The sequence below is a fragment of the Dokdonia sinensis genome (assembly GCF_003688895.1).
Taxonomy (GTDB): domain Bacteria; phylum Bacteroidota; class Bacteroidia; order Flavobacteriales; family Flavobacteriaceae; genus Dokdonia; species Dokdonia sinensis.
This window is the reverse complement of record NZ_REFV01000013.1, coordinates 57672-115342: the sequence shown is the minus strand read 5'-3', so window position 1 is coordinate 115342 and position 57671 is coordinate 57672. Positions and strand designations below refer to the sequence as shown.

General features: G+C 41.1%; 51 protein-coding genes (2 of these 51 cut by a window edge). 22 read left to right on the top strand and 29 right to left on the bottom strand.

The annotated features are described in order from the left end of the window. The 3 genes in view from menD to EAX61_RS12980 are tightly spaced (at most 52 nt apart) and all read right to left on the bottom strand, a layout consistent with a single transcriptional unit that may run on beyond the window. On the bottom strand, nucleotides 1–417 hold the 5' end (the start) of the coding sequence (menD, locus tag EAX61_RS12990; protein ID WP_121918132.1) for a 2-succinyl-5-enolpyruvyl-6-hydroxy-3-cyclohexene-1-carboxylic-acid synthase. Its footprint begins 1302 nt before the window's first position; only the first 417 of its 1719 coding nucleotides appear in the window; it begins with the start codon at nucleotides 415–417; the stop codon falls past the left edge of the window. A 52-nt stretch (nucleotides 418–469) separates the two neighbouring features. After that, nucleotides 470–1588: a chorismate-binding protein gene (locus EAX61_RS12985; RefSeq protein ID WP_121918131.1), complete on the bottom strand. Its 1119-nt coding sequence runs from the start codon at nucleotides 1586–1588 to the stop codon at nucleotides 470–472. Beyond that, nucleotides 1588–2010: a PaaI family thioesterase gene (locus EAX61_RS12980; protein WP_121918130.1), complete on the bottom strand. Its 423-nt coding sequence runs from the start codon at nucleotides 2008–2010 to the stop codon at nucleotides 1588–1590. The genes EAX61_RS12985 and EAX61_RS12980 overlap by 1 nt, the downstream gene beginning before the upstream one ends. A 79-nt stretch (nucleotides 2011–2089) precedes the next feature. On the opposite strand from EAX61_RS12980, the gene EAX61_RS12975 reads away from it, so the two are divergent. From EAX61_RS12975 to EAX61_RS12965, 3 genes are read left to right on the top strand one after another with little or no spacing between them, the layout of a single operon-like run. Then, nucleotides 2090–2623 carry a hypothetical protein gene (locus EAX61_RS12975; protein WP_121918129.1) on the top strand — a complete coding sequence of 178 codons (534 nt, stop codon included), beginning with the start codon at nucleotides 2090–2092 and terminating at the stop codon, nucleotides 2621–2623. A 58-nt stretch (nucleotides 2624–2681) separates the two neighbouring features. Beyond that, entirely contained in the window at nucleotides 2682–3254 is a 573-nt protein-coding gene (locus EAX61_RS12970; protein WP_121918147.1) for a GNAT family N-acetyltransferase, read from the top strand. Continuing rightward, on the top strand, nucleotides 3255–3896 hold the full coding sequence (locus EAX61_RS12965) for an alpha/beta hydrolase (RefSeq protein ID WP_121918128.1): 642 nt from the start codon (nucleotides 3255–3257) through the stop codon (nucleotides 3894–3896). It begins immediately after the preceding gene. 151 nt (nucleotides 3897–4047) lie between these two features. Here EAX61_RS12965 and dnaK read toward each other — a convergent pair whose 3' ends face one another. Further along, on the bottom strand, nucleotides 4048–5952 hold the full coding sequence (gene dnaK / locus EAX61_RS12960; protein ID WP_121918127.1) for a molecular chaperone DnaK: 1905 nt from the start codon (nucleotides 5950–5952) through the stop codon (nucleotides 4048–4050). Between the two features lie 442 nt (nucleotides 5953–6394). Between dnaK and EAX61_RS12955 the strand changes: the two genes are divergently transcribed. The 7 genes from EAX61_RS12955 to EAX61_RS12925 all read left to right on the top strand — a co-directional run bounded on the left by EAX61_RS12955 (nucleotide 6395) and on the right by EAX61_RS12925 (nucleotide 12411). Further along, nucleotides 6395–7624, top strand: coding sequence for an acyloxyacyl hydrolase (locus EAX61_RS12955; protein WP_161555233.1), 1230 nt, complete (start codon nucleotides 6395–6397; stop codon nucleotides 7622–7624). 68 nt (nucleotides 7625–7692) lie between these two features. After that, nucleotides 7693–8370, top strand: coding sequence for a Crp/Fnr family transcriptional regulator (locus tag EAX61_RS12950; RefSeq protein WP_121918125.1), 678 nt, complete (start codon nucleotides 7693–7695; stop codon nucleotides 8368–8370). An 87-nt stretch (nucleotides 8371–8457) separates the two neighbouring features. Further along, nucleotides 8458–8742 carry a hypothetical protein gene (locus EAX61_RS12945; RefSeq protein WP_121918124.1) on the top strand — a complete coding sequence of 95 codons (285 nt, stop codon included), beginning with the start codon at nucleotides 8458–8460 and terminating at the stop codon, nucleotides 8740–8742. A 166-nt stretch (nucleotides 8743–8908) separates the two neighbouring features. Further along, nucleotides 8909–9574 carry a CPBP family intramembrane glutamic endopeptidase gene (locus EAX61_RS12940; RefSeq protein WP_161555232.1) on the top strand — a complete coding sequence of 222 codons (666 nt, stop codon included), beginning with the start codon at nucleotides 8909–8911 and terminating at the stop codon, nucleotides 9572–9574. Between the two features lie 23 nt (nucleotides 9575–9597). Further along, entirely contained in the window at nucleotides 9598–10131 is a 534-nt protein-coding gene (locus tag EAX61_RS12935; protein WP_121918122.1) for a GNAT family N-acetyltransferase, read from the top strand. Continuing rightward, a complete protein-coding gene (locus tag EAX61_RS12930) occupies nucleotides 10115–11560 on the top strand; it encodes an L-serine ammonia-lyase (RefSeq protein ID WP_121918121.1) in 1446 nt (481 codons plus the stop codon). Before EAX61_RS12935 ends, EAX61_RS12930 begins: the two co-directional genes overlap by 17 nt. Nucleotides 11561–11679: 119 nt before the next feature. Continuing rightward, nucleotides 11680–12411 carry a DUF3575 domain-containing protein gene (locus EAX61_RS12925; protein ID WP_121918120.1) on the top strand — a complete coding sequence of 244 codons (732 nt, stop codon included), beginning with the start codon at nucleotides 11680–11682 and terminating at the stop codon, nucleotides 12409–12411. Here EAX61_RS12925 and EAX61_RS12920 read toward each other — a convergent pair whose 3' ends face one another. Beyond that, a complete protein-coding gene (locus EAX61_RS12920) occupies nucleotides 12412–12918 on the bottom strand; it encodes a nuclear transport factor 2 family protein (RefSeq protein WP_121918119.1) in 507 nt (168 codons plus the stop codon). 60 nt (nucleotides 12919–12978) lie between these two features. Between EAX61_RS12920 and panB the strand changes: the two genes are divergently transcribed. Together panB and EAX61_RS12910 are read left to right on the top strand one after the other, a co-directional pair. After that, nucleotides 12979–13797: a 3-methyl-2-oxobutanoate hydroxymethyltransferase gene (gene panB / locus EAX61_RS12915; RefSeq protein WP_121918118.1), complete on the top strand. Its 819-nt coding sequence runs from the start codon at nucleotides 12979–12981 to the stop codon at nucleotides 13795–13797. A 178-nt stretch (nucleotides 13798–13975) separates the two neighbouring features. Further along, a complete protein-coding gene (locus tag EAX61_RS12910; protein ID WP_121918117.1) occupies nucleotides 13976–14677 on the top strand; it encodes an RluA family pseudouridine synthase in 702 nt (233 codons plus the stop codon). Here EAX61_RS12910 and EAX61_RS12905 read toward each other — a convergent pair whose 3' ends face one another. Both EAX61_RS12905 and EAX61_RS12900 read right to left on the bottom strand, forming a co-directional pair. Then, nucleotides 14678–15523: a DMT family transporter gene (locus tag EAX61_RS12905; RefSeq protein WP_121918116.1), complete on the bottom strand. Its 846-nt coding sequence runs from the start codon at nucleotides 15521–15523 to the stop codon at nucleotides 14678–14680. It abuts the gene before it with no gap. 173 nt (nucleotides 15524–15696) lie between these two features. Further along, a complete protein-coding gene (locus tag EAX61_RS12900) occupies nucleotides 15697–17259 on the bottom strand; it encodes a hypothetical protein (RefSeq protein WP_121918115.1) in 1563 nt (520 codons plus the stop codon). Between the two features lie 118 nt (nucleotides 17260–17377). Here EAX61_RS12900 and EAX61_RS12895 point away from each other — a divergent pair, with 118 nt between their 5' ends. The 4 genes from EAX61_RS12895 (at nucleotide 17378) to leuB (ending at nucleotide 21785) form a co-directional block, all read left to right on the top strand. Continuing rightward, nucleotides 17378–18550, top strand: coding sequence for a 2-isopropylmalate synthase (locus EAX61_RS12895; RefSeq protein ID WP_121918114.1), 1173 nt, complete (start codon nucleotides 17378–17380; stop codon nucleotides 18548–18550). 53 nt (nucleotides 18551–18603) lie between these two features. Beyond that, complete coding sequence (gene leuC, locus EAX61_RS12890) at nucleotides 18604–19992, top strand: 3-isopropylmalate dehydratase large subunit (protein ID WP_121918113.1); 1389 nt, start codon at nucleotides 18604–18606, stop codon at nucleotides 19990–19992. After that, nucleotides 19992–20585, top strand: coding sequence for a 3-isopropylmalate dehydratase small subunit (gene leuD, locus EAX61_RS12885; RefSeq protein WP_121918112.1), 594 nt, complete (start codon nucleotides 19992–19994; stop codon nucleotides 20583–20585). The genes leuC and leuD overlap by 1 nt, the downstream gene beginning before the upstream one ends. A gap of 84 nt (nucleotides 20586–20669) precedes the next feature. Next, entirely contained in the window at nucleotides 20670–21785 is a 1116-nt protein-coding gene (leuB, locus tag EAX61_RS12880; RefSeq protein WP_121918111.1) for a 3-isopropylmalate dehydrogenase, read from the top strand. 79 nt (nucleotides 21786–21864) lie between these two features. On the opposite strand, the gene argH is transcribed toward leuB, so the two are convergent. From argH to EAX61_RS12835, 9 genes are all read right to left on the bottom strand, one after another. Further along, on the bottom strand, nucleotides 21865–23151 hold the full coding sequence (gene argH, locus EAX61_RS12875) for an argininosuccinate lyase (RefSeq protein WP_121918110.1): 1287 nt from the start codon (nucleotides 23149–23151) through the stop codon (nucleotides 21865–21867). Between the two features lie 124 nt (nucleotides 23152–23275). Then, the gene (locus tag EAX61_RS12870; RefSeq protein ID WP_121918109.1) at nucleotides 23276–24373 is read right to left on the bottom strand and encodes a M20/M25/M40 family metallo-hydrolase; all 1098 of its coding nucleotides are present in this window, start codon (nucleotides 24371–24373) and stop codon (nucleotides 23276–23278) included. Further along, on the bottom strand, nucleotides 24364–25149 hold the full coding sequence (argB, locus tag EAX61_RS12865) for an acetylglutamate kinase (RefSeq protein ID WP_121918108.1): 786 nt from the start codon (nucleotides 25147–25149) through the stop codon (nucleotides 24364–24366). The genes EAX61_RS12870 and argB overlap by 10 nt, the downstream gene beginning before the upstream one ends. Continuing rightward, a complete protein-coding gene (locus EAX61_RS12860; RefSeq protein ID WP_121918107.1) occupies nucleotides 25139–26128 on the bottom strand; it encodes an N-acetylornithine carbamoyltransferase in 990 nt (329 codons plus the stop codon). The genes argB and EAX61_RS12860 overlap by 11 nt, the downstream gene beginning before the upstream one ends. Next, nucleotides 26125–27267 carry an aspartate aminotransferase family protein gene (locus EAX61_RS12855; RefSeq protein WP_121918106.1) on the bottom strand — a complete coding sequence of 381 codons (1143 nt, stop codon included), beginning with the start codon at nucleotides 27265–27267 and terminating at the stop codon, nucleotides 26125–26127. Before EAX61_RS12855 ends, EAX61_RS12860 begins: the two co-directional genes overlap by 4 nt. Further along, nucleotides 27264–28067, bottom strand: coding sequence for a pyrroline-5-carboxylate reductase (gene proC / locus EAX61_RS12850; protein ID WP_121918105.1), 804 nt, complete (start codon nucleotides 28065–28067; stop codon nucleotides 27264–27266). Before proC ends, EAX61_RS12855 begins: the two co-directional genes overlap by 4 nt. A gap of 82 nt (nucleotides 28068–28149) precedes the next feature. Continuing rightward, nucleotides 28150–29124: an N-acetyl-gamma-glutamyl-phosphate reductase gene (argC, locus tag EAX61_RS12845; RefSeq protein WP_121918104.1), complete on the bottom strand. Its 975-nt coding sequence runs from the start codon at nucleotides 29122–29124 to the stop codon at nucleotides 28150–28152. 137 nt (nucleotides 29125–29261) lie between these two features. Continuing rightward, nucleotides 29262–30452 (bottom strand): argininosuccinate synthase, encoded by a 1191-nt coding sequence (argG, locus tag EAX61_RS12840; RefSeq protein ID WP_121918103.1) that lies wholly within the window; start codon nucleotides 30450–30452, stop codon nucleotides 29262–29264. Between the two features lie 265 nt (nucleotides 30453–30717). Then, the gene (locus tag EAX61_RS12835) at nucleotides 30718–31335 is read right to left on the bottom strand and encodes a GNAT family N-acetyltransferase (RefSeq protein ID WP_121918102.1); all 618 of its coding nucleotides are present in this window, start codon (nucleotides 31333–31335) and stop codon (nucleotides 30718–30720) included. A 441-nt stretch (nucleotides 31336–31776) separates the two neighbouring features. On the opposite strand from EAX61_RS12835, the gene EAX61_RS12830 reads away from it, so the two are divergent. From EAX61_RS12830 to EAX61_RS12820, 3 genes are all read left to right on the top strand, one after another. Continuing rightward, entirely contained in the window at nucleotides 31777–32679 is a 903-nt protein-coding gene (locus EAX61_RS12830; RefSeq protein WP_121918101.1) for a hypothetical protein, read from the top strand. 124 nt (nucleotides 32680–32803) lie between these two features. After that, nucleotides 32804–35104, top strand: coding sequence for an amylo-alpha-1,6-glucosidase (locus EAX61_RS12825; RefSeq protein WP_121918100.1), 2301 nt, complete (start codon nucleotides 32804–32806; stop codon nucleotides 35102–35104). A 41-nt stretch (nucleotides 35105–35145) separates the two neighbouring features. Then, nucleotides 35146–35976, top strand: a complete 831-nt coding sequence (locus tag EAX61_RS12820) for an NHL repeat-containing protein (RefSeq protein ID WP_121918099.1) — start codon at nucleotides 35146–35148, stop codon at nucleotides 35974–35976. A gap of 2 nt (nucleotides 35977–35978) precedes the next feature. Here EAX61_RS12820 and ilvA read toward each other — a convergent pair whose 3' ends face one another. The 5 genes from ilvA to ilvD all read right to left on the bottom strand — a co-directional run bounded on the left by ilvA (nucleotide 35979) and on the right by ilvD (nucleotide 43383). After that, entirely contained in the window at nucleotides 35979–37244 is a 1266-nt protein-coding gene (ilvA, locus tag EAX61_RS12815; protein WP_121918098.1) for a threonine ammonia-lyase, read from the bottom strand. A 157-nt stretch (nucleotides 37245–37401) separates the two neighbouring features. After that, entirely contained in the window at nucleotides 37402–38877 is a 1476-nt protein-coding gene (gene ilvC, locus EAX61_RS12810; RefSeq protein ID WP_121918097.1) for a ketol-acid reductoisomerase, read from the bottom strand. 230 nt (nucleotides 38878–39107) lie between these two features. Further along, nucleotides 39108–39665 carry an acetolactate synthase small subunit gene (gene ilvN / locus EAX61_RS12805; protein ID WP_121918096.1) on the bottom strand — a complete coding sequence of 186 codons (558 nt, stop codon included), beginning with the start codon at nucleotides 39663–39665 and terminating at the stop codon, nucleotides 39108–39110. Nucleotides 39666–39810: 145 nt separating this feature from the next. Continuing rightward, nucleotides 39811–41544 carry a biosynthetic-type acetolactate synthase large subunit gene (gene ilvB, locus EAX61_RS12800; protein ID WP_121918095.1) on the bottom strand — a complete coding sequence of 578 codons (1734 nt, stop codon included), beginning with the start codon at nucleotides 41542–41544 and terminating at the stop codon, nucleotides 39811–39813. Nucleotides 41545–41703: 159 nt separating this feature from the next. Continuing rightward, nucleotides 41704–43383: a dihydroxy-acid dehydratase gene (ilvD, locus tag EAX61_RS12795; protein ID WP_121918094.1), complete on the bottom strand. Its 1680-nt coding sequence runs from the start codon at nucleotides 43381–43383 to the stop codon at nucleotides 41704–41706. A gap of 378 nt (nucleotides 43384–43761) precedes the next feature. Between ilvD and EAX61_RS12790 the strand changes: the two genes are divergently transcribed. Further along, the gene (locus tag EAX61_RS12790) at nucleotides 43762–45135 is read left to right on the top strand and encodes an aldehyde dehydrogenase (RefSeq protein ID WP_121918093.1); all 1374 of its coding nucleotides are present in this window, start codon (nucleotides 43762–43764) and stop codon (nucleotides 45133–45135) included. Here the strand turns inward: EAX61_RS12790 and EAX61_RS12785 are convergent. The 6 genes from EAX61_RS12785 to EAX61_RS12760 all read right to left on the bottom strand — a co-directional run bounded on the left by EAX61_RS12785 (nucleotide 45132) and on the right by EAX61_RS12760 (nucleotide 54669). Continuing rightward, nucleotides 45132–46448 (bottom strand): MFS transporter, encoded by a 1317-nt coding sequence (locus tag EAX61_RS12785; protein WP_121918092.1) that lies wholly within the window; start codon nucleotides 46446–46448, stop codon nucleotides 45132–45134. The two genes, EAX61_RS12790 and EAX61_RS12785, sit on opposite strands and share 4 nt — an antisense overlap. Before the next feature lie 63 nt (nucleotides 46449–46511). Further along, nucleotides 46512–47333 (bottom strand): M48 family metallopeptidase, encoded by an 822-nt coding sequence (locus EAX61_RS12780; RefSeq protein ID WP_201739459.1) that lies wholly within the window; start codon nucleotides 47331–47333, stop codon nucleotides 46512–46514. A gap of 38 nt (nucleotides 47334–47371) precedes the next feature. Then, nucleotides 47372–49774 (bottom strand): glycoside hydrolase family 31 protein, encoded by a 2403-nt coding sequence (locus EAX61_RS12775; RefSeq protein WP_121918090.1) that lies wholly within the window; start codon nucleotides 49772–49774, stop codon nucleotides 47372–47374. A 226-nt stretch (nucleotides 49775–50000) separates the two neighbouring features. Beyond that, the gene (gene glgB, locus EAX61_RS12770) at nucleotides 50001–51959 is read right to left on the bottom strand and encodes a 1,4-alpha-glucan branching protein GlgB (protein WP_121918089.1); all 1959 of its coding nucleotides are present in this window, start codon (nucleotides 51957–51959) and stop codon (nucleotides 50001–50003) included. Beyond that, nucleotides 51959–53227 carry a glucose-1-phosphate adenylyltransferase gene (locus EAX61_RS12765; RefSeq protein ID WP_121918088.1) on the bottom strand — a complete coding sequence of 423 codons (1269 nt, stop codon included), beginning with the start codon at nucleotides 53225–53227 and terminating at the stop codon, nucleotides 51959–51961. The genes glgB and EAX61_RS12765 overlap by 1 nt, the downstream gene beginning before the upstream one ends. Continuing rightward, a complete protein-coding gene (locus EAX61_RS12760; protein ID WP_121918087.1) occupies nucleotides 53227–54669 on the bottom strand; it encodes a glycogen synthase in 1443 nt (480 codons plus the stop codon). The genes EAX61_RS12765 and EAX61_RS12760 overlap by 1 nt, the downstream gene beginning before the upstream one ends. 208 nt (nucleotides 54670–54877) lie before the next feature. Here EAX61_RS12760 and msrB (EAX61_RS12755) point away from each other — a divergent pair, with 208 nt between their 5' ends. Together msrB (EAX61_RS12755) and msrB (EAX61_RS12750) are read left to right on the top strand one after the other, a co-directional pair. Then, nucleotides 54878–55360 (top strand): peptide-methionine (R)-S-oxide reductase MsrB, encoded by a 483-nt coding sequence (gene msrB / locus EAX61_RS12755; RefSeq protein WP_121918086.1) that lies wholly within the window; start codon nucleotides 54878–54880, stop codon nucleotides 55358–55360. Between the two features lies 1 nt (nucleotide 55361). Then, complete coding sequence (msrB, locus tag EAX61_RS12750; RefSeq protein WP_121918085.1) at nucleotides 55362–55754, top strand: peptide-methionine (R)-S-oxide reductase MsrB; 393 nt, start codon at nucleotides 55362–55364, stop codon at nucleotides 55752–55754. A gap of 69 nt (nucleotides 55755–55823) precedes the next feature. Here the strand turns inward: msrB (EAX61_RS12750) and EAX61_RS12745 are convergent, their stop codons facing one another. Together EAX61_RS12745 and EAX61_RS12740 are read right to left on the bottom strand one after the other, a co-directional pair. After that, nucleotides 55824–56648, bottom strand: coding sequence for a GIN domain-containing protein (locus tag EAX61_RS12745; RefSeq protein ID WP_121918084.1), 825 nt, complete (start codon nucleotides 56646–56648; stop codon nucleotides 55824–55826). A 156-nt stretch (nucleotides 56649–56804) separates the two neighbouring features. Further along, a protein-coding gene (locus EAX61_RS12740; protein ID WP_147448375.1) for a hypothetical protein crosses the window boundary here: on the bottom strand, nucleotides 56805–57671 show its 3' portion. The gene runs 519 nt beyond the window's last position; only the last 867 of its 1386 coding nucleotides appear in the window; the start codon falls outside the window, past its right edge; it ends in the stop codon at nucleotides 56805–56807.

Sequence of the window (57671 nt, the reverse complement as noted above, 5' to 3'; positions counted from 1 at the left end):
AACAACTTCAGAATATAAGTTGGCCGAAAAGAGGATGTGATTTTCGAAGACATTTTTCTGTCTAATGGTTTGACCGTCCCCTATGTCAATGCGTTCCACAGGTCTGTCTGCACTTAAAACCACTAGTGGGATATCGCTGTAAAAAGCTTCGGCGATTGCGGGATAGTAATTTAGAAGTGCGCTTCCAGAGGTACAAACAATAGCCACAGGTTTACGCAATTGTTGCGCCATTCCGAGTGCAAAAAAAGCTGCACAACGCTCATCTACAATACTGTATGACTGTATAGAGTCATTTTTTGTAAACTCAATAGTTAATGGAGCATTTCGAGATCCTGGTGAAATTACCACTCGGTCTATACCTTTACTGAGACATAGGCTTACGATGGACTGGGCAACGGGTATTTTAGAGTGTTTCATTTACTATGTAAAAATACAAGCTAAATCTGAATTCGGAATTCGGAAATGAGAATTATCCTAAAACGCGTAGCATTGTACTGAGCTTGTCTACCGTTTCCTGCCACTCTGCTTCTGGATTACTTTGTTCTGTTATTCCTCCTCCTACATAGATTTGTGCACCTTTTGCATCTATCTCCATGCAGCGCAGATTTACAAAGAGATGGCTTTCCTTCTGTATACTCCCATAGGCGAGGTTTTCCATGTTACGACGATGAGTTGAACGCTTGCGCGTTACTTGGAGATTGAGTTCTCCTAAAAATCCTGTGTAATAGTTACGCTCATAAACTTCATTTTTAAGTATAAAATCTTTTGCCTCGCTTCGAGGTAGTCCACACACAGCTGGTGTAGGATGAAGTGCTTCTATAATTGTTTTGAGCGAAGTTTCAGTGCTTTTAAATGGAGCGGAAATATCTGTTTTTAAGTGCAAAAGACTTCCCGCGCGATGAGTTTGCGCTGGGGTGACCTTAATATCACTAAGAATAGGTTTAAGATTTTGGACAATAGCATCTGTGACAAATTGCTGTTCTTGTATTTCTTTAGTTCCCCAAGATACGCTCAACGTATCCTTGTATGGTTGTGTTCCCGCGAGCGCCATCGTATGAAACTTTCGATTGCTTATAGAAAGTAAGGTTTCTGGTGTTGCGCCCAGCCATAGTCCAACTTTTGGATGATACCAGCAGTATGCAAAAGCAGTGGGATACGCGTGTAATAATCTCTTAAAAATGGCAATTGGGTGCTCATAAGCGTGATTAATAGTTTGCTTTCGCGAAAGCACTATCTTCTTCACCCCACTCTTCTTTATATATGAAATCCCATTTTTTACAAGGGCAATATGGCGCTGTTGGTCGGCCGGATTTGAGTGGGTATGATGAGGCTCGCCATTTTCAAAACTCAACTCTGAAAGCGAAACGGTTATAGCAGTTGTATCCGGGATTAAAATAGCTTCCGCGAAAGCGGTATCAAAAGGAGCAAACACAAAACCACTCTCATCATAATCTGTCGTGGTGTTTAAAGTGTCATCTTCTTGCAGAAAAACTTTAAGGTCCTTCTCATTGGGTTTGCGATACGCCACAAAGGGAAGTGCCTCGTCAAAATGAGTTGCAATATGTTCAAAAACCTCTGGAGCGTCCATTATTTTCTAGGCAATGCAATCGTTGTGAGTTTACATTTTGAAATAAGATTGTCTTCCTCATCTACCACATCAATATTCCAGATCTGAGTGGTTCTTCCCTTATGTATAAATGTGGCCTTGGCATAGACCATTCCATCGACTTTACTCTTAATGTGGTTTGCACTAATTTCTATACCACGCACAAACATCTCTTTATTATCAAGAAACATAAAACTTGCGGCACTTCCCACACTCTCTGCCAGTGCCACCATCGCACCACCATGCAATACTCCGTCTGGTTGATGTACTCTAGGTGTAACAGGCATACTCGCTGTTAAAAAATCTTCGCCAAAATCGATATACTTAATCTCCAGCGTCTCCATCAAGGTGTTTTTACAACTGGCGGCAAGGCGGTCTAAAATTTCTTCTCTACTTAATTTCATAAACTCACGTTAAACAAGGTTTTTGAGAAAACTTTCTACTTTCAAATTTCGTTAATATAGAAGACAAAACCCCATCATTATGTTTAAAAAGACACTTTTATTAGTATTAATTACAGTTGCCATTACAAGTTGCGACGCGGTAGATGAGCTCACAAAATTTGACCTCGATTACACAACAAATTATACCATCCAAGCATCAACAGTTCTTGATGTGCCTATTGATATCATCACTCCGGAGGTCACAACAAACTCCGAAGAGGAGTTTGAAAATAATGACACGAACAAGGATCTCATCGAGAGTATTAAACTTAAAACGCTCACGCTTAATCTCAGGACTCCAGAAGACGGAAACTTCAATTTTATAAACGATATTACCATCTTCATACGTGCAGAGGGTCTTCCTGAAGTTGCCATTGCGACTGCAACAGACCTTCCTGAAAATGGTGCACGTCGTGTCGAGCTGGAAACGGACAACGTCGAACTCAAGGAATATATTAAGGCAGACAGTTACACACTGCGCACGATGACCACAACAGACGGTTTCATAGACGAAGACCACAATATAGACATACGTACAGTTTTTAGAGTGGATGCAAAAATCCTAGGTATTTAATACCAAATAGACTAAAGCTCAGAGGATGTTTGTATTTTTATACAAGCATCCTTTTTTTATGAAAGCAAAAATCTTACAGAACGATCGCGCGCGTCTTTTGGCGCTTGAGACCTTTCACTTTCCAGATTTACTCCCATTATCTAAGCAAGTGGATCTTCACAAATATGGCGCTTCAGACATTTCTTCGCCAGATAAATTGCGTAAGTATATGAATGACGCTTTCGCAAAAAGGGAAGAGGGCCTATCCCTTCCCTTCATCATCTTCGATAAAAAATATAGCAGTTTTGCTGGGTGCACACGTTTTGGAAATATAGACCGAAAGAATAAAACCGTTCATATAGGATGGACGTGGTTGGGAAAAGACTTTCGAGGTAGTGGACTTAACCAGCATATTAAATTCCTGATGTTACGTTATGCTTTTGAAAAATTGAGCTTTGAGAAAGTGGAGTTTCGCATCGATGAGCGCAATACCCAATCCCGAAAAGCAGTCGAAAAAATAGGTGCCACCCTTGAAGGAATCCTACGCAAGGACATTATTACAAAATCTGGTATCCGTCGTAGCTCTTGTTGCTACGGCATCCTAAGAGAAGAATGGCCAGAAATAAAAGCGACAAAATTTAAAGATCTTTAAATGCAAGAGAATCAAGTCTCCTACAATCATACAAATTCCTACACAACCCTAAATACATATTCAGAAAAGACTACAACAGTATGGCTGGCTTTTCACGGAATGGGATATTTGAGTAAATACTTCATTAAGTATTTTAAAGATCTTGACCCAGAAGAAAACTATATCATCGCACCCCAAGCTCCCAGTAAATACTACCAAGATAAAAAGTTTAAGTATGTAGGCGCTAGCTGGCTCACCAAAGAAAATACAGACCTCGAAAAGGAAAATATCTACAATTATATGGACGCCGTATGGCACACCGAAAGTTCAAAATGGAAGGGCCAAAACGTAAGACTCATATTTATGGGCTATTCTCAAGGCGTTTCCATCGTTACCCGCTGGATGGCATTTAGGAAAATACAATGTGATTACCTCCTACTCCACTCTGGCGCCATTCCTCAAGAATTGGAACCTAGCGATTTTCATTTCCTATCTCCAGAAGCTCCCGTTACCTACCTCTACGGCAACAAAGATGAATATATAACCGAAGCTCGTAAAACGGAGCAACAGATTAAAGGGAATTCTTTATTTGGAAATAGACTACAAGTGGAAGTTTTTGATGGGGTGCACGAGGTGAATGCTGATTTTCTAATTACTATATAGATGTACGCTTTCGCGAAAGCGCACAAAAAAATCCCCACAACCTAAGTTGCGGGGATTTAATTATAATATGTAAATTATCGTCTTAAGGACCCCGACCTACGTCGGGGTAAGCGATTCACGCGTTTTCGCTTTCGCGAAAGCGGTTCTCTGCTTATTTTACTTCTTCAAAGTCTACATCCTCAACATCTGCACTTGCATTACCCTCTGGCTGTGCTCCTGCATCTGGTCCTGGCTGTGCGCCACCTTGAGCTTCGGCTTGTGCTTTGTACATCTCTTCAGAGGCTACTTTCCAAGCTTCATTGATTTTATCAAGAGCCGGAGTGATTGCATCTACAGACTTCGTTTCGTACGCTGTTTTTAATTCTGCAAGCGCATCTTCGATAGGCTTCTTCTTCTCATCAGAAAGCTTATCACCAAATTCCTTTAACTGCTTCTCCGTTTGGAAAATCATTGCATCTGCTTCGTTTATCTTGTCTGCAGTAGCTTTTGCTTTTGCATCAGACTCAGCATTTGCTTCTGCCTCTGCTTTCATTTTTGCAATTTCCTCTTCAGAAAGTCCAGATGAAGCCTCGATACGGATATCTTGAGACTTTCCAGTAGCTTTATCTACAGCACTTACTTTGATAATTCCGTTTGCATCAATATCAAAAGTCACTTCAATTTGCGGTACGCCACGCTGTGCTGGTGGGATATCCGTAAGTTGGAAACGACCTATTGTCTTATTATCTGCTGCCATAGGACGCTCTCCTTGTAGCACGTGGATATCAACACTTGGTTGATTATCTGCCGCGGTAGAGAATACCTGTGACTTCTTAGTAGGGATAGTCGTATTTGCCTCGATAAGCTTTGTAAATACGTTACCCATAGTTTCAATTCCTAGAGAAAGTGGTGTTACATCAAGAAGTAAAACATCTTTTACATCTCCAGTAAGTACTCCACCTTGAATTGCAGCACCTACGGCCACAACCTCATCAGGGTTTACACCTTTAGACGGTGCTTTCCCGAAGAACTTCTCTACCGCTTCCTGTACAGCAGGAATACGAGTAGATCCACCTACAAGAATAATCTCGTCTATATCTCCTGTGCTCAACCCAGCAGCTTTAAGTGCTGTCTGGCAAGGCTCAATTGTTCTTTTAACTAAATCGTCAATTAACGCTTCGAACTTTGCACGGCTCAATGTACGAACCAAGTGCTTAGGTCCAGAAGCAGTAGCAGTCACATAAGGAAGATTAATTTCCGTTTGTGTAGAAGATGAAAGCTCAATTTTAGCTTTTTCTGCAGCTTCTTTAAGACGCTGTAATGCCATAGGGTCTTTACGAAGATCCATATCTTCATCTTTTAAGAACTCCTCTGCAAGCCAGTTAATGATTTTCTGGTCTACGTCATCTCCTCCTAAATGTGTATCTCCGTCTGTAGAAAGTACTTCAAAAACACCATCTCCTAACTCAAGGATAGATACATCGTGTGTTCCTCCTCCGAAGTCAAAAACCACAATCTTCTGATCGGTATCTTTTTTATCTAGTCCATAAGCTAATGCAGCAGCGGTAGGCTCATTAATGATACGCTCTACTTTAAGTCCAGCAATCTCCCCGGCTTCTTTCGTTGCCTGACGCTGACTGTCATTAAAGTATGCAGGAACCGTAATTACGGCTCTAGAAACGTCTTGTCCAAGATAATCCTCTGCAGTTTTCTTCATTTTTTGAAGCACCATTGCAGATAATTCTTGAGGTGTATATAAACGACCATCGATATCCACACGTGGCGTATCGTTGTCACCTTTTACTACTTTATAAGCACTACGATCTGCCTCTTTCGAACTCTCGCTGTACTTGTTTCCCATAAAACGCTTAATAGATGCAACCGTTTTTGTTGGGTTAGTAACTGCTTGTCTTTTTGCAGGATCTCCTACTTTAATCTCACCTCCTTCTACAAAAGCGATGACAGATGGAGTTGTTCTTTTTCCTTCTGCATTAGGGATTACCGTTGGTTCGTTACCTTCCATTACGGCAACGCACGAGTTGGTAGTACCCAAGTCAATTCCTATTATCTTACTCATTATATATGTATTTAAGTGTTATAAAATTTTTACGATTATCATAAGTCAAGGAATGTGCCAGCAGGAAAAGTATGACAAGGTGTCACAATTGAAATCGAATTCGACTCCGATAGCTATCTAGGAAAAGCTAAAGCGAAAACGAAAAAATTACAGATAATGGTTAATTAATTTTAACCATAGCAATAGCGTAGGTTAAAATCGTATCGAAACTACCAAGTATATCAAAATATGAAATGAGGTCATTGTTTTCGCTTTCTCGAAAGTTCAAACGATGCGTATTCTTAAGTTTTTTATTACGCTTTCGCGAAAGCGGAAACATATTAAAACTCCAATTGTAATCTCTTTCTCAATTTCCATTATCTTGCAGATTACGTTGTTACCCAAGAAATATTTCGTTAAACAAAAGATGAATTTACCTTCTAGACATTTTCAAATCCTATTTTTGATTTTTACTATATGTATATTTAAAGGCGGTTCATCCTACGGTCAAGAAGGGTTAACCATTGCACCAGAAATATCATTAGGAACAGAAGCTCAATCTAGCGGCTTTCTTAAAAGTAGTATCTTCCAAAGACAGGTAATGGTTAGTTTTTCTAAAAAGCCAATTCCAAATAGTAGCGCCTGGGAATACTGGTCTCCTGTATCTCATACTGGAATAAATGTAGGAGTTACAGACTTCAATAGTTCCAGTAGAGGATATGCTTTCTCGGCAATGGGGTTTATGGTATTAAAAAGTAAGAGACTTAGGAGGTGGTCGCTCCAGTTAGGGTACGGAGCTTCCTATTTTACTAATAAATTTGACATTGAAGATAATATAGAAAATCGCTCCATTAGTACTGATATCACTTGGTCTAATAGAGCTGTGTTGCAATATACATTTCTGGAAAAAAACCGTGTTGATTATAGTATAGGCCTAGGCGCTATGCATCATAGCAATGGGCACACGCGATTGCCTAATGATGGTATCAACACCTTCCATCTAAGTCTCGCTGCTGCTATCAAGTCAAAAGAGAAGAATACGGTTGCAACAATTCCTATTATGCGGGAGCGAAGTATATACCACTACTTAAGCGCACGTTTAGGACTGGGTCTCAATGCGCTAGGCGATAGTTTCCCGCTAGATGATAAAAAAGGGGTGTATTCACTTTCTGGGGAATATGGTCTTGTTTTTAATAAAGTAATGAGTATCGGAATTGGCGGTTTTTATAGGTATTATGAACATTACTACGATTACATAAAAAACGGCGAGTTTTTAGTTCGCGAAAACGAAGAATTTAACAGCTATACTAAGCAACCGTGGCATAATGCGACAAATTATGGAGCTTTTGTAAAATTTGAATTGCTCTTAAATCACATAGGTATTGAAATCCTTACGGGTTTCAATTTTCACAAACCAGGATACGACATAGACTGGCGTATTAATGGAGGTTGGGAATTTATACCTCGTGACCCACCAGATTATTGGATATTTGGCGAATTTGATAGCGAGTACAAATTAAAAAAACTTCTTACTACAAGATTAGGAATCAAATATTATCTCAAAGCAACGGAAAATGTTCCAAAACACAATATGTACATCGGTGCGTTTATAAATGGTAACGGAGGCCAAGCAGATTTTTCAGAAATTGGACTAGGATATGTTTATAATTGGAATTTTAGGAAGAGAAACTAAATACTGTTAAGAATTCTAAAATTTCCGTTTTGTAACTTGTATTCTAAAATCACCCTTAATCTTAATAAATGTCCCGTTGCGAGAATTGTATCATTCGCCAGTTAAACGCCCTTAAAGCTTTATCAAAAGATGAGCTCAAGGCAATCTCTGATTCAAAAACGGAGCGACGTATCAAAAAAGGAGAGAAGATCTTTGATGAGAATGAATCGCTAGATGGTGTTTTCTGCGTACGCTCTGGAGCTTCAAAACTTTCAAAACTCCAAGAAAACGGAAAGGATCAAATCGTAAAAATTGCCGGCTCTGGCGAGGTCCTAGGAAAACGTTCCCTAATCGCCGAAGAAAAAGCAAACCTAAGCGCCACCGCCCTCGAGGATATGGATGTGTGTTTTATACCTAAAAAAGAAATTACTGCCAAAATCTACACTAATCCTGCGTTCACAAAGGAACTCCTGCAACAGCTCGCTCAGGATTTAAAAAATTCAGAAAACAGCACTATAGACTTTGCATCAAAAACCGTGACCCAGCGACTAGCCCATACCCTCCTCCATCTCAAGTCACAAGCGGGCGAAGACCGTGATGGCTTTCTTAGTCTATCACTCACAAGAGAAGATCTAGCCAGCGTTATAGGTACAGCGACAGAATCCTGCATACGCCATATCGCAACTTTTAAAAAGAAGGGATTTATAGAAACGCAAGCAAAGCGCATCAAAATTCTGGACCTCGAAGGACTGAAGGCACTAGAATAAAAGTCAATTGCCCAAAACCTGACAATTGTCATATTTCTCCCTGAGACACCTCCATACATTTGTACCATAATCAAAAAAGCAAGTGTTATGACAACGTACTCTCACCTTTCGCAAGAATTCAGCAAAAATAGTTTAGGATATTCCTCATTAGGGATTTTACTCTCTACCTGTTTAGGCTCAATCGCTATAATGACAACATTAATGCACGGGCACTCATTTTTACAAATGTTGCTTGTGTTTCTCACGGTAGTTGTTTGTAGCATTCATAATGGTTCCATCATTACTGTACAAAAACCAAGTTTAATTTTCGGTTTACTCACCATCAGTACGGTGGTTAACGTACTCATTATTTTAGGTAATCTCATTTTTTAAACCTTAATAAAACGACGTCTTTTTTGAGATGCTCTTAAGACGTTTTATGTAAAAGTTATCAATAAGAGTCTCCCTCGGGAGGCTCTTATTTTTTAGAACTTCACTTAAATCCATAAAAATCCGTAACAACTAAATATCTTTACCGTCTTATCCTCAAAACCATTTCTTGCAAGACAATACAAAACTCAAACGCCTCTTTTCCTTCTACTTTAAACTCTGGGGACTCTACATATTGTTTGCCATTGCTTTTGGGATTTTAGCAACCTATTATCCTGAATTCAAGAACGAGGATTACGAGCAAACCTTCCTTAAGAAATTGCTGGATGAGAGTCCGTTACAATTATTTGTATTGGCGGTGATATTTGCACCCATTATAGAAGAGATGATGTTTCGCACCTTGATTCGTCCCTCGCATAACGACCTGATGTTATTCATCACAGCTTGGCCCATTTTTTACGTAAATCGGTTTATTCCCGTGGATGTACATTGGGTGGTAAAAATTGTTTTTATTGCGGTATTTCTGTTTACGGTGTATTACCTGTTAATACAAGGTATTCCTGAGAGAAAAACATTACGACTGCGCAACTTTTTAGAGAGGCAGGCTTGGGCAGTATTAGTCATAACGTCACTCATCTTTGGTCTTGTACACATCAATAATTATGTGGACGAATTTGCAGTAGACCTGGCACTTTTTATGCTCATTGTTCCTCGTATCCTTTCGGGATGGATGATGGGATTACTCAAGCTCAGGAACAAACATCTCATCTGGTCTATCGCCCTACACGCCCTTAATAATGGGGTGGTAGTGTTAATTATGATTTGGGCGAGATAAGCAGTTTTGCTACATTCACACAGATGAAGCTTAAAATAGTTCCTATAAAGAAGACACAGCTTGACCTTTTGGCAACTTTCGGCCGGCGTACTTTTTATGAAGCGTTTCATCAGGATAACAATCCTGCCGATCTGGAAATGTACTTGGAGTACGCTTTCGCGAAAGCGCAACTACAAAGAGAACTATCCAATCCCGACTGCCACTTCTTTTTTGCGTACTACCGTGACCAGCACGTAGGCTACCTTAAAATCAATACAGAAATCGCCCAAAACGAATACAAAACCAACATAAGCGCCGAACTTGAACGTATTTATGTAGACGCAAAACACCAAAGAAAAGGCATAGGAAAACAACTGCTCGATTTTGCCGAAAACTATGCAAGGGAAAGAGATATGCAGTATCTTTGGTTAGGCGTTTGGGAGCGCAATCCTAACGCTATACGGTTGTACCAGCGGTGCGGATATGAGAAAATAGACACTCATATTTATGTCATCGGGACAGACCCACAAACCGATTATATTATGCGTAAAAACTTAACCTATGAGCGCACCGACTAAAAAAATAGAGGCTATAAGCGTTTTTGATATGCTTAAGATAGGCGTGGGACCATCTAGCTCGCACACCCTAGGACCTTGGCGCGCCGCGCGACGCTTTATAAGCAAGCTCAAGGAGAAAAAACGTTTTGACCTCGTACAATCCATCGAAGTAAATTTATACGGTTCATTATCACTTACTGGAAAAGGTCACGCTACAGATGTCGCAGTTATAATGGGACTCACAGGCGCAGACCCACAAACCTGCGACATCGCACAAATACCTTTAGAAGTTGCCAAAATTAAGACCCAAAAGAAGGTACACCTAGACGGCGAGCGCTTCATAGATTTTGATCCAGAAACACAAATCATCTTTAACCGTAAATTTCTCGATTTTCATCCCAACGGGATTCGTTTTAAAGCAACCTTAATTGGTGGCAAAACGACTAGAGAAACCTTTTACAGTATAGGCGGTGGCTTTGTCGTGCAAGAAGAGCGCGAGCGCGCTGCGCGTAAGAAAATAGAATTTGAGTGCTTCCCGCGCCCCATTGAGAAAGCAACAGATTTACTCAAATATTGCAAACAAGAGAACAAGTCCATCTCAGAAATCGTTTACGAGAACGAGCTCTACCTCAATACTAAAGAAGATATCGATGAACGCCTAGAGCAAATCTGGGATGTGATGCTGGATTCTATGTACGTAGGTTGCCACACAGAGGGCACACTCCCTGGAGGGCTCAATGTGCGTCGTCGTGCTTATGATACGCACCTCAAACTACAAAAGGGTAAAGCCTATGCAGATAAGTATGAGTGGGTAGAAGCCATACGAGGAACGGAAGTCCGCTTTCGCGAAATATTAAAATGGGTCTCCTGCTTTGCCCTTGCTGTAAATGAGGTAAATGCATCTTTAGGAAGAGTTGTGACTGCTCCCACAAACGGGAGTGCGGGCGTAATCCCAGCCGTGATGATGTACTATATGGTGATTGAAAATCACGATGCTAATTTTAATGACATTAAAAGATTTCTACTCACCGCTGGCGAGATAGGAAGCCTTTTCAAAAAAGGAGCAACCATAAGTGCCGCAATGGGAGGTTGTCAGGCAGAGATAGGTGTCTCGAGCGCAATGGCAGCTGGAGCACTCACAGAACTTATGGGAGGATCACCAGAACAAGTTCTTATGGCTAGTGAGATTGCTATGGAACATCACCTAGGGCTCACCTGTGACCCTATAGGCGGGCTCGTGCAAATACCTTGCATCGAGCGCAACGCAATGGGAGCCATAAAAGCAATAAACGCTTGTGAAATGGCACTAGACGGAGATGCCGCAAATGCAAAAGTTCCCTTAGACAAGGTCATAGATACGATGTGGCAAACAGCACTCGATATGAATACAAAGTATAAAGAAACCTCAGAAGGTGGACTTGCAATAAATGTCGGAATGTCAGATTGCTAATAATCAGTTGTTTATTAGTCCCTATATTATCATTGTGTAAACTTCACTCTTTTGCCTTTAGGAAAACGCAACCTAAAATTGTTTCATCCATCTAACAGATGAAATAAATAATAGCCACTATGCACAAAAAGTCAATTATACTTCTGGTCCTGATTTTACTTACGCCCATTTTTATGGAGCTTCAAGCACAAACTCCTAAAGAACTCAGAATTGAATTAAGAGAAGCTAGAAGAGCCAGAAAAGACAGCCTGCAGAGCTTACCCGTAAACGATTATATCTCATTAAATTTAGTTTCCCTTTTGCCCACAGATACGCCTAGAATAAATATAGGCTATGTAAAATCTCTTAATGAAAAATTTGCCGTAGGAGCTTCTGTAGGAATCGGAACAAACGCACTTACGTATCCATATAAAGAAGATTATTTTCTCTGGGAAATTAGACCAGAATTCATTTACAATCTCGGAAAACGAGGTCGTTTTCAACATTTTCTGGGGCTTGAAACCTTTTACATATCAAATAGAGAAACCCTACGCAACAGCAGGTTTGAACCTGTAAATGATCAAGGTGGCACTATAGAACTTATACGTTACGACCGAGCAGATTTTGAGAGAACAAAATACGGCGCTGTAATTAATTATGGAGAATATATCAATTTCTCGAGTAGGTTAGCCTTACGCACGACGATAGGCGCAGGAATACGCTTTAAGGATAATTCTTTTACTAATGTAGTAAATCCTAGAATTGACCAATTTGATACAGACGGATTTATCATAAGCGGTTACGACAGAGAGGGCTCTCGCTTAGGATTTGAACTTAATCTTGATTTTCAGCTTATTTATAAGTTTAACTAATTAGCCTCGCATCTTACCACACCCCTCACGGTCGCGAGTATCTACGATATAAAAGATTTTCCAGACTCCATTGCGTTTAAAGAGCTGAAAACTGTTTGTACCACAATGACTTAAGTTACCATTAATATAAAAGGCATATGGCGTCCAGACATTTGCCATTTTTCCATCCATCTTAATTTCGTAGCTTGCGATGCGCTCCTCAAAATGAGTGGTTTCAGGGATGGCACATATAGAGGAAAGAAATGTACCAAAGTCTTGCTTGCTCAACTCAACCTCCCCTAATTTATCTTTTCCTATAGATTGCATCATCACATTCTCGTGTACCACTTTTTTGATTAAAGTCGAGTCCTGCTTGTGAAATCCTTCAAAAAAAGTTTCAATAACTTTCTGGACTTCTTGCTCGTTCTCGGCCGTTTGGACTTGAAATGATGACGTGTGTTCCGCTTTCGCGAAAGCGAACAAAGCAAACACTACAACCATAGGAATAATTAAGTATTTAAGTCTCATCGCCAGAAGTTTAAGTATAGGTATCTAATTTACTATTTTTGTGTCAGAAAAAATAGCCAAATGTCTACAGCCAAAAAAGAATACAAACGCATTACCGTAAAATCCCTCACCGAAATGAAATCACGAGGTGAAAAAATATCAATGCTAACCGCATATGACTACACCATGGCACAAATTGTAGATGGCGCGGGGATAGATGTAATACTTGTAGGAGATAGCGCATCTAATGTGATGGCGGGACACGAAACAACGCTACCTATCACACTGGACCAAATGATATACCACGCGAGTTCTGTTGTACGCGGTATCAGTCGGAGTCTTGTTGTTGTAGATTTACCTTTTGGAAGTTATCAGAGTGACCCGAAGGAGGCACTACGCTCTGCAATTAGGATAATGAAAGAATCTGGTGGACACTCTATAAAACTGGAAGGTGGAAAGGAAGTCAAAGAAAGCATTAAACGTATTCTCAATGCTGGAATTCCTGTGATGGGACATCTAGGACTTACTCCACAAAGTATTTATAAGTTTGGAACCTATACCGTACGCGCCAAAGAAGAAGAAGAAGCCCAAAAATTAAAAGACGACGCACTTATGCTCGAAAGAGCAGGCTGTTTTGCCATCGTTCTAGAAAAAGTCCCTGCAAAGCTAGCGCAAGAAGTAGCAGAAAGTTTGACCATCCCCGTTATAGGAATAGGCGCTGGTGCTGGGGTTGACGGCCAGGTGCTCGTGACCCACGATATGCTAGGAATGACGCACGAGTTTAATCCGCGATTTTTGAGGAGGTATCTGGATATGCATACTGCGATGACACAAGCCTTCCGCCAGTATAGCCACGATGTGAAGTCGCAGGATTTTCCTAATGATGAGGAGCAGTATTGAATTTTTGCTTTCGCGAAAAGACCTAGGACTGGCGTGTTACACACGCTGACGTAAGACTAAACCTGATCCATAATTGAAAAACTATTGCACAAGGAGCAAAAAGAATTTTTAGTCCTACGTCCTATGTCAATCGAGCGAAGCGAGATAAGTCCTACGTCAACAACAAGACCGTTTCTAAATGAACAATATTCTATCCACCCCAAAAAACCTTCAAGTCATTTACGAGGACAACCACATCATTGTGGTAAACAAGCGTAGTGGCGACATTGTACAGGGAGATAAAACGGGTGACACCCCACTGAGTGAAGTGGTAAAAGAATATATTGCCATTAAGTACAACAAACCTGGTGCGGTTTATCTGGGCGTTGTGCATAGACTCGATAGACCTACATCTGGAATTGTGGTTTTTGCAAGAACAAGTAAGGCATTACCGAGGCTCAATAAAGCTTTCGCCGAAAGGCAAACCCAAAAAACTTATTGGGCGCTTGTTAGAAACCCTCCACCTACAGAAAGTGGGACGCTCAGACATTTTCTGAAACGCAATCCTAAACAGAATAAAAGTTACGCACACAAAAATGAAGTGCCAGATAGTAAAGAAGCCATTCTCGACTATCGTATTATTAAAAAGCTAAAGACTTTTTATCTGCTAGAAATTGATTTACACACAGGAAGGCATCACCAGATACGCGCTCAACTTTCGGCCATAGGTTGTGCCATAAAAGGAGATTTAAAATATGGTTATGATAAAAGTAATGAGGATGGAAGTATTAGTTTGCTTTCGCGAAAGCTTACTCTTATTCATCCCGTAAAAAAAGAAGAAATGACTTTTGTTGCAAATGTTCCTGAAGGGGATGCTTTGTGGAAGGCGTTTACAGTTTAATTATTTGCTTACAGACCTCATACTCTCCACAACCACACTTACTAAAATAAGCGCACCGCCCACCACCGTGCGCCAGCCGGGCACTTCATTTAAGAGAATAATCCCGAGAATAATTCCAAAAATAGGTTGTACACTACTCATTAAACTTGCGGTGGTTACAGATAAATATTTTAGGGTCGATAGGAACAACGTATGCCCTAATGCAGTCGTTACCAAGGCCAGAATACCGATATAAGGCAATTGCGATTGTATACCCTCCAAATCAAAAACAAAATAAGCAGGAACGAGCATTACTGCAATTACAAGCACTTGGTACCACATCACGACCGAACCGTTATAATTTTTGATTTTTGACTTTACGAGAAGATTGCGCACCGCATAACATAATGCAGATAGTAAGCCTATCAAAATAGCTAGGAAATAATCATTCTCGGTATCGAATTCTGGTGCCAAAAAGTAAATCCCAACAATGACTAATAATCCTAGAAAGAGATGCATTTTAGAGAAAGAAGTTTTGAAAAATAGAGGCTCTAGCAAACTCGTCATTACAGGAAATGTAAATAAGGACAACATCCCGATCGCGACATTAGAAAGTTGCAAGGAATAAAAATAAGTAACCCAATGTGCGCCCATAAGTACCCCAGAGAGGATGATGATGCCTGTATCCTTTTGCGCAAGCGTAAATGAAATTTTTCTCCATTTTATAAATATGCCGAGTAAAACCACAGCGCCTATTGCTCTTAATCCTATTGTAACCATAGGCGGTAAAGCAATATAACGTCCCAGCACACCGGAAGTGCTAATGAAAAGCATTGCAAGGTTTATTTGGAGGATCTGATTTTTCATTAAAATTGCCCTTCGGCTTTCTTCATTAAATTTCCGCCCTTAGGCTTCGTTCATGGTAAACTTCGGCGGAAATCTCATCCATCCTACTAACAGTATCTTTATTGCAAATCTCTATGTCTCATTCAGACCTACAAGGAAGTCCTCGTGCCTCGGACGATACCTCGCAGGTCGAGTTATCTGATAATTCTTTTTGCTTTTTCCTTGATCACCTCGGCAACAGGTTTGTTTTCTATCTTGCTCTCGAGCCACGACAGCAAATCCAAATATAAAAACGCTCTACGCTCGTACGGGTCGTCTTCATATTTCTCAAGTGTGGTGTGCAGTTTTTTGAACTCGGCTTTGAGTTCACTTGGGTAAATATCTCCTAATTTTCTAACAAATTTGATCATCTCCTTTTGTACTTCGTGCAGATCATTCATTTTAATTAGGAACTTATATGTACTCCTTAACAATGACTCTAAGTGATAATCTTTACCTGCTTCATAATGCGCCACGAGATTTAAAATTCTGGCAAAACAAGCCAAATCTTCGTTGGTTTTAAGCGACTTTGAATTGATTATTTTACCACAGTATTCAATACATTTTAAGTTCTCTCCCGCGCCAAAATATAAACTCGCGATCTTATAGTAAAACACCATTACGTGATGTTCGTCGATACGATATTTTGGTGATTTTAAACCAAGTAATACATCTTTTACTAGCGCATCTCCATCTTCAAAATTGCCTAACATAAAACGATGATTAAAACGATTACTATTAATATAGAGAAACAATAGGGTGTCTATATTATCTCCTTTGGGAAAGTTAGGATTTGCGCGAAGTTCAGATAATTTATTAAGCGCTTCCTTGAATTTAGACTCGTGCCTCAGGTAAAAAAGTGACTCTAATAAATAATGCATTCCCTTAAGGTAAAACACAGGATTCTGCTTTATCATAAGCGGATTATCGTCAAAAAGCCTGATATACCTTTCTGCATATTTATAACAGGAAAGAAAATCCTGAATTAAAAAGCTGTACCATAAATGCGCTTTATAGAGCCATAATTTCTCTCTGAAATTAAGCGTATCATAATCGTATTTGGGTAGATGACCCTCAAAATAATCTGTGATTTGCAGTTTTTCTTTTTCGCTTTTTGCATAACCTGTCTTGAGCATAATGCTGTACAACTGCAATGATAGATTACTCAGTTTACTCGTAATCACATTTTGCTCGCTCAATTCTTTGGCTTGTATGGCGAGCTCATCAGCACGAGTGGAAATACTACGTGTGATGTATTGAGTCTCTATGACTTTTTCTAATTCGACAATTTCATAAGCGACGTTTTTTTCTTCATTTTCCAGCGCCATTGACTTTGCTTTGTCCAGCAGTTTTAAACTCTGTTTGTACAAACCCTTTTGATACAAAACGGTGGCAAAATCCAATTGCTCACGTATCTGCACCCGGATGTTTTGATGCGCAGGTGCCAGTCGCAGGCTCACGAGAATCTGTTTATAAAGGTGCGCTTTAAGGTTAGAAAGTTGTGTTTTGGTCACAATGCCAGAGGTCAGAATAGCAGGTTCATCATACGTCTTAAGCTTATCCATAAACTCAAAAAGTTGCAGGAATTTTGCATCGCTATTTCCGCCCAGCCTGCCCACATAGAGCTTAAACTGGCGCTTTTCACTTTTGGAAAGTGACTTGATTAAAATAAATAATGAATCATTATGATCATTAAGCGTTGTAATGATTTTTCTCATAAATAATTGATATTCAATATTTTAAATACAACAAAATTCACGTTGATATCGTAACCGCTTTCGCGAAAGCGTACCCAATACAAGTAGCAAGTTATAAATTCGTGTATAAACCTATGCTATGCAAAACGACAAAGTTCAAATTTTTGATACGACCCTACGCGACGGAGAGCAAGTCCCTGGTTGCAAACTAGACAAAAAAGAAAAACTCGCCATCGCCGAACGTCTGGATGTTCTAGGTGTAGACGTAATTGAAGCAGGATTTCCTGTTTCCTCTCCTGGAGATTTTACTTCGGTCCAGGAGATTTCTAAACTGGTAAAGAACGCCACCGTTTGTGGTCTGACGCGTGCGGTAGAAAATGATATTAAAGTAGCCTCTGAGGCACTGACGTATGCCGTGAGGCCCCGCATTCATACTGGAATCGGCACTAGCGAGTCACATATGAAGTATAAATTCAACGCGACCCCAGAACAGATTATGGAGCGCGCTGTAAAAGCAACCGCTTACGCAAAAAGCTTTGTAGAAGACGTAGAGTTCTACGCCGAAGACGCTGGGAGAACGGACAACGAGTTTCTAGCCAGAGTACTTGAAAAAGTGATTCAAGCAGGTGCGACAGTACTGAATATTCCAGACACTACTGGATATTGTCTACCAGAAGAATACGGTGCTAAAATGAGATACTTGCGCGAAAACGTAAAAGGAATAGAAAACGTCATTCTTTCTTGTCATTGTCACAACGATTTAGGCCTTGCTACAGCAAATAGTATTTCAGGAGTAATAAACGGGGCTCGTCAAATAGAATGTACCATAAATGGCATAGGAGAACGAGCAGGGAATACCTCGCTTGAAGAAGTAGTAATGATTTTAAAACAACATCCTACCCTCAATCTACATACGGATATAAATACCCAGCTACTTTATGACACTAGTTGTATGGTGAGTGAAAAAATGGGAATGGTCGTACAACCTAATAAGGCAATTGTAGGAGCAAATGCTTTTGCGCATAGCTCTGGAATACATCAGGACGGAATGATAAAAAATCGTGATACCTACGAGATTATGAATCCGCAGGACGTTGGTGTAAATGAAACTTCAATAGTACTTACTGCAAGAAGTGGACGAGCAGCACTTGCTTACCGTTCTAAGAAAGTGGGTTATGAACTTACTAAAGTACAGCTCGATGCTGCTTACGAACAGTTCCTCAACGTTGCCGATAGGCAAAAAGAGGTCAAAGATGACGATATCCATATGATTATGGAGCGTATCCAGATGAGAGCTGGAGCACTGGCTTAATTAGGCCTTACCTTATTTATTATTTAAACACACACCGCACTGCGGAAAATAGAATGGTAGGAAAAACATTATTTGATAAAGTCTGGGATGCTCACGTGGTAGATACTATCGAAAACGGGCCACAGATTTTATATATAGACAAGCATTTAATACACGAGGTTACGAGTCCGCAAGCGTTTAATGAGCTGGAAGAGCGTGGTATTCCCGTTGCCCGTCCAGACCAGATCGTCGCCACGGCAGACCACAATACACCCACCGAAAATCAGCATCTTCCTATCAAGGATGCGCTTTCTCGTAATCAACTGGACCAACTTACAAAAAACTGTGAGAAACACGGCATTACATTATACGCACTTGGACATAAGTACAATGGTATCGTACACGTGATGGCGCCAGAACTAGGTATCACACAACCCGGAATGACAATGGTATGTGGTGATAGTCACACGAGTACGCACGGAGCTTTTGGTGCAATTGCTTTTGGGATTGGGACGAGCCAAGTAGGACAAGTCTTTGCGAGTCAAAGTTTACTCCTCAATAAACCGAAAAGTCTACGTGTGAACGTCAATGGAAAGCTTGCCCCAAATGTTCTTCCTAAAGATGTCATTTTATATATCATTTCAAAATTGGGAACGAATGCTGGTACAGGATATTTCTGTGAGTATGCGGGTAACGTCTTTGAAGAAATGAGTATGGAAGGTCGTATGACCGTCTGCAATATGAGTATCGAAATGGGTGCCCGTGGCGGTATGATAGCGCCAGACCAAACTACCTTTGACTATGTTGAAGGAAGAAAATTTGCTCCGCAGGGTGACGCTTTCGCGAAAGCGGTCTCCTACTGGAAAACACTCCCTACAGATGAAGATGCAGCATTTGATAAAGAATATCACATAGACGCAGCAGACATTGCCCCAATGCTCACATACGGAACAAACCCTGGAATGGGTATAAAAATAAACGGAAATATCCCCGAAAAAGGAGATATGACTTTTGATAAAGCACTCGAGTATATGAACTTTAAACAAGGTTCACAATTACTCGATACCGCAATAAACTATGTGTTTATAGGAAGTTGTACGAATTCAAGAATAGAGGATTTTAGAATCGCCGCAGATTATGTACGCGGAAAAAGTAAAGCTGCAAATGTGAACGCCTGGCTCGTTCCAGGATCACAACAAGTAGCAAAGCAACTCGAAGAAGAGGGGCTTAAAGAGGTGTTTGAAGAGGCTGGGTTTGTCTTAAGACAGCCCGGCTGTTCAGCCTGTCTCGCGATGAATGATGATAAAATTCCCGCTGGAGAGTACTGTGTTTCCACCTCAAACAGAAATTTTGAAGGTCGGCAGGGACAAGGTGCGAGAACGATTCTCGCCTCCCCTCTTGTTGCTGCAGCGACCGCAATTGCTGGAAAAATAGTGGATATCACAAAAGAAGCCGTAGCCTAATGGAAAAGTTTACAAAACTCACCACCACGGCAGTACCGCTGCCTATAGAGAATATAGATACAGACCAGATTATCCCAGCACGCTTTTTAAAGGCGACAGACAAAAAAGGGTTTGGCGATAATGTATTCAGAGACTGGCGTTTTGAGAAAGATGGCTCGTTAAATGCTGATTTCCCAATTAATCAACCTCAATATGCTGGAGCAAAAATTCTAGTCGCTGGAGACAACTTTGGTTGTGGTTCTAGCCGTGAGCACGCTGCCTGGGCGATTGTGGGTTATGGATTTAAGGTTGTGATATCTAGTTTTTTTGCAGATATTTTTAAAGGTAATGCCCTTAATAATGGCTTATTACCTATTCAAGTGTCGCCAGAATTTTTAACCCAATTAATGACTGGTATTCAAGAAAATCCCGAATTACCGATTACAATTGATTTAGAAAATCAAGTTGTCAAAACCGCTTTCGCGAAAGCGGAATTTGAAATAGACCCTTACAAAAAAGTATGTATGATTAATGGGTATGATGATATTGACTTTTTACTAAGTAAGAAAACAGAAATAGAGGCATTTGAAAATAATCGAACCCTATTTGTCTAAATAATAAAATTATATTCCCTCAATTAAAAAGTGAAGATCCTCGCAAAAGCGGGGATTTCCTGAATATTTCAAACACACACCACAATGAACTATAACATAGCAATCATCCCAGGAGACGGAATAGGTCCCGAAGTCACTGCACAAGCAAAAAAAGCACTCGACGCCGTTGCCGATGAATTTGGACACAGTTTCACATATACAAATGCGCTTATGGGTGCTTGTGCTATAGATGAAACAGGAAACCCACTACCAGAAGAGACCGTTGACATCTGTGAGAAATCTGATGCCATTCTTTTTGGTGCGATTGGTCATCCTAAGTACGATAATGACCCAAGTGCAAAAGTGCGCCCTGAGCAAGGGTTATTACGATTACGTAAAAGTCTTGGGCTTTTTTGTAACGTAAGACCAGTAAAGGCTTACGAGCAACTCATCGATAATTCTCCATTAAAAAGAGAAATTATCTCTGGAGCAGATATGTCTATTTATCGCGAACTTACAGGAGGAATCTATTTTGGGGATAAGCACTTGAGTGATGATGGTCAGGTCGCCTCAGACGGTTGCACCTACTCTATGGAAGAGATAAGTCGCATTGCTCACCTCGCGTTTAAAGAAGCTCAAAATAGAAGAAAGAAATTAACTTTAGTAGATAAAGCAAATGTGCTGGAAACTTCCCGATTATGGAGAAAAACGGTATCGGCCATTGCAAATGATTATAAGGAGGTGGAGCTAGATTTTCTATTTGTAGACAATGCTGCAATGCAGATGATTCTGAACCCAAAACAGTTTGACGTGATATTAACCGAAAACCTTTTTGGCGATATAATTTCAGATGAAGCTAGTGTTATCGGCGGATCTATAGGTCTACTTGCCTCAGCTTCTGTGGGTAAGGAGAATGCGCTGTTTGAACCTATTCACGGTTCTTTCCCTCAGGCTACTGGGAAGGGAATTGCAAATCCGCTGGCATCTATTTTAAGTGCTGCAATGCTATTGAGACATCTTAATTTAAATAAAGAAGCAGATCGTGTAGAAGAGGCTGTTGAAAAATCACTAGAGCTCGGTTTTAGTACAGTAGATATTAATCCTAAAAATCCTTTGTCCACCTCAAAAGTTGGTGACTTTATCGCAGATTACATTTTGAACCCAGAGGATACAAATCGTAATTTTAAGAATATTCACGTAGGGCAGAGTACGATTATTTAATAACTGCAAAAATTAGAGATTAGAAAAGCGAAATCGGAAATTCTGATTTCGTTTTTTTTTCGCTTTCGCGAAAGCGTGATCAACCCTGAAAAGCCCTCTCAAACTTCTCCATAATCTTGTCCAACCCAAGATTATGAATGCTCCCTACATGAGAATGCTCCCGAGTATTGCCAGCTTCAAATGTCCCATTTACCACCTGCTCTCCTATTTGCCTGTACGCATCCCTAAAAGGTACACGAGCCGCTACGAGATCGTTTATCGCGTCTACGGTAAATAGATGTTGATATTTTTCTTCTGCCAGATCGACCTTTTGCACTTTTACTTGTGCAATAGCAAACTCAAAAATGTCCAGAACGACTTTTAAGTCCTCTACAGACTTTATCGCATTCTCTTTCAGTAATTGAAAATCCCTATGATATCCACTCGGGAGATTATTAGTAATCATAATCATCTCTTGAGGAATCGCTTGGAGTTGGTTGCATTTCCCTCTTAATAATTCAAAAACATCGGGGTTTTTTTTATGCGGCATAATGCTACTTCCGGTAGTCAGCTCGTCGGGGAATTTTATGAAGCTAAAATTCTGAGAGCAGTACAAACACACATCCATTGCAAAACGACTCAAAGTATTAGCCACATTTGCCACAGCTTGCGTAACTGTACGTTCAGATTTACCTCGTGATAATTGGGCCGCAATCACATTATATTTTAAATCTGTAAAACCTAAAGCTTCAGTCGTCATTTCCCGATCTATAGGAAAACTTGACCCATACCCCGCAGCGCTCCCCAGAGGATTCTGATCTACCACTTGCTGAGCCGCATTGAGCAAATACAAATCGTCAATAAGTAACTCAGCATAGGCCGAAAACCAAAGCCCAAAAGAGGACGGCATCGCCACCTGAAGGTGCGTGTAGCCAGGTATTAGTTGATTTTTATGCGTTTCAGCTAAATCTATTAGCGTTTTAAAAAGTTTTTCTATTCCTGATTTAATCTCAGAGAGCTCAGCTTTAAAGTAAAGATTGAGCGCAACTAAAACTTGGTCATTCCGAGACCTAGCCGTATGTATTTTCTTCCCAGTATCACCAAGCGCAAGCACAAGATCGTGCTCGATTTTAGAATGCACGTCTTCAAATTGAGGTTCTATAACAAACTCCCCTTTCGCCTCGAGCGATAGCATCTTATCCAGTTCACTACAAAGCAAAGAACTTTCCTCGTTTGTAAGCAAGCCAACTTTTGCTAGCATTTGCGCGTGTGCTTTACTCGCGAGCAGATCATACTTTGCAATATGCCCATCAATCTCCCGATCGTTGCCCACCGTAAATGCTTCTATTTTTTGATCAGTCGGTATTCCCTTTTCCCAGATTTTCATAAAACTTCTCTTTTTGTCATTTCCGCGAAGGCGGAAATCTCACCCACCTACGCTAATTTTAATTCCCGTGACGACGGGAATCTTATTATTTTCTAAATTTTTGTTCCCCTCCCTCAGGGAGGGGCTAGGGGTGGGATAAAAACCCCTCCAATATCTCAATATACAACCCAATCCCTTCTTCAATCTCCTTTACATATACAAACTCATCTGCCATATGTGACCGGGTACTGTCGCCTATGCCTAATTTTAAAGAAGGACAGGACAAGCAAGCTTGATCTGATAAGGTTGGTGAGCCATAGGTTTCTCGTCCTAGGGCTATTCCCGCTTGAACTAAAGCGTGATCCTTGGCAATACGCGAACTGTTCAATCGCAACGATCTTGGTTGTATCTCATCACAAGGTGCGTTTTCCTGCATAAAATCGGCGATTTCTTGATTGGTATAGTGCTCATTTACACGCACGTCTATAACCAAATCTACTTGAGAGGGAACAACATTGTGTTGCGTGCCCGCATTGATTTGCGTGACCGTAACTTTAGTCTCGCCTAAAGTTTCAGAGACCTTATCAAATTTTAACTCCTGAAACCATTGTAACGTCTCAATACAATTATAAACCGCCATATTTTCTTTAATATGCGCCGCGTGTCCAGCGATTCCTTTTACAGCAGCATCAAAAACTACCAATCCCTTTTCCGCAATGGCGAGATTCATTAATGTAGGTTCGCCCACAATGGCAACCTCAATTTCGGGTAAATGGGCCAGCATACTATTCAGTCCATTAGGACCACTGCTCTCCTCTTCTGCCGAAGCTACAATAACAATATTATGACTCAAATCTTCGCGCTCGTAAAAGTGAGCAAAAGCCGTAAGCAATCCCACTAAGCTCGCGCCAGCATCATTGCTTCCTAAACCGTACAATTTGCCGTCTATTATTTCAGCATTGTACGGATCGCGTTTGTATCCCTTATTTGGTTTAACCTTGTCGTGGTGGGAGTTTAGGAGCAACAATGGTTTAGAATCATCAAAATGTTTATTGAACGCGTAGATATTATTTTGCTTTCGCGAAACCCGTCCCGAACTGGCTTCGGTGGGCGTAATTCCATTTCTCTCTAACCACTCTGCAATGAGCTGGGCAGTACCGTCCTCTTCACCCGAGAAACTTTGCGTTTCAATAAGTGATTGAAGCAATACAATAGCCGAATCTGTTTGCTCTTTTAAAGACATAAAGTCGTATGTTTTTGGGTATTATCACTTAAAATTTGTATGGTTCCGACGTGCACGCGAAGAACACCTGAAGATAATGCCTCAAAAGCAGTATCTAATTTTGGAATCATCCCGTCTACAATTTGTCCAGCGCTTTTCATTGCGGCGTAGATAGTTGAATCCATTCGCTCCACCAGCGAATCTCCATTTTCTACATCTTCTAAAACACCCGCTTTTGTAAAGCAATAGTACAACTGCACATTATATTTTGAACTCATTGCTGTGGCAACTCTGGCAGCCAATGTATCTGCATTCGTATTTAATAATTGCCCCTTCCCGTCGTGCGTAATGGCAGAAAATACCGGCGTGTAGCCACCACTTAGCAACTCATCTATGAAACTAAAATTTACGCGATCTATATCGCCAGCAAAACCATAATCTACATCGGCAACAGAGCGTTTATGAGCGCGTATAGCATCCCCATCTGCTCCAGAAAGTCCAATGGCATTTTTACCTGTGGCTTGCAAACCAGCAACTAATTTTTTATTGAGTAAACCTGCATACACCATTGTTACTACTTCTAGCGTAGCGGCATCGGTAATGCGTCTTCCATCTACTTTTTTAGGTTCAATCCCTAATTCTTTTTGCAATGCCGAAGCTTTATTTCCTCCGCCGTGCACAAGGACTGTAGGCCCAGAAATCTTTTTAAAATGATTGTAAAACTCTTGTAATAACTGGTCATTATCTACAATGTCACCGCCTATTTTCACTACAGTAAGTTGTTGCTTATTCACCATCTTTCAAAATGTTTTTTAATACCCATTGCGCGGCCCAAGTCCTATTTCCCGCTTGCTGAATCACAGCACTCGCCGCACTATCTAACACATCATCTGCAATCACCACATTTCTTCTTACAGGAAGGCAATGCATAACTTTGGCATTGTTCGTTTGTTTCAACTTTTCGGCGGTAATCATCCAGCTTCTATCTTGAGATTTTACTTGACCGTAATTCTCATAACTACTCCAGTTTTTTACGTAGACGATGTCCGCCCCTTCGGCTCCGCTCAGGGCAGGTTTCGCGAAAGCGTCATTCTGATTATAGCTGACCTTAGTCTCTTTGCGAACCTCTGAACTCAAATCATAGCCCTCGGGGTTTGTAATCGTAAAATTTACATCCAATCGTTGCATCGTTTGCACAAACGAATTTGCCACCGCGTGTGGTAGCGCTCTGGGGTGTGGCGCCCAAGTCAATACCACGTTAGGTTTTCTATTTTCTATTCGGCATTTTTCTGTAAGTTCATAAATAGTAATCGCATCTGTAAAGCCTTGTAAAGGGTGCGCCGTGCTACTTTCGAGGTTGACAATAGGAACACTTGCGTAGGTTTCAAAAGCCGTCAGTACGATTTCCAATTCGTCTTCGCTTTTGTTTTTTAAGCCAGGGAAAGCACGCACTGCGAGAATGTCGCAATATTGCGACAGTACTTGCGCGGCTTCCTTGATATGCTCAGCTTTGTTTGCGTCCATCACGACGCCGTCTCCAAATTCCAGTTGCCAAGAATCGCTGTTTACATTGAGCGTCATTACGTTCATTCCTAGATTCCGCGCTGCTTTTTCGGTGCTCAATCTGGTGCGTAAACTGGAATTGAAGAAGAGTAGACCTAAAGTTTTGCGTTTACCCGCTTCCGCGAAAGCGTACGGAAACTCCTTCATATACAGCGCCTCCTTAATCGCCATATTAAGGTCTGGGATGTCATGTATGGATAGGTAATTTTTCATAATTCCTTCTTTAAAGCCTGAAATAGCACATCAAAATGTTCTTCTTTAATATTGAGCGGCGGCAAAATTCTCAATACATTCTTATTTTTTGCGCCACCCGTAAAAATATAGTGCTCATAAATTAATTTCTTACGGAGTTCACTCACATCAAATCCTAAGTCAAGGCCGAGCATCAGTCCGCGACCTTTTACTTTTAGATTGAGTTTTTTTGCGCTTTCCGCAACCAGTTCGGAACACAGTTCGCGAAAGCGTGATTCCATTTCCCTAGCGTGCGCCATTAAGTGCTCTTTCTCTAAAACTTCAAGCACCGCCAGCGTCGCAGCACAGGCGAGGTGATTGCCGCCAAAGGTCGTGCCCAGCATTCCGTGCTTCGCTTTAATTGATGGGTGTACAAGAATGCCACCCACAGGAAAGCCGTTGCCCATTCCCTTTGCCATCGTAATAATATCAGGTTCAATCCCGTATTTCTGGAACGCAAAGAAATCACCTGAACGGCCAAAACCGCTTTGCACCTCATCTGCAATAAGTTTTACCACATACCTTTTACACAAGCACTCCACATTTTTGTAGAATACTGCCGTGCTCTCATCCAGACCACCAACGCCTTGTATAAACTCCAAAATTACCGCGCAGCAGTCGCCATTTTTAAGGGTTTCTTCTAAAGCGGAGACATCCCCAAGTTCCAAAATCGCCACTTCGTGTTGAGCATTCAGAGGGGAAACAATACTTAAATTATCTGTAGCTGCCACCGTCGCCGAAGTACGCCCGTGAAAACCGTTTTTAAAAGCAACTACCTTATGTTTTTGTGTGGCAAAAGAAGCTAGTTTTAATGCATTCTCGTTAGCCTCTGCTCCTGAGCTTACAAAAAACAACTCATAACCCTCGCACCCTGAAAGCCTACCTAACTTATCTGCAACCTGCTGCTGTAGCGGATTTTGAACAGCATTGGAATAAAAGCCAATATTTGATAATTGCTCCGTAAGCCGTTTTACATAATGCGGGTGCCCATGACCTATAGACATCACCGCGTGACCTCCGTATAGGTCAAGATATTCAGTTCCTTTTTCATCATAAACGTAACAACCTTTTGCCTTCACAGGGGTCACATCGTACAATGTATATACGTCGAATAGTTTCATAACTCCTTTGATTTACCGATTCCATTTATCTTATTATAACTCGCCACAATTCCTTTAATAAGCGACGAACTCAGACCTGAATGTTCCATCTCGTTAAGTCCTTCGATGGTGCACCCTTTTGGGGTGGTGACTTTATCAATTTCGGCTTCAGGGTGATTGCCTGATTTTATGACGAGAGTGGCAGCGCCAAGACAGGTTTGCATCGCAAGTTCCTGAGCTTCGTGCGCATCAAAACCTAGTTGAATTGCTCCTTGAGTGGTAGCTCTAATTAAGCGCATCCAGAATGCAATTCCACTCGCACAAATCACCGTGGCCGCCTGCATCTGACTTTCAGGAATGATCATAGAAGTACCGAGTTTATTAAAAATAGCTTCGGCAATCGCGATGCGTTTTTTGCCCGCTTCGTTACTACACAAACAGGTCATACTTTGACCTACCGCAATGGCCGTATTGGGCATCGCACGAATAATGAATTGCTCATCACCCACAATCGCCGAAATTTGAGGTACTTTAAAACCTGTTATTGTCGAGATCAAAATGTGCTTCTCCGTAAGTAAATCTTTTATCTCTTCTAAAATATTTGAGAAATGACTGGGCTGCACCGCAAAAATGATAATATCACTTTTTGAGACCGCTTCACGATTATCGTTCGTAACCGTAACTTCCCTGTGTTCATTCCATTTTTCGATACTTAACGTATCACGTTTCGTCAAATACAAACTCGTCACCGAGTTGCCCATCACTAAACCTTTGGCAATGGCCAGTCCTAAATTTCCCGTTCCTATGATTGCTATTTTCATATATGGTGTTTTTCGTCATTCCCGCCCTTCGGCTATCGCTCAGGATAAACTCCGGTAGGAATCTTGTCATCTTTGCGAATTTTTAAAAATAATTTGCCTTTAATTTTAATCCTTCCGTCTGCTCCCAACCGAACATGAGGTTCATATTCTCTACTGCTTGTCCGCTGGCGCCTTTGAGTAGGTTGTCTAGTATACTGGTGATTAATAATTTGTTTCCGTGCTTTTCCAGATGAATGAAGCAGTAGTTTGTGTTTACGACTTGTTTTAAGTGTAATGGTTTTTGGTTCACTTTCGTGAAAGGTGAGCCTTGATAAAACTCATTGTATAATTCATACGCCTCTTCCAGAGTCTCATCAAAATCGGTATAAGCCGTAGCAAAAATCCCACGCGAAAAATCGCCTCGATTTGGTATGAATAAAATCTCCTTATCAAAGTCATTTTGCAATTGCTTTACAGATTCCCCGATCTCACCCAAATGCTGATGGTTGAATGCTTTATAATGCGAAAAATTATTATCACGCCAAGGAAAATGAGACGTTGCCGAAGGGCTTGTCCCTGCGCCTGTAGCTCCAGTTACCGCGTTTACGTGTACGTCTGTGGTAAGCTTTCCTGATTGGGCAAGAGGTAACAAAGCCAACTGAATCGCTGTCGCAAAGCATCCTGGATTTACGATATTTTGAGCTTTCTTAATGGCTTCTTTATTCAATTCTGGTAGTCCATACACGAAGTCTTTTCCCAGAAAATGTGCGTCTTCCTTTAATCTAAACTCATTACTTAAATCGATGATCTTCGTGCCATCTGAAAACGAATGCTTTTTCAAAAACGCACCTGAATTTCCGTGGCCCAGACATAAAAAAACGACATCTACATCCGTTTGGACATAATCGGTAAATTTTAAATCCAGCCACGCCAAATCTTGATGCACATCACCTACTCGATTGCCCGCGTTACTTGTACTGTAAACAAAAGCGATTTCTACCTTGGGATGGTTGATTAACAATCTAATCAACTCTCCTGCCGTATAGCCCGCGCCTCCTATGATTCCTACTTTTACCATAATCTTGTCATTCCCGTGAAGACGGGAATCTTATTATTTTACTACTCATTATTATTTCTTCCGTCTCATTCAGACCTACAAGGAGGTCTTCGTACCTCAGACGACACCTCGCAGGTCGGTTCGTTACTACTCTGAACTCAAAACTCTGAACTCTGAACCGCCTGAATAATCTTCCCCTGATTACTCATTATCTTTATAAATCCTTTGGCCTCACTTGCCGTCCAGCCTTGGTTTTCTTCTCCGTAGCTGGCGACTTTAGATTGCATTAGGTCGTAGTCTGATTGAATACCGATGATCTCAAAGCGGTATGGGTGCAAAGCAATTTCTACTGTGCCAGTGACGCTGGACTGACTGCTCTGTAAAAAGGCTTCAAAATCACGCATTACAGGTTCTAAGTATAACCCTTCGTGCAGGTGCGTTCCGTACCAAAGCGCGATGTTTTCTTTATGTTGCAATTGCCATTTAGAAAGTGTGTGCTTTTCTAAAGTCCGGTGCGCCTCTAGAATGATAAGGGGTGCCGATGCTTCAAAACCTACGCGTCCTTTTATCCCAATAATCGTATCACCCACGTGCATCCCACGGCCGATGGCGTAATCTTTGGCGATGCCTTGTAGCTTTTCTATAATGGCGACGGGAGTATCGTCTACTCCATTTAATGATGTAGGCTCTCCTTTTGTGAAGCCTATTTTGATAGTCTCTGTCCCCTCATTCTTAAGCTGACTAGGATATGCCTCTTCGGGTAAGGTTTGATGTGAGGTCAATGTTTCTGAACCTCCCACGCTCGTCCCCCACAATCCTTGATTGATGGAATATTGCGCTTTCTCCCAAGACCACTCTATGCCGTGGCTTTGTAGGTAATCGATTTCTTGCTTTCGCGAAAGCGTATTATCCCTAATAGGAGTTATGATTTCCAACTCTGGAACAAGCGTCTGAAACGTCATATCAAAACGCACTTGATCGTTTCCAGCGCCCGTACTTCCGTGAGCAATCGCGTCTGCATTTTGGGCTTTGGCAAACTTGGCGATCTCAATAGCTTGTACGATACGCTCTGCACTGACAGAAAGTGGGTAGCTATTATTCTTCAACACATTGCCAAAAATCAGGTACTTTACTACCGTGTCGTAAAACGTCTGAACCGCATCAATATTCGTATACGAAGTCGCTCCAAGCGCGAGCGCTTTTTCTTTATTTTTGGCGATTTCATCTTCTGAGAATCCGCCTGTATTTACGCTTACGGCGTGAACTTCGTAGCCTAAATCTGCGGTGAAATATTTTACGCAATAGCTGGTGTCTAGACCGCCTGAGTATGCTAGGATTAGTTTTTTCATATTAAATTTTAATTGTCATTCCCGCGAAGGCGGGAATCTCATCATTTTGTCATTCCCGCCCTTCAGCTATCGCTCAGGATAAACTTCGGCGGAGATCTTATTTTTTATCTTCCGCAAAAGCGGAGGTGTCTTTATTATGCTAGTATTAATTTCGGCTTGAGCTTTTTAAAACAATTGGGCTTTCAAACACCCCACCCCTTTCTTGGCTGTCGCCAATTCATTCCCCTCCCACAAAGTGGGCGGGGAGCCATTTGTTCACAAATCTTTACTTCGGCTTTTTTAAAAACAAGCGTTCTTTTATTCTTTTTAATCGGTTAAAAACGGGGGCTTTTACTTTATTTTTTTCTTCATCTGCTTTTGCTTTGGCCGGGTCGTATAACATTCCTGTACAGAGACACATTTTCTGCTCTGTTCTGGTGAGAACGTCAAAGTTTTTACAGGTTTGACAACCTTTCCAAAAGGTTGGGTCGTCTGTGAGTTCTGAAAAAGTAACAGGTTTGTAGCCTAGCTCGCTGTTGATTTTCATCACGGCAAGACCGGTGGTGATTCCGAAAATTTTTGCGTCGGGGAAACGCTTTCGCGAAAGCGTAAATATCTCTCCTTTTATACGTTTTGCAAGTCCTTGTCCTCTAAAATCAGGATGGACGATAAGACCAGAATTGGCTATAAATTTGCCGTGTCCCCAGGCTTCTATATAGCAAAATCCCGCAAACGTATCGCCCTCCAGGGCAATAACGGCGTTGCCTGCCTCCATTTTAGACAGGATATATTCTGGAGTTCTACGGGCAATTCCCGTACCGCGCACCTTAGACGACTCTGCAATAGTATCGCAGATAATCTGTGCGTAAGGCGTATGTGCAATCGTGGCTACAACAATCTGCATAGCGATGATTTTAAATTGGATAAAAATTTGAAAAGTTGCTGTTTCCTAGTGGAATATGGGATAGGACTCACCTGCCATCCCTAAATAAAAACACCCTTACGGGCGACGGCGGAAACGGCGCACAGGAACGGGAATTAATTGCACAGCGGGTCTTTCAGCTAGAAGTGCTGAGAAAACTGATGTGATATGTGCAAAGAATTTGTTCATTTTGTTTGATAAAGATAGAAACTTATATGAATGTGATGTACGCTTTCGCGAAAATTTTAGCGCTCCTCCGAACTTTTACCAAATTATCATTTTTACACTACGCTCATTATCATATCCATAGAATACCCTGCAATCGAATGGAATATAAATATTTAAGAATACTTTTAGAAGGTAAACCGTAAGAACGCCGACCTTTATGAGACTGAAATAAGCATACTAACCAAAATTATTAAAATGAAAAAATTATTTCTCGTTATAGGTTTTGCTTTGCTGGCTTGTATTTCTTGCCAAGAAAAAAAGTCTGAAAAACCTACTGATAAAGCAGAGACCACAAATGAAAATCTAGCCTTAAAACCCGACTCGTGGATAAAAGACCGCGTTTCTAAAGCCGAAAAACAACTGAACAGTAGCGAAGCGGGAAAAATCGTTTGGCAAGCGATGGAAGCGCACGGTGGTCTGGACACTTGGTATAAGAACGGACCGTTGTCTTTTCATTTTGATTACGTGCCGTTAGATGGAAGCACGCGTCGTAATACCTATCAAACCGTAGATACGTGGAGCAACAAAGCTCGTCACCAAAATGTAGATGATCGCTCTCAGGAATTTGGCTGGACGGGTGAGAAAGCCTGGAAAAAAGTAAAAGACAGCACAGCATTTCCATTTGATATGCGTTTCTGGGCGCTTACACCCTACTACTTTTTAGGTCAGCCGTTTATTTTAGACGGTGAAGGCGTACGATTAGAAAAGTTGGCCGATAAAACGCATAAGGACGTGACGTACGATGCCATAAAAGTAACCTTTGCCGAAGGTACTGGAGATGCGCCAGACGATTATTATGTACTGTATTTTGGCGAGGAAAATCACAAACTAGCGGTAATACGCTATATTGTTTCGTATCCGCAATATTTCCCAGACGGCGGTCATCTTCCTGAAAAATTAATGGAATTGCAAGGCACTACAATTGTAAACGGCATTGAGCTCGCCACAGGCTATCACACCCACTGGCTTACCGAAGATGAAAAGGCTGGAGAGCATATCACGACCATCGAAGTTTCTGATATTACGTTTGCCCCTGAAACAAAGAGCGCTTATTTTGAGATGCCTGACGGTGCAGAAGTTATTGAAATGAAGAAATAAAGAGTTGTTTCAGCTTTCGCGCCTGCCTGTCCGGTAGGCAGGAAAGCGTACGCAGAAATACAAATAATGGAAGTCAAGGTATTTTATGCCTTGGCTTTCTTACTTTTAGGTCTAAATTTATTAGATGCGCTCACTATACCTATTATTTATCGTCGCCATCCTTATTTCTTGCACTAAACAAGAATCGCATACAAGTAACATTGCCGAACTTTTAAAGGATAGTCCTTCTATTACAGGAAAGACCGATTACCTCAACTCCCCAATGGTCACCGCTGGCGATCGTGTCTATATGGTAGGACATCAGGACGGTAGTTTTCCTGAGCTCGGTTGGCATATTAAGGACGAAATGGGCGGAATTTGGAATCATCCTATCAAGTTGATGGACGGGTTTGATGTAGGTATTCTTAAAGATGGTGGAGCCTATGGGTTGAATGAAGCAAAACAATTCACCAATTATCCGTTTGCCAACAAGCATAGTTATACAATTGAAGAAGCAAATCTAAATATAACAAGATGGCAATTTGTACCCGATGGAAAAGAAGGTATCTTTATTCAGTTTAAGATTGATAATACATCGAATGAATTAAATTCTTTTGAACTAGATTTTATCGGCATTGTTGATTTGAGACCTACTTGGCTCGGCGAAGAAACCGGAATGATTAATGCTAAAGATAGCATTACTTACAACAGAGAAATAGATGCATTTGTTTCGGGAGATGTCAATAACCCTTGGTTTGTAGTATTTGGTGCGAACCAAAAATCATTAAATCAAATAAAGTACATTTTGGATGGTCAGCAAACTGGTGAGCTTATTTATCCTATCACTATTCCTGCAAATGGTTCGAAAACAATTTCGTTCGTGATTGCTGGGAGTTATCATTCTCAAGATGAAGCAATGGCTACTTATGAGTCTATTCACGAGAATTCGTACGCTTTCGCGAAAGCAAAAAAAGAACGCTACGCCACCCTTGCAAATCAGACCAAACTCACCATTCCCGACAAGAAAATCGAGCAGGCTTTTGAGTGGCTTAAGTACAACTCAGACTGGCTCATACAGGAAGTACCTGAGATAGGCCGAGGCATCACAGCGGGTATTCCTGATTACCCGTGGTGGTTTGGGGTAGACAGCGAGTATGCGCTCAAGGGCTATATGGCCATCGGGCAAACCGATGCGGTGTATAGCACGATTGCCCTGCTGGATTCGGTGTCAAACGCCATAAACGGTAATGGGCGCATCCTGCACGAAATGAGTACGAATGGCGCCGTTTTTAATAAGGGAAACATAAATGAAACGCCTCAATTTGCTTCGCTTATTTGGAATACTTATCGTTGGAATGGCGACAGGGAATTTTTAGAACGTTACTTCCCTACCATAAAAAAAGGACTGGAATGGCTAATGACCGAAAAAGATAAGGACGGAAATGGCTTTCCTGACGGTTTCGGAATGATGGAAATACACGGCTTGGACAGCGAGATGATAGATGTCGCGGTGTATACGCAAAGAGCTTTTGATGATGCTTCTAAAATTACTCGGGTGTTGGGTATGGATACGCTTTCGCGAAAGTATGCGCAGACCGCACAAACGCTAAAGGACAAAATAAACACCGAATTTTGGAGTGAAGAGTTCCAGAGTTATGCCGACTTTATCGGTACCGATAAGCAAGCGTTACACCTTATAGAAGATGCTATCGTTCGTGCAGACACCTTAAATAAACCTTGGGCTGTTGCCGAACTGAAAGCAACAAAAAAAGCCATCCTAAAAAATCCTTCGTCACGTCCGAGACCTTTTGTATTGCACCACAATTGGGTGGTTAACACACCGATGGAAATGGGAATAGCGCCTCCTGATAAAGCCAAAAAAGCCTTACAAACAGCAGAACGGTTTGTAAATCCCTTTGGCGTATTTGTTACAGGAATAGATCGTGACGAGAGTGCAGGAACAGATGATGGTTCATTTAAAGGCAGTAAGCAGTTTTCCTATACAGGCGCGGTGATGACGCTTCCTACCGCTGTGCAAATTATAGGAGAAAATAACTACGGAAATCCTGACAAAGCTTTGGATTATTTAAAACGAATGACGCGTAGTTTTTCCTACGCTTTACCTGGTAGTATGTACGAAGTCTCTCCAGATTACGGAATGATTACCCAGGCTTGGAATATTTATGGATATGCTGTTCCTATTGTAGAGCAGTTTTTTGGCATACAGCCTGATGGAGCGAGCAAAACTATTTATATCAATCCCCAGATGCCTAGTACGTGGAAAACGGGAAGTTTGGAGAATGTTCAAGTGGGAGACACTTCAATATCCGTATTTTATGATGCTGATAAACCAAAAAACGATACTTTGAAGGTAGTTAAACATTCTGGCAGTTGGAAAGTGATTGTGGGCGATGCGTCTTTTGGTTTTGTTGTTGAAAATGACTAAGAATATTATATAAAATATGACCTAATTAAAAACTGCACACAATGAAAACGATTAACACCATTTTTTTATGCATCATAGGCATATTAGTTGGCTTTGCCCAAGCGCCTACACTCCTTCACGAAGTTATAGACTTGCCCGCTTGTGAAAGCGCAGTCTACCATCCAGAAACCGAACTTATATATACTTCATATATGGGTGGCAGAGAAGCTGGTGATGGCGGAATTGCAACTGTAAGTCTGGACGGACAAATGGTTAATAAAAACTTTATTTCCGGCCTTGACGATCCGAAAGGAATCCTGATACAAGGTGATAAATTATATGTAGGCGATAACACGGTCTTCATAGAAGCCGATTTAAAAACTGGGGAAATCCTAAAACGGCACACGCTTCCTAGTATCGGGATGCTCAATGATGCAACTATTGCTCCAGATGGAAAAATTTATGTAACAGATACCCGTACTTCAGAAATTTATGAGTTAGACACAGAAGGAAATTTTAGCCTTTGGCTGAAAGATGCTGGACTTGATAATCCTAACGGTATACTGATTCACGATAACACAATGTATATAGCAAGCTGGGGTGGCTCAGAAGAAGGTGGTGCGGTTTCTAAAATCGATATGAAGACCAAGGAAATCACTCCACTTACTGAGAAAATAGGCAATCTAGATGGGGTCCGTCCGTATGATGATAATCATCTTATTATCTCAGACTGGCGTAGTGGGAAAATTCATACTTTAAATCTAGACGATGGAAGTACAAAAGAGATTCTTGAGGTGGGACAAAGCGTTGGGGATATTGCTTATATCGCTGATAAGAAGTTATTGTTGTTGCCTATGAATCGGCAGAAAAAATTACTGATTTATAAACTCTAAAATCACACCAACAACTGAAACAACTCCGGCTTATCATTTAAATACTCCCCAAAAAACTTACGCGCGATCATACGATCTACAAGCGGTTGCAAATCTTCGGGAGACTTAATTTCTAGACCTACAATGGCTGGCCCTTGTTCCCTGCTCGTCTTTTTAGAATATTCAAAATAGGTGATGTCATCTGTTGGGCCGAGAATTTCGGCAACGAATTCTTTTAATGCGCCTGCGCGTTGCGGGAATTTTATGATGAAATAGTGTTTTAAACCTTGATATAACAAAGCTCGCTCCTTAATCTCGGCGGTACGGGTGATGTCGTTGTTGCTACCACTTACGATGCAGGCGATGTTTTTACCTTTAATCTCATCTGCAAATTGATCCAGAACGGCGAGGGTCATTGCTCCTGCAGGTTCTGCCACAATGGCGTCACGGTTGTAGAGGTCTAGTATGGTCTGGCAAATTTTACCTTCGTTTACAGTTACGATACGGCTTACGAGTTGCTCCACAATGGCAAAATTGCGGTCTCCTACGCGTTGTACTGCGGCGCCATCTACAAATTTATCTATTTCGTCGAGTGTGATGTTTTCCTTTTGCGAAAGCGAATGCATCATTGCAGGTGCTCCCTCAGGTTCAATGCCTATGATTTGTGTTTTAGGCGATAAATGATGAAAGACACTGGACAATCCAGCTATGAGTCCGCCTCCGCCTACGGGGACAAAAACATAATCGAGAGGTTTTTCAGACTGCGTCAAAATTTCCAATCCTACGGTAGCCTGCCCTTCGATAATTTTTTCATCATCAAAGGGATGTACAAATATCTTTCCCTCTGTGTTGCAGACTTCAGACGCTTTCGCGAAAGCGTCATCAAAAAGATCACCTTCTAGAATCACTGTTACCCAATCGCCGCCAAACATCTCTACCTGCTCCACCTTTTGCTTAGGCGTGGTGGTAGGCATATAAATAGAGCCGTGAATTTGCAATTTTGCACAAGACAACGCAACACCCTGCGCGTGGTTTCCTGCACTCGCACAAACGATTCCCTTATCTTTTTCGGCTTTAGAAAGCGTGCTCATCTTATTAAATGCCCCACGGATTTTGTAACTGCGCACTTGTTGCAAATCCTCACGCTTTAAAAACACCTCAGCATCAAATTTACTAGAGTAGGTAAAACTGCGCATAAACGGCGTTTTAATCGCTACCTCCTTGACTCGATTTGCCGCGTCAGTAATAGATTTTAAGGATGGGATGTATGTTTTGGTCTCTATTGTCATATTGTGTCCTTCGACTGTCGCTCAGGATAAACTTTGGCGGAAATCTAATCCGCATTTTACACTTAGTAATCAGTCTGTCTGTTCGAGCGCATTCGAGAATTGCAATCCCTTGCCTAATAAAAGAGCTCTCGACTGCGCTCGAGCAGACATTTTACTTCTACTCGGTCTTTACCTTCTTCATCGCTACCATAGCTTTACGCAAAGTAGCCCCAATTTCTTCTACAGGATGATTACGTATGGCGTCGTTTACGGCGATGAGTTCTTGGTTATCTACATCATTACCTTTCGCGAAAGCGGCACCTATAACATCAGTCTCTACGGACTTCATAAAGTCAGTCAATAAAGGTTTACAGGCGTGATCAAATAAATAACATCCATACTCTGCCGTGTCAGAAATGATACGGTTCATCTCAAATAGTTTCTTTCTTGCTATTGTATTTGCTATAAGTGGCGTCTCGTGGAGTGACTCGTAATAAGCACTCTCCTCAATAATTCCAGCGGCAGTCATAGTTTCAAAAGCAAGTTCTACACCAGCTTTTACCATCGCCACCATCAAAACGCCGTGGTCAAAATATTCTTGCTCAGAAATCTCATCAGACGTGATGGTTTGCTTTTCAAAAGCCGTTTCTCCAGTTTCAGCCCTCCACTTGTGCAGATTTTTATCATCATTTGCCCAATCTTCCATCATTGTTTTAGAGAAATGACCCGAGATAATATCGTCCATATGCTTCTCAAAAAGTGGGCGCATAATATCCTTTAATTCTTCTGCTAAATTGAAGGCTTTAATTTTCGATGGATTGTCCAGACGGTCCATCATATTTGTGATGCCGCCGTGTTTTAAGGCTTCGGTAATAGTTTCCCAGCCGTACTGAATTAATTTTCCTGCGTATGCTGGGTCGATTCCTTTTTCTACCATTTTGTCAAAACAAAGGATAGATCCCGTTTGTAAAACTCCGCAAAGAATGGTTTGCTCGCCCATTAAATCACTTTTCACCTCAGCAACAAATGAGGATTCTAAAACTCCTGCTCTATGACCACCGGTAGCTGCGGCATAGGCTTTAGCTTGGGCGAGACCTTTTCCTTCTGGGTCGTTATTTGGATGTACTGCAATCAATGTCGGAACGCCAAAACCTCTTTTATACTCTTCTCTTACCTCAGATCCTGGACACTTCGGTGCTACCATAATTACGGTAAGATCTTCACGTATTTTCATTCCTTCCTCCACGATATTAAAACCGTGAGAATAAGATAAGGTTGCTCCTTTTTTCATTAACGGCATCACCGCTTTAACTACCGATGTATGCTGCTTATCTGGAGTCAAGTTCAATACTAAATCTGCACTTGGAATCAGCTCTTCATACGTACCCACATTAAAGCCATTTTCAGAAGCGTTTTTAAATGACTGGCGTTTTTCCTTAATCGCTCCTTCACGTAGTGCGTACGAAATATCACAACCGCTATCACGCATATTGAGTCCTTGATTAAGTCCCTGCGCCCCGCAACCTACGATGACGATTTTCTTGTCCTTAATTGCGTCGATACCATCGCCAAATTCTGAGGCGTCCATAAATCGGCATTTTGCGAGTTGTGCAAGTTGATCTCTAAGTGGTAATGTGTTGAAGTAATTGCTCATTGAAAATTCTTTTTGTCATTTCCGCGAAGGCGGAAATCTCGTTCCGCTTTCAGCTATTGTTATTAGTTTGTACTAGTTTCCTGACTTAACAAAAATGATATCATTCTGGCTTGGGTGACTAAGCCCTCTCTGTCCTGCGGACATCTCTCCCAGAGGGAGAGAAGCTAGAAAGTTCTTTTGTTTGTTACTTAGTTATTTTTTTTCGGAGGTATCGTTTTTCTAATTTCCAGTTACGCTTTCGCGAAAGCAGCCTCCTGCTCATCCTTTATCTGTTGTAATAAAGTGGAAATAGGCATCTCTGTTTTAGTTACCGCAATTCTTCCTGAACGGGTGAATTGCATAATACCGAAAGGCTTGAGCTCGCGGTGTACCAAATCAATTTCTGAACGACGCCCTGATTTTTCTAACACAAAAAACTCCCGATTTACGGTGACGATGCGTGCGTGGCTATCTTTAATGATATTTTGAATCTGTGGCTCTTCAAAAAGTAGTTCAGATTTGATTTTAAAGAGACCGCTTTCAGTAAAGATGGTTTCTTCATCTGTGTGGTAAAAAGCTTTGATCACCTCTACCTGGCGCTCTATTTGCCCTTTTATTTTTTCCATCTGGTGCTCTGTAATATTTACCACGAGTGTAAATTTAAAGACGTCATCTATCTCACTCTCTGAGGCCGAAAGGCTCTCAATATTAATCTTACGACGTTGAAAAATTGCGGAAATACGGTTAAGCAATCCGATATTATTTTCGGTGTAGATGGTTACGGTGTATGTGTTTATTTTCTCACTCATTACTCTTATAGATAAAAGAGAAAAGAATTTAGAATATAGATGCTCTCTTAAGTCTATATTCTATGATCTTTGCTCTATATTCTTAAATCTACTATTTAATATTCCTAATCATTGTAGTTCTCGACTGCGCTCGAACGGACAAAGGCTACTCTAACCTAATATCACTCACACTTGCTCCCGTAGGTATCATAGGAAAAACGTTGTCTTCTTTTTCTACCATTACTTCTAGGAAGAAACTGTTTTTACTGGCGATCATTTTTTCTACAGCTGCTTCTAGGTTTTCTCTTTTGGATACTTTTTGTGCTTCGATATCGTAGGCTTCGGCGATTTTACAGAAGTTTGGGTTTTTCATTTCGGTGCTAGCGTAGCGCTTGTCAAAAAACAATTGTTGCCACTGGCGTACCATTCCTAAAAACTCATTGTTAAGGACTACTATTTTTACGGCTGCCTCGGTTTGAAATACGGTTCCCAGTTCCTGAATGGTCATCTGGTATCCACCATCACCTATTATTGCAACAACTTCACGGTCTGGCGCTCCCATTTTTGCTCCAATCGCCGCTGGTAATGCAAAGCCCATAGTACCTAAACCCCCAGAAGTAATATTACTTTTAGACTGATTAAAATCTGCATATCGTATGCCCACCATCTGGTGCTGACCAACATCTGTCACGATAATAGCTTCACCTTTGGTCTTTTTATTAATCAGCTCGATGACTTCTCCCATGGTAAGACCTTCTTTAGTCGGGTGGATATCATTCTTGATTACTTTTTCATACTCAATGACATCGTGATCTTTAAATCGCTGGTGCCAGTCTGTATGCGTTTTTTCATTTATTAGGGGTAGAATTCTGCTCAAGGTTTCTTTAGAATTTCCTAGGACTGGATAATCTGCTTTTACATTTTTACTTACCTCAGCAGGATCAATTTCAAAGTGAATGATCTTAGCCTGCTTTGCGTAGGTTTCTAGATTTCCCGTCACACGATCGTCAAAGCGCATACCTATTGCGATGAGTACATCGCACTCGTTTGTAAGTACGTTAGGCCCATAGTTTCCGTGCATTCCAACCATCCCCACATTGAGCGGATGGCTAGTTGGGATTGCAGATACGCCTAAGATGGTCCAAGCTGCTGGAATTCCAGACTTTTCTACAAAAGCTTTAAATTCTTCTTCGGCTTCACCTAGGATAACTCCTTGTCCCCAAACAATCATAGGTTTTTTAGCTGCGTTAATTGCTTCGGCAGCAGCTTTTAACTGATCTTCCTGAACTTCTGGCGTTGGGGTATAGCTTCTGATGTGTTCACATTTCGCGTAAGCGTAATCAAACTCTTCAAACTGCGCATCTTTTGTGATGTCTATAAGAACAGGACCTGGACGACCAGAGCGAGCAATATAGAACGCCTTTGCCATCACTTCTGGAATTTCCTTGGCGCTCGTAATCTGGTAATTCCACTTTGTAACTGGTGTAGAAATACCGATAATGTCGGTTTCCTGAAATGCATCACTTCCTAACAGATGCGAACCCACTTGACCTGTAATACAGACCATAGGTGTGCTGTCTATCTGCGCATCGGCAATACCTGTAATCAGGTTAGTTGCACCCGGACCTGATGTTGCCACAGCCACGCCAACTTTCCCTGTTGCTCTCGCAAAACCTTGTGCAGCGTGCGTTGCACCCTGCTCGTGACGTGTTAGCACGTGCTGAATCTTATCCTGATGGATATGTAGCTGATCGTAAAAAGGCATTATTGCCCCGCCAGGATAACCATACACTAAGTTTGCACCCTCGGCCACCAGACAGTGGATTAATGCCTCGCTACCAGACATTTTTGTCGTCGTAGCTGCTGCAGACTGCTTTTTATCTATTGTTTTAACGTCCATTTTTTGAGCGTTTAATTTAATATTCCGCGAAGGCGGAAATCTTGTTGTTTATTCTTACTGTTGCGAACATCCATCCCCAGCCCTTCCTTCAAAGGAAGGGAGTCCAATTGGTTACATAATTATTCACTACCGTCTACCGTCTAAAGACTACCGACTACTTTAAAATTCGTCTGTTACACAGCCCTCACTTGCAGAGGATACCATTCGTGCATATTTATATAATGAGCCGCGTGTTACTTTAAGTGCTGGAGCGGTCCAGTTTGCTTTTCGCTTTGCTAGTTCGCTGTCGCTCACTTCTACATTTATCGTATTCTTTTCTGCATCAATAGTGATGGTGTCGCCATCTTCTATTAGAGCGATTCCCCCTCCAGTTTGTGCTTCTGGAGTAATATGACCTACTACAAAACCGTGCGTTCCTCCTGAGAAACGACCATCTGTGATTAATGCTACATCTTTACCTAGACCTGCACCCATTATGGCAGCCGTGGGCTTAAGCATTTCTGGCATTCCTGGGCCTCCTTGTGGGCCTTCATAGCGTATTACAACTACATCACCTTTCTTTACTTTCCCCGCACCAATACCAGCGTTTGCCTCATATTCTCCATTAAAAACTCTGGCACTTCCTGTAAAATGCAATCCTTCTTTCCCTGTAATTTTTGCCACCGATCCTTCACTAGCGATGTTTCCGTAAAGAATACGGATGTGCCCTGTTTCTTTAATCGGGTTTTCTACGGTGTGAATTACATCTTGATGCGCTTTTAGATGATCTACCTCAGCAAGATTTTCGGCAATGGTTTTACCTGTTACGGTCATACAATCGCCGTGTAACATTCCTTGTTCGAGCATATATTTTAACACGCCTGGAACTCCGCCTACATTATGCAAATCTTCCATAAGGTATTTACCTGAAGGTTTTAGGTCTGCAAGGAAAGGTGTAGTATCACTTATATGTTGAAAATCTTTAAGTGTAAATTCTATTTGCGCTGCTTTTGCTATCGCCAAGAAATGCAGTACCGCATTTGTCGAGCCTCCTAAAACCGTTACCAGCTTTACGGCGTTTTCTAACGATTTGCGTGTTACGATATCTGATGGTTTGATATCTTTTTCAATTAATTTTCTAAGCGCCGCTCCTACTCTGGCACACTCGGCTGTTTTATTAGTTGATACTGCTGGGTTTGAACTGGTATATGGTAAGCTCATTCCCAATGCTTCGATAGCACTAGCCATTGTGTTTGCCGTGTACATTCCTCCACAGGCGCCCGCACCAGGGCAAGCTTTCTGTACTACAGTTTTAAATTCTTTTTCAGTAATTGTTCCGGCCACTTTCTCACCCCAAGCTTCAAAAGCAGACACGACGTCTAGCTTCTTATCTTCGTGGCATCCTGGAGCAATCGTTCCTCCGTAGACTAATATAGAAGGTCTATCTAATCGTAATTGTGCCATTAGTGCACCGGGCATATTTTTATCACAACCTACCACGGTAACTAGCGCGTCATAAGACATCGCTTGCACCACCGTTTCCATAGAATCTGCAATGATATCACGTGAGGGTAGCGAGTAACGCATTCCTGGAGTTCCCATAGATATACCGTCACTTACACCAATGGTGTTATAGATTAAACCTACCAAATCAGAAGTTTGCACTCCCTTTTTAATATCCAGTGCAAGATTATTCAAGTGCATATTACAAGGATTGCCCTCATAACCCGTACTGGCGATACCGATTAGTGGTTTTTTAAAATCTTCATCGGTAAGACCGATGGCGTGTAACATGGCTTGTGCTGCAGGTTGCGTAGGGTCTTGTGTGACCGCTTTGCTGTATTTATTAAGTTCCTTCAAGGGTATATTGCTCTTTAGAGTTATAAAATTAATTTATTATAATGCTTATCCCGTTCCTCGTCATAATCCTTCACGGTGCTCAACCCTGACAATAAACACCTATATCTCTGAAATACAATGTTTTAATATAAATATAATGATTACCCCAAAGCAGTTAAAAGCACGATTACTTTTATGGATTAGCCAATTTAGAAGCGGTTTATTACAAATTACGTAACCATAAAATATATAATATTCTAGATTATATATTTTGTAAATAAAACAAATGATGTTGCGCGTATTTTTATAGCTCAGAAAGTGCGGTATGATTATTAAAACTTTGATAAACGGAACAATTAAAAACTGATTACAACCTATTTTTGAGTAAAACATCGCATTTTGAATATTCCAAAGATTTTAGAGCGGCAACAAGCATTTTTTAAAACAGGTCAAACTAAGGACATTGCTTACAGGAAAGAATGTTTGGTACGCTTTCGCGAAAGCATAAAAAAGCACGAGCAACATATTATAGATGCCCTGACGGCCGGCTTTAAAAAACCGCCTTTTGAAACGGTAGCTACCGAAATAAGTATCGTACACCAAGAACTCAATCTGGCAATTAAGGAAGTGTATAAATGGAGTCAACCGAAGAAGGTAAAAGCTTCACTCCTCAATTTCCCCAGTAGCGATTACATTTATTACGAACCTTACGGTACAACACTTATTATCGCCCCGTGGAACTATCCCTTTCAGCTTGCGGTTGGGCCTATCATAGGAGCAATTGTGGCTGGAAATACAGCGGTGCTGAAACCTAGCGAACTCACACCAAAAACGTCAGAATTATTGGCTAAAATCATAAGTGAAGTTTTTGACCCTGGACATATTACTGTGGTACAAGGCGATAAAGAAATTGCGCAACAATTGCTTGCACAACGCTGGGATTATATCTTTTTTACTGGGAGTGTTCCTGTTGGGAAAATTGTATACAAAGCTGCCGCCGAACACCTCACTCCAGTGACATTAGAACTTGGCGGAAAAAGTCCGTGCATCATAGACGAGACGGCAAAAATCCAGCAGGCGGCAAGGCGTATCGTGTGGGGGAAATTTGTAAATGCTGGTCAGACGTGTATCGCACCGGATTATATCCTTGTGCATTCTTCAAAGAAAAAAGAGCTTCTTACTGCACTGGATATAGAAATCACAAGAGCTTATGGCGCAGATCCCAAAGTATCGCCTGATTTTGCAAGAATCATTAATGAAAAAAACTTCGAGAGACTTTCGGAACTTTTGGATGGAGCTTCCGTTTTTAAAGGAGGAAATACGGACAAAGCCGATTTATATATCGCACCTACGATTTTAGAGAATGTGACATTACAGGATGCGGTAATGCAAGAAGAAATTTTTGGTCCCATTCTTCCCGTTTTGACGTTTGACAGTAAGCAGGATATTGAAAATGTCCTTACCTCTTTTGAGAAGCCCCTGAGTGCATATGTTTTTTCGCGAAAGCGGTCTTTTAAAAATTGGTTTAACAACGCGTTCTCGTATGGCGGTGGCGTGATGAACGATACGCTCATTCACTTCATAAATGATAGATTACCCTTTGGCGGTGTAGGTCATTCTGGGGTAGGCAGTTACCACGGGGCTCAGAGTTTCTACACTTTTAGTCACGCAAAATCAGTTGTTAAGCGGGGGACGTGGCTGGATGTCCCTGTACGTTATGCACCTTACAAAGGCAAGCTCAGTATACTTAAACGATTTACAAAATGGCTCTAAACAACAGTTCTTTCTCTAGGGACTCTTTTGAGTAATATTACTCCCGCGACAAAGAATACAATCAGAAAAACGATGCTAAAACGCATACTGCCCGTAATTTCTTCTACAAAGCCGTAGAGGAACATGCCTATGATAATTCCTATTTTTTCGGCGACGTCGTAAAAGCTAAAGTAGGAAGTGGTATCTAGCGTATCTTTTGGTAAAAACTTTGCGTAGGTGGATCTGGATAGTGACTGTATGCCTCCCATTACTAATCCCACGAATCCTGCCGTAAAGTAAAATTGGAAAGGTGTATATACAAAATACGCCCAAGCGCAAATGAGAATCCAAACAATATTAATAATGACTAAGGCTTTTAGGTTTCCAACTCGCGCAGATAGTCTTGAAGTAAGAACTGCTCCAAGTACGGCAACGAGTTGAATCAATAAGATACTTACTATTAACCCTGTGGTACGCTCGCTATCACTTCCCCACTCTAATTCTTGTTCTCCAAAATAAGCTGCGGCCAGCATTACTGTCTGGACTGCCATACTATATACGAAGAAAGCATATAAATACTTTTTAAGTCGGAGCTGGTTTTGCATAGATTGCCATATACCTCTTAGCTCTCTAAAACCATTAAATAAAACCGTACTTGTAAGTTTGCCACGACTTTTGTTTCCCTTTGGTAAATAAGCATATGTATATTGACTAAATCCAATCCACCAGACTCCTGTGAGTACGAACGATAATCGAGTGGGCATTGCTTCATCTTTAAATCCAAAAGACTCGTATCCTAGAATCATTGCAAGACAAACGACTAACAGAAGTACGCTTCCTACGTAACCCAATGAATACCCCTTTGCACTTATCGCATCGTGCTGTTTAGGGAAAGCGACATCTGGCAAATAGGAGTTATAAAATACCAAACTGCCCCAGAATCCTACCAGCCCCAATAGATACAGAAGTAAGCTCCAATAAATATGTTCTAGACTGAACCAATATAGACCTATCGTTGAAAGTGCTCCGATGTAACAGAAGAGCTTTAAAAAGAACTTTTTGTTCCCTAGATAATCTGCCACTCCTGAAAGAATAGGAGAAATTATAGCAACCACGAGAAATGCAATGGCAGTAGTATAAAATATTAGGGGACTGCGACGTAGTAGCATCCCAAAGACTTCTATCTCTTCAATGCCAGCCCCTCGAAACAAAGCACCGTAAAACAAAGGAAATATAGCCGAAGCGATTACAAGACTATAAACGGAATTTGCCCAATCATAGAATGCCCAAGCATTTAATAATTTCTTATGACCTTTAGGAAGTACTTCTTTCATCCTACTAAAATAGAAAAGCTGTGCGACTGCACAGCTTTTCTAAGGAAATATTATTCTTAATTCTTATTGAAATGTAGTCACACCAAATTTTGCCGCTTCTTGTTTTGCAAAGGGAACTAATTCCGTAAGATTAGCAATACGTGTGTCTGATGATGGGTGTGTGCTCATAATCTCTGGCGGGGCTTGGCCATTACTGGCTGCTTTCATACGTTGCCATAGTTTTGCTCCTTCCGTAGGATCGTAACCCGCAATTGCCGCAATCAAAAGTCCAATTTTATCTGCCTCGTTCTCGTGGCTTCTACTAAAAGGAAGCATTCCACCTACGGTAGTACCCACACCATACAATTGCATAATTTGCTGTTGTTTTGCAGGATCTTGTCCAGAAACTGCAACTGCAGTTCCTAGAGCTCCAAGCTGTTGCAATTGTCCAGCGCTCATACGTTGCGCTCCGTGGTTTGCAAGTGCGTGAGCAAGCTCGTGACCCATTACCATTGCAAGGCCACGTTCTGTCTGCGTAATAGGTAAAATACCAGTATACACTACAATCTTACCTCCTGGCATACACCAAGCGTTTATAGCTTCATCTTGTACAAGATTGTATTCCCACCTGTAATCATTCAAGTATCCAGGTTCTCCGAGCGCCGTTAGATAGCGCTCTGCTGCCACAGCAATCTTCTCTCCTACCCGCTTTACCATCGCAGATTCTGCTGTTCCGGTTACAACGTTATTCTCAGAAAGGAACTGATTATATTGTTGAAAAGCCATAGGAAAAAGCTGGTCATTACTCACAAAATTAAGCGTCTTTTTACCCGTGAACGGACTTGTTTTACAGGCACTAAGCATAAATACTGCGAGCACAAGTAATAGTGTATTTTTCATTTTCATCATCTTGATTTTTAAGGTTACCTAAAATTACGAAAATGTTAAGCTCCCGTAAGATGCAACTCCGTGAAATCTTTGTTAATGATTAGCGCACAAGCCACTGGGTCAAAATGTACATCCTCAAAAGAGACTACTTCATTATCGAGCTCTATTTCCTTAATATCAAATGGAAGTCCGATCAAATGGATTCTAAATGTATCGTAAGAAGTCATAAAATCTCCGCGCTTGTGTTGCTGTATGATCCAATCTTTTTCACGTCCTACCATCTTAAAAGTACGGTAGCTATATCGATCCTTTGTATAGTCATAACCATCCTGGGCATCTTCATAAAGTTTTGATGCGTTCTTACCAAGACCATAATACACTTCCAGCTCGACTTGCTCGATCGTTAACTCTCCCACATATTGTTGTATAGGATACTTAGGTAGAATGGTACCTTCTTTTACAAAAAGTGGCATTTCATCTATATCTGCATCTACCCATTGCTCTTTACCTCCTGCGATCATTTGCTTTGTCCAGTAATTGTACCAATTTCCTCTAGGCACGTACATGCGACGTCCTTTAGCATTTGGCTCCAGAATTGGACAAACTAAAATATGATGACCAAATATAAATTCATCTGTACGATAGTGCGTTTGTGCATCATCCTGATCAAAATATACGAGTGGCTTCAATAACGGTGTGCCCTTCTCTACATACTCATAAAACATTGTATATAAGTAAGGAAGTAATCTATAACGCAAGTTTATAAACTTACGCGCGATGTCTGTTACCCCTTCGTCAAAGGCCCAAGGCTCTTGATCTCCGTGATGTCCAGATGAGTGCGTTCTACAAAATGGATGAAAAACACCAAGCTGTATCCAGCGCGCATATAGCTCACCCGTAGGTTGCTCTGCAAAACCACCGATGTCTGTCCCTGTGAAACTCATTCCTGAGATACACATACGTTGTACTTGAATATTTGCGATCCATAGGTGTTCCCAGCTTGCTACGTTATCTCCCGTCCAAGACGAAGTGTAACGTTGCGCTCCACTATAAGCAGATCTTGTGATTACAAAAGGTCTTTTAGGATAGGCAAATTTCTTAACACCTTCATACGTCGCCCGTGCCATTTGCGTTCCATAAATATTGTGTGCTTTCCTGTGACTACAAGGATCACCATCATAATTATGGCGCACGTCTGGCGGGAAGGTCTTATCTGGAACCTCCATTACTGCAGGCTCGTTCATATCATTCCACACTCCTTTTACACCTACGTCGCTTATAAGCTCTTTAAATAATCCAGCCCACCAGTCGCGAACTTTAGGATTTGTATAATCTGGGAAATTACATTCTCCAGGCCATACTTTTCCTTTCATATTGGGCCCATCTGCACGTTTACAGAAGTAATCATTTTTGACCCCTTCTTGATACACCCAATAATCTTTGTCTATTTTAATCCCCGGATCAATGATGACTATAGTTTTAAAACCATCATCCGCCAGCTCCTTAACCATACGTTTAGGGTCTGGAAAGTATTCCTTATTCCAGGTAAAACAACGGAAACCCTCCATATAATCTATATCCAGATAGATGCCATCACAAGGGATTTTAAGTTCACGGAACTTGGCCGCAACTTCTTTTACATTGCTTTCTGGAAAATAACTCCATTTACATTGCTGGTAACCCAAAGCCCACATAGGTGGTAATTCTGGAACTCCAGTAAGATTTGTATAGCTTGTAACTACATCAGACATTTGAGGTCCATAGATGAAATAATAATTCATCTCTCCACCTTGTGCCCAAAAACTGGTCACACCCATACGTTCTTGACAAAAGTCAAAATAGGTTCTGAACGTATTGTCAAAAAAGATACCGTAGGCCTTCTTGTTGTTAAGCCCGATGTAAAATGGAACAGATTTATAGATAGGGTCTTGATCTTTCGCGAAAGCGTACTGATCCGTAGCCCAATTTTGCACACGTTTACCTCTCAAGTTAGAGTGCATAGGCTTATCGCCCAGTCCGTAATAAGACTCCGCGTGTTGCGCCTTCTTACTCATCTTTACGATATTACCGCCGTAATGGAAGCTCTCCTCGTAGTGAAAACCAATTTCATCCTCATTAATCAGGTTGCCATCCGTATCATAAATCGCGGTCTGTAAGCTCTCCTTCTCAATGCGAATATGCAATTTTGACGTATGAACGTGGTAGTATTCCTTATCATCCTTGAGCTCAAGATGATTGTAACCTCGAGAGGCATTCTCATCTATCGCATAGGAAAAATCACGTTCAAAAACACCGCCTGTTGCATATCTAAAGCGAATCACGCTATCCCTAAGGACGGTGAGTTCTAAAATAATTTCGTTTTGGGTGGTGAAATATAGGGTATCAACTTCTTTCTTAAAGTCAACTACTCGGTTGGGAAACTGGTTGCCTTTTTGTTGCAGTTCCGTATTTACAATCATAGTATTTTTATTAGGGTATCCAAATAAACGCTATCCTTTTAAAATAGCGTGTTAAATCGTAATTAGTTATTAACGCTAACGTTTTCGTAAGGTTAAAAAGTTTGATTTTTACGCTTTCGCGAAAATTTTAGTCGGCTCCACCTTTCCATTTGCAAGAAAATGTAATTACATAAACAGTCTAATTTTTAGGAAAATAGCCACCTAACTCTCGCCATAAATAGAAGAGCTACGCTTTCTTAATCTTCTTGCTAGTCGAAGGTTTTCTCGTGGCCGATGCCTTGAGTTCAAATACGACTCCTGCAAGAGGTCCAATCGTAATTTCGGCCGAATGTGTTTTTCCGTTCCAGCTTTCGGCGGTTACTTTGAGTTTTTTGTTTTTCCAGTCGCCTGTCCCTCCAAAAGCGGTATCGTCACTGTTGAATATTTCGCGCAAGCTTCCTTTAAAAGGTAAACCTATGCGATACTCCGTTCTCGGGTTTGGTGTGAGATTGAAAACACAGACTAACACCTTTTTATCATCCTCACCTTTGCGTATGTAGCTTAGCACAGAATTCTGGCTGTCATCGTGAGCAATCCACTCAAAACCTTCTGGCTCAAATTGTCTTTCGTAAAGCGCGGGTGTGGTCGTGTATAATTTATTTATTTCAGCAAAGGCGGTTTGCATTTGCTTATGTATATCAAATTTAAGCACGTACCAATCTAACTGATCTTTGAAATTCCACTCCGTTCCTTGTCCAAACTCACTTCCCATAAAGAGTAACTTCCCTCCCGGATGAGTATACATATAGGTGTATAACAGCCTGAGATTCGCAAAGCGTTGCCACTCGTCACCCGGCATTCTACCTATAATGGACTTCTTACCGTACACCACCTCATCGTGAGAAAGTGGGAGCATAAAGTTTTCTGTAAACCCATAGGTCATCGAGAAGCTCAACTCGTTATGATGATGTGTTCTGTATATGGTATCTTTTTGGAAATACTCTAGCGTGTCGTGCATCCAGCCCATCATCCATTTCATACCGAATCCGAGTCCGCCAGCAAAAACTGGCTTGCTCACCATCGGGAAGCTTGTAGATTCTTCGGCGATGACTTGGGTATCTGGGAATGAGCCGTAAATCTCTTGATTCAGTTCTTTAAGGAATGAGATGACAGCAAGATTTTCTCTTCCTCCCTGGTCATTAGGCTCCCACTCGCCATCCTCACGGCTATAATCCAGATATATCATCGAGGCTACTGCGTCTACTCGGAGTCCGTCCACGTGATAGTGTTCCATCCAAAAGACTGCGTTGCTTATGAGAAAGCTACGCACCTCATTGCGTTCGTAATTAAAAATAAGGGATTTCCAGTCTGGGTGATATCCTTTTCTTTTATCTGGGTGCTCATAACAAGCTGTTCCGTCAAAAATTCCTAGTCCGTGCGCATCTTCTGGAAAATGAGAGGGTACCCAATCTAGAATGACTCCAATATCATTTTGATGCAAAGCATCTATAAGTGTCATTAATTCTTCTGGATAACCAAAACGCGATGTAGGAGCAAAATATCCCGTAACCTGATACCCCCAACTAGGATCGTAGGGATATTCCATAATGGGCATAAACTCTACGTGTGTAAAGTTCATTTCCTTTACATAGCTTACAAGTTCTGTTGCGAGCTCAGAGTAACTTAAACTACGGTTTCCTTCCTCAATCTTACGTCGCCAGGAACCCAAATGCACCTCATAAACAGAATATGGAGCGTTGAGACTGTTGTGTTTGTGGCGTTTTTTCATCCACTTTTTGTCCTTCCACTTATGGCTAGTTTCGTAGACTATAGAAGCCGTTTGTGGTGGGTGTTCTGCTCTGCGAGCGTAAGGGTCAGCTTTTTCGGTTATGACTCCGTTATGATTTGAGTGAATTTTGTATTTGTAGACTTCGCCGTGACCTATTTCTGGAATGAATCCTTCCCAAATACCGCTAGAATCCCAACGTACATTGAGTTTATATTCTCCGTCTTTCCAGAAATTAAAATCTCCCACGACCGAAACTTGGTTTGCGCTAGGTGCCCAAACTGCAAAATAGGTTCCTTTTACTCCGTTCACCTCACATATATGGCTTCCCATTTTATCGTGTAGACGAAAATGTTTTCCAGCCTTAAAAAGGCTGATATCAAAATCTGTAAATAAACTATGTGTCTGTACGTGTCCCATTAAATGATGGTTCCGGATTCGATAGTTGCTCCGTTCTTTACGACTACTATACCATCGCGTACGACATACGTTTCTGTCTCAACATCATCTAGATGCTTTCCTCCTGTAATGCGCACATCGTCACCTATTTTTGCATTTTTATCAATGATACAGTTTGTTATAAAGCAACGGTCGCCTATTCCCACGTGAGGAACGCCTGTAGCTCGTGCATTATTAATTTCTTCCAGATCAAGGAAACGATTGCTTCCCATAACGTAGGCATTTTCTATTACGGTTCCTTTTCCTACTCTGGAACGTATTCCTATCACAGAATTTGCGATGCGACTTCCGTGTATGATGCTACCTTCGGCAATGATAGATTTTTCTAAGGTTGTGCCCGAAATCTTAGAAGGTGGCAGGACACGAGGTCTTGTAAGTACAGACTTTCCTTTGTTAAATAGATTAAACTGGGGCATATCTGAGGTCAAATCGATATTTGCCTCAAAAAATGATTCTATGTTCCCAATGTCTGTCCAATATCCTTCATAGGGATAACTAAGGACTTTATGCGTCTCAATGGATTGCGGGATGATTTCTTTTCCAAAATCCATTGTATCTGTTCCCTCGAGAAGTTCTATTAATAAATCTTTATTAAAGATGTAAATTCCCATAGACGCGAGATAATTCTTACCTTGAGCCTTCATATTATCGCTCACTTCAGATTGCCAGTCGGGAAGTAAATCTTCCGACGGTTTTTCTATGAATGACGTTATGGTGTTGTTGTCATCTGTCTTTAAAATACCAAAAGAAGTAGCATCCTTAGCATTCACAGGTAAAGAAGCAATGGTAATTTTTGCTTCAGACTGAATATGAGCTTTGAGCATTTTATTAAAATCCATTTGATACAACTGGTCACCAGATAATATCATAATGTACTCAGACTCGTAACCCTTAAAATGGTGTAAACTCTGGCGCACAGCATCTGCCGTTCCTTGGAACCAACCTTTATTTTCTGGAGTTTGCTCCGCGGCAAGAATATCTACAAAAGCCTCTGAAAAATAAGAAAACTGATAGGTATGCTTGATATGCTTATTAAGTGAAGCAGAGTTGAACTGTGTCAAAACAAACATTCTCTTAATATTAGAATTTATACAGTTAGAAATAGGTATATCCACAAGTCTGTATTTTCCTGCAATGGGAACAGCTGGTTTTGATCGTTGTGCCGTAAGTGGATATAATCTTGTGCCCTGACCGCCTCCTAAAATGACAGCTAATACTTTCTTGTTCATTACTTTTTGGTTTTTGAGGTTTTACGGTTGTTTGCCGTTTTTACTAATTGCTCATATAAAGATACATATTCTCCAGCTGCGTTTTCCCAACTGTGATCTGTCTCCATCATTTGTTTCTGATTCTCTTTAAAGAACTTTTTTTCATGATATAGTACTGAAGCTCTACCTATACTATATACTACATCAAATACAGAAGTCTGATCGTGGCATATTCCATTCCCACCATCTCCTACGTCTATGACGGTGTCTTTCAATCCGCCAGTTCTTCTAACTATGGGCACGCAACCGTAGCGCAAACTGTAGAGTTGATTCAATCCACACGGTTCTACCCTGCTGGGCATCAGGAGAAAATCTGCTCCAGAATATACCCAATGTGACATTCTTTCTTCATAGCCTATGTAGGCATTATAGCGACCTGGGTATTTGTCTTTTAAAGCTTCGAGTTGATATTCAACTTCTGGTGCGCCACTTCCTAAAAGGATAATATTAACATCGTGTTGTTGTAAAGCAGTATCTATTATTTCTGGAAGGAGATCTGCGCCTTTTTCCCAGACCAATCTTCCTATAAAACCAAACAGTGGTTTAGATGGGTCAAGCCCAAATTCTTTACAAAGTGCTTCTTTATTCTTTTTACGTCCAGCAACTCTAGTGCGGATATTGTAATTTTTTACCAAGTATTCGTCCGTAGATGGATTCCAAGTCTCCGTATCGATGCCGTTTAAAATCCCTACACATTTTGCTTTTTCCTGACGCAAGAGACCTTCCAGCCCATTTGCTTTTTCCTGCAACTCGACCATATACGATGGAGAAACCGTATTTACTTTCCAAGCACATTTTATGGCCGTCGCCAGCGGATTTATCTTCCCGTACCAGTCCAGCAGACCTAAGTCGCTGTGATTAAATTCTGGTAGTAGTCCTCCCCAATTGTGCGAGAATTCTCCTTGATACTGGGCATTGTGAATGGAAAGCGTTGTTGGAATATCCTTTAAATCTGTAAAAACTGGGCACTTTTGCATCATAAATGGAATCAATCCTGTGTGATAATCGTGACAGTTTATAACATCCGGTTTCTTCTTTAAAGTAAGCAACCATTGCAACACCAAGCGCTGAAAAGCGATAAACCGCAAGCTGTCGTCTTCATAACCATATACCTTCTCACGATCTGTAAGGTCTGCTATTCTAACTAAAAATAGCGGAAAGCCCAGCTCGTTGTCTACTTCGAGAACTTCGGCAAAAAAGGTTTTACCTAGAACGACCAGATTATGCCTAAATATACCTTTTCCCGATGCACGTTCGACCCAATTTGTCTTATAATAGGGCATCACGACACTCGCTTTGTGTCCTATTCTATTTTGATATTTTGGAAGGGCGCCCACCACATCTGCCAGCCCACCTACTTTGGCAACGGGATAACATTCGGCGCTTACGTGAAGAATTGTCATTTGGTTTGTTTAGTTTGATACGAGTTAAATTTAACATATAAATTGCCTATCTCCCTATTTGAAAACTTAAAATACACTTAAATCGTAAATAACGTTGTAGTGATTTTGGGTTACGCTTTCGCGAAAGCGTACCTATAATCCTGTCATTTTAGCTTGACTTTAACGACCTATTGCCAGATTAACGTTTAATTTTATACAAAATCAAATTATGAAAAAGATAGTACTGGCATTTGCCTTTATAGGACTTCTCCAAAGTTGCAAAAGCAATGCCCAAGAAACTGAAAAAGTAGATTATCCTGTTCAAAAAACAGAAGCCGAGTGGAAAGCAGAACTCACGGCTGAACAATTTTATATCCTAAGAGAAGCGGGAACAGAGCGTCCATTTTCTAGCGAATTGAACAATATAAAGGAGCCTGGCACCTTTAAATGTGCGGGATGTGGCACGCCACTCTTTAAAACAGAGCACAAATTTAATAGTGGTACTGGATGGCCTAGTTTTGACCGCCCTATTGAAGGAAACGTAGCTTACGGTACTGACAATAAACTAGGCTACACGCGCAATGAGGAGCATTGTGCGACTTGTGGTGGGCATTTGGGGCACGTTTTTGACGATGGGCCACGAGCGACTACTGGTAAAAGACATTGTATTAATGGGGATGCGCTCATCTTTGTTCCCGAAAAATCAGAATAATATGAAAAGGTACCCCGTAGAAAAAACAGAAGAAGAATGGCTCAAGGAATTAGGGCCAGAGAAGTATCACATCCTTAGAGAGAAAGGTACGGAGCGTCCTTTTACTGGAACATACAATTTACACAAGGAAGATGGCGCCTATCATTGTGGTGCTTGTGACGCTCAATTGTTTAAAAGCACGACAAAGTTTGATAGTGGTTGCGGGTGGCCCAGCTTTGACAAATCTATTCCGGGAACTGTAGAGTATGTGCGAGACAGAACTCTAGGTATGGTTCGTACGGAAATTTTATGTGCTAATTGCGGTTCACATTTGGGTCACGTTTTTGACGACGGGCCTACTGATACCGGACAGCGCTATTGTGTAAATTCGCTCAGTATAGATTTTAAAAAGTAAGAATTCCTATAATTGGAAAAAGCCCGTAAACACTAAGTTTACGGGCTTTTTTTGTTACTGACGGAATGGTCAATCTCTTTTTAAGATTTCTGCCTCATCAGATAGGTTTGTGACCTTTACCTCTGGTTTTCCATAGAGGTAGAGTTGTGCTTTATCCTTTAAGTCTACATCCACATCCTTATCTGCAAAGATGTTGATATTTGTGCTTCCGCTTCCTACGATGGTTGCTACATCTGTGTTTAAGCCTTTTCCTTTAAACTCCGCGCTATCTTGAGAGTTTATGATGACTGCCATTGCGACTCCCTTAAGCTCAGCATCTACGCGTCCCGTTGCGTTATAATGGAAGGTTGCTGTGTTAATGTCCGCTTTCGCGAAAGCGTTATCCACCATATTCATTTCCAGTCGGTCACCTTTAAATTGAAAATCTGCGCGACTGTTATTTGAAATACTCATCGTGAGGCTATCTGCCTTCACATCCATCTCAAGCTCCGATCCTTCCTTAAGGTCAACCATCAGAGCATCTGTACGAATTGTAGACGTCGCCGAAAGTTTTGCCTTGTTAGAAAGCATAATTTTGTCCAGCGACTTCGTGTTTACTAGAATATCGAGCTTCTTACTGCGCGTGATTTTGTTTGAAGTATAAATGGATAGGATGCTATCTTTTACTTGAAAGATTACGCTATCCACTAGATTCTCATCTGTGAGCAACGTGTAACTTGAGGTAGCTCCCTGATTTATGGAAACTTCAAGCTCATCACCTACCTCAATGCCGTGAAAAGCATCTAAATCACCTCGAGTCTCAACAACTTCTTTATTCCCAGTAATCTTCCCTTTGCGTTGACCAAATACGGATACAGTTACCAATAAAAGGCTTATAAAAACTATTTTTTTCATATTCTAAAATTTAGGCAAATGTAGATTGGGTTTCAAATTTTATAACATATTTAATATCAATTTAACTACACGAGCATTTATAAAAAAAAGCTGTACAGTCCTAAACGAAAACAGCCTGCAAGTTGCAGGCTGTTTTAATATTAATTTTTCAGACGGTTATTCAAGGTCAATCAATCCTAAAACAACATTGATTTCACTCCCACCGTTTGCAAATCTTCCTTTTATATTTCCGAGTAAAACCGTTCCAGAATTTACGGCTATATTAGAAGTAACGGATGCTCCAGCATCATACTCTGTTCCTCCTACTGTGAGCTTTGCCTCTTCTATAACATTGTCACCTACTGCATCTATAGCAATCTTAAACTCGAATGTATCACCATTTGTAGCCGTTGCTACATACTCTCTATCTGTATCTACAGTTGTAACACTCACATCATTAAACGCATTTATTGCTCCATTAAAACGAAGGGCTACTATAGGAGCCACGTTGTCTATACGTCCGTTTGTGATTGTGATCTCATTTCCTTCTCCATCTCTCATAAGACCAGAAAAGAAGCCTCTAAAACGATTATCCACATTAAATACTAAGTTTGAACTGTATGCCATTCCTTCAACTACTGGAGTATATTCAACACCATCAAGAACTAATAGTTCATCCTGTATTGTGTTTTCGCCTGTTTGAAGTACTACGGCTCTAAAGAAAAATGTATCACCTGTATCCTCATCTCTAGCGAGAATATTCTGAGTTGTACCAGAAGTTGAAGTAACTTGAAGCGTATTAAAGTTTTTAAACTCACCATTAATGGTCATCTGTAATGGTCCTGGCTCTTCTGGTGGCGTACACTCTCCCAGAGACTGTATTGTTTCTAATAATGTTCCGTCTGGGTCGCCGCAGGCTGCAATTTGTGCTTCTAGCAAAGTTTTGTATGTGTTACAGGCTTGAACATAAGCATTCTCATCCAGCGGATCAACCATTGCAAACACTTCTTGTGCTTGAGTCGTGGCAGCCGTGGCGTTCTCACA

Excerpts from the sequence above, each read along its gene's own strand:
- EAX61_RS12985 (WP_121918131.1), bottom strand. The coding sequence starts at position 1,588 with ATGGACGCTCCAGAGGTTTTTGAACATATTGCAACTCATTTTGACGAG.
- EAX61_RS12980 (WP_121918130.1), bottom strand. The coding sequence starts at position 2,010 with ATGAAATTAAGTAGAGAAGAAATTTTAGACCGCCTTGCCGCCAGTTGT.
- EAX61_RS12975 (WP_121918129.1), top strand. The coding sequence starts at position 2,090 with ATGTTTAAAAAGACACTTTTATTAGTATTAATTACAGTTGCCATTACA.
- EAX61_RS12970 (WP_121918147.1), top strand. The coding sequence starts at position 2,682 with ATGAAAGCAAAAATCTTACAGAACGATCGCGCGCGTCTTTTGGCGCTT.
- EAX61_RS12965 (WP_121918128.1), top strand. The coding sequence starts at position 3,255 with ATGCAAGAGAATCAAGTCTCCTACAATCATACAAATTCCTACACAACC.
- dnaK (WP_121918127.1), bottom strand. The coding sequence starts at position 5,952 with ATGAGTAAGATAATAGGAATTGACTTGGGTACTACCAACTCGTGCGTT.
- EAX61_RS12950 (WP_121918125.1), top strand. The coding sequence starts at position 7,693 with ATGTCCCGTTGCGAGAATTGTATCATTCGCCAGTTAAACGCCCTTAAA.
- EAX61_RS12945 (WP_121918124.1), top strand. The coding sequence starts at position 8,458 with ATGACAACGTACTCTCACCTTTCGCAAGAATTCAGCAAAAATAGTTTA.
- EAX61_RS12935 (WP_121918122.1), top strand. The coding sequence starts at position 9,598 with ATGAAGCTTAAAATAGTTCCTATAAAGAAGACACAGCTTGACCTTTTG.
- EAX61_RS12930 (WP_121918121.1), top strand. The coding sequence starts at position 10,115 with ATGAGCGCACCGACTAAAAAAATAGAGGCTATAAGCGTTTTTGATATG.
- EAX61_RS12925 (WP_121918120.1), top strand. The coding sequence starts at position 11,680 with ATGCACAAAAAGTCAATTATACTTCTGGTCCTGATTTTACTTACGCCC.
- EAX61_RS12920 (WP_121918119.1), bottom strand. The coding sequence starts at position 12,918 with ATGAGACTTAAATACTTAATTATTCCTATGGTTGTAGTGTTTGCTTTG.
- panB (WP_121918118.1), top strand. The coding sequence starts at position 12,979 with ATGTCTACAGCCAAAAAAGAATACAAACGCATTACCGTAAAATCCCTC.
- EAX61_RS12910 (WP_121918117.1), top strand. The coding sequence starts at position 13,976 with ATGAACAATATTCTATCCACCCCAAAAAACCTTCAAGTCATTTACGAG.
- EAX61_RS12905 (WP_121918116.1), bottom strand. The coding sequence starts at position 15,523 with ATGAAAAATCAGATCCTCCAAATAAACCTTGCAATGCTTTTCATTAGC.
- EAX61_RS12900 (WP_121918115.1), bottom strand. The coding sequence starts at position 17,259 with ATGAGAAAAATCATTACAACGCTTAATGATCATAATGATTCATTATTT.
- EAX61_RS12895 (WP_121918114.1), top strand. The coding sequence starts at position 17,378 with ATGCAAAACGACAAAGTTCAAATTTTTGATACGACCCTACGCGACGGA.
- leuC (WP_121918113.1), top strand. The coding sequence starts at position 18,604 with ATGGTAGGAAAAACATTATTTGATAAAGTCTGGGATGCTCACGTGGTA.
- leuD (WP_121918112.1), top strand. The coding sequence starts at position 19,992 with ATGGAAAAGTTTACAAAACTCACCACCACGGCAGTACCGCTGCCTATA.
- leuB (WP_121918111.1), top strand. The coding sequence starts at position 20,670 with ATGAACTATAACATAGCAATCATCCCAGGAGACGGAATAGGTCCCGAA.
- argH (WP_121918110.1), bottom strand. The coding sequence starts at position 23,151 with ATGAAAATCTGGGAAAAGGGAATACCGACTGATCAAAAAATAGAAGCA.
- EAX61_RS12870 (WP_121918109.1), bottom strand. The coding sequence starts at position 24,373 with ATGTCTTTAAAAGAGCAAACAGATTCGGCTATTGTATTGCTTCAATCA.
- argB (WP_121918108.1), bottom strand. The coding sequence starts at position 25,149 with ATGGTGAATAAGCAACAACTTACTGTAGTGAAAATAGGCGGTGACATT.
- EAX61_RS12860 (WP_121918107.1), bottom strand. The coding sequence starts at position 26,128 with ATGAAAAATTACCTATCCATACATGACATCCCAGACCTTAATATGGCG.
- EAX61_RS12855 (WP_121918106.1), bottom strand. The coding sequence starts at position 27,267 with ATGAAACTATTCGACGTATATACATTGTACGATGTGACCCCTGTGAAG.
- proC (WP_121918105.1), bottom strand. The coding sequence starts at position 28,067 with ATGAAAATAGCAATCATAGGAACGGGAAATTTAGGACTGGCCATTGCC.
- argC (WP_121918104.1), bottom strand. The coding sequence starts at position 29,124 with ATGGTAAAAGTAGGAATCATAGGAGGCGCGGGCTATACGGCAGGAGAG.
- argG (WP_121918103.1), bottom strand. The coding sequence starts at position 30,452 with ATGAAAAAACTAATCCTAGCATACTCAGGCGGTCTAGACACCAGCTAT.
- EAX61_RS12835 (WP_121918102.1), bottom strand. The coding sequence starts at position 31,335 with ATGCAGATTGTTGTAGCCACGATTGCACATACGCCTTACGCACAGATT.
- EAX61_RS12830 (WP_121918101.1), top strand. The coding sequence starts at position 31,777 with ATGAAAAAATTATTTCTCGTTATAGGTTTTGCTTTGCTGGCTTGTATT.
- EAX61_RS12825 (WP_121918100.1), top strand. The coding sequence starts at position 32,804 with ATGCGCTCACTATACCTATTATTTATCGTCGCCATCCTTATTTCTTGC.
- EAX61_RS12820 (WP_121918099.1), top strand. The coding sequence starts at position 35,146 with ATGAAAACGATTAACACCATTTTTTTATGCATCATAGGCATATTAGTT.
- ilvA (WP_121918098.1), bottom strand. The coding sequence starts at position 37,244 with ATGACAATAGAGACCAAAACATACATCCCATCCTTAAAATCTATTACT.
- ilvC (WP_121918097.1), bottom strand. The coding sequence starts at position 38,877 with ATGAGCAATTACTTCAACACATTACCACTTAGAGATCAACTTGCACAA.
- ilvN (WP_121918096.1), bottom strand. The coding sequence starts at position 39,665 with ATGAGTGAGAAAATAAACACATACACCGTAACCATCTACACCGAAAAT.
- ilvB (WP_121918095.1), bottom strand. The coding sequence starts at position 41,544 with ATGGACGTTAAAACAATAGATAAAAAGCAGTCTGCAGCAGCTACGACG.
- EAX61_RS12785 (WP_121918092.1), bottom strand. The coding sequence starts at position 46,448 with ATGAAAGAAGTACTTCCTAAAGGTCATAAGAAATTATTAAATGCTTGG.
- EAX61_RS12780 (WP_201739459.1), bottom strand. The coding sequence starts at position 47,333 with ATGAAAATGAAAAATACACTATTACTTGTGCTCGCAGTATTTATGCTT.
- EAX61_RS12775 (WP_121918090.1), bottom strand. The coding sequence starts at position 49,774 with ATGATTGTAAATACGGAACTGCAACAAAAAGGCAACCAGTTTCCCAAC.
- glgB (WP_121918089.1), bottom strand. The coding sequence starts at position 51,959 with ATGGGACACGTACAGACACATAGTTTATTTACAGATTTTGATATCAGC.
- EAX61_RS12765 (WP_121918088.1), bottom strand. The coding sequence starts at position 53,227 with ATGAACAAGAAAGTATTAGCTGTCATTTTAGGAGGCGGTCAGGGCACA.
- EAX61_RS12760 (WP_121918087.1), bottom strand. The coding sequence starts at position 54,669 with ATGACAATTCTTCACGTAAGCGCCGAATGTTATCCCGTTGCCAAAGTA.
- msrB (WP_121918086.1), top strand. The coding sequence starts at position 54,878 with ATGAAAAAGATAGTACTGGCATTTGCCTTTATAGGACTTCTCCAAAGT.
- msrB (WP_121918085.1), top strand. The coding sequence starts at position 55,362 with ATGAAAAGGTACCCCGTAGAAAAAACAGAAGAAGAATGGCTCAAGGAA.
- EAX61_RS12745 (WP_121918084.1), bottom strand. The coding sequence starts at position 56,648 with ATGAAAAAAATAGTTTTTATAAGCCTTTTATTGGTAACTGTATCCGTA.